Consider the following 54,535-nt stretch of genomic DNA (forward strand, 5'->3'; position numbering starts at 1 on the left):
GGTCAGATAGCTCGCCAGCATCCAGCGGGCCAGCTCGCGGACCTTGTCGGTGTCCTCGCTCACGCACACGAACAGGCGGGCGATCAGCTCGGTGCCCGGCCCGATCTCGGCGCGCACCTTGCGCACGTCGGCGGGCGAGAGCCAGTTGGTGATCGCGCCGTCGGCCTCCTCGGCCGCCAGGCGCAGCATGCGGGGGCGCAGCGCGGCCAGCACGATCTTCGGCGGCGTCTTGGGCGCCCGCTCCAGCTTGAAGCCCTTGATCTCGAACGTCTCGTACGCCTCCGTCACCTTCTCCCCCGCCAGGGCCTTCTTGAGGAAGCGCAGGGTGTCGCGGGTCCGGGCGTAGGGCTTGGTGAACGTGCCGGCGTTCCAGCGCTCGACGATCGCCGGCGAGGAGGCGCCGATCCCGAGCACGAACCGGCCGGGCGCGAGATCGGCGACCGTGGCCGCGGACATGGCCAGCAGCCCGGGGCCGCGCGTGGAGACGGGGACGATGCCGCTGCCCAGCCGGACCTCGGGCGCCCACTCGGCGGCGAGGGCGAGCGGCGTGAACCCGTCCACGCCGTTGACCTCGGCCGACCACGCGTCCGTGTAGCCGAGTCCGGGCAGCTCGGCGATCAGCTCCCGTGACCTCGCGAGCGAGCGGTCGTAGAAGGGGATGGTCATGCCCCAGTTCTGCGTCATCGGCGCGCCTCCAGAATGATGTTCCGACGAGGCGACCATACCAACCGTTTGGTATGTCCCCCTAGGCCCGCCAGGCCCCCCGCTAGGCCCGCAGCTCGTGCACGGCCGCGATGAAGTCCTGCGTGATCCCCCGCAGGCCCGGCAGATGCGACAACCCGACCAGCCGGTCCACCAGCGGCACCGTCACCTCGATCAGCCGGTACGTCCGCGCGCACCCCGGCGAGGTGTCGTGCACCCAGAACAGCACCATCCCCATGGACAGCAGCCACAGCAGCTCGGGCAGCTCCTCGCGCAGCTCGGCGTTCATCCGGTCGGCCGACCCCTCGACGACCTCGCGGTAGAGCGCGATGGACGCCTCACGCGCCGGCGACGACTGCTTGCTGAACGGGCTCAGCGGGTTGGTCGGCTCGGCCGCGTGCTTGAAGAACTTCACGGCGAACTCGTGGTACGGCTCGGAAACGCGGACCCACTCGCGCAACACCCCGCTGAGCCTGGCCGCGAACGATCGCTCGGTGGCCAGGAACTCCGCGCAGGCCGCCTCGTGCTCGGCCTGGGCGCGGTCGTAATACGCCTGGATCAACGCCTCCTTGCTGTCGAAGTAGTAGTAGGCGTTGCCCACGGACACCCCGGCCTCGGCGGCGATGGCGCGCATCGTGGTCCTGTCGAAGCCGCGCTCCCTGAACAGTCGCAAGGCCGTCTCGACGATGACCTCTCGGGTGCTCTCCGATCCTCGGTTTCGGGCTTCGGACACGTTCGTCACTGTACGTCGTGAAACGCGGTTCAGTCATGGAGCCGCACGGTGATCACCGCCACAAGGCAAAGTTGCGTCCGCGGCGGGAGTTATCTCAGGTGAATGGTGGGATTGTCGTTTGTGGCGGAAGGGCTATTTCCGCGAAAAAGGCATCGACATGTGGATACGTGGAACAGCTCGACTCACCGTGGTCGCGCTCCTCGGCATTGAGATCACCATAATCGCATCGGCTTCGGCCGCCGCCGCCGCGTCCCACCCCGGAGGGACGCGGGCTGCGGACGGCACGACCGACACAGAAACCCGCTACGGGACACCGCAGCCGGAGCAGCCCGCCTTCCTGACGGCGCTCGCGAACGCGCTGGAGTCCCGGACGGACCGCGCGGCCCTCGACCGCCTCGCGCTTCTCCAGCAGCGCCTGGAGGGACACGACGGCCGTGGCGGGCCACCGCACGGCGACGGCCGTGGCGGGCCACCGCACGGCGACGCCCGCCTCCCGCAGGGCGACGTGTGGGCCCCGCACGGAGACGGATGGGCGCCGCTCGGCGAGATCCGCGTCCCGCGGAGCGACCTCGGCCTCCCGCAGGCCGCCGGCGAGCCCGCGTGGCTGACCGGCGAGAACCGCGAGCACTCGGCGAGCACAGAAGCGGAGACCCTGACGGGCCCGCTGGAGCAGGCCGGCCACTCGCTGGCCGAGGCCCTGCGCGACCCCGTCCGCACCGCCGTCGTACGGATGCCGAAGGCCCGCCGGCCCGTCGTCCACAACCGCGCCAAGGTGCTCGACAAGCAGGCCCGCGTGGACCTCACGCGCGTGCTGCCCCGCCAGGCCTCGATCCGCATGTCGCACGCCACGGCGGACGGCTGGCTCAGGACCGCCGGGCTGCGTACCAAGTCGACCGGCAACTGCACGAGCAAGCACCACCACCACTGCACCTCGCTCGACAAGGTGCGCACCGGCACGGTCGCCCAGATCATCCAGCTCAAGCAGGAGAGCCACTGCCCCATCCTGGTGACCGGCGGCACGGAGGACGGCCACGCGCCCGGCCAGTTCAGCCACGGCAACGGCTACAAGCTCGACATCGGCCACAATTCCTGCATCGACCAGTACATCACGAAGAACTACCAGCGATCAGGAGTGCGCGGCGACGGCGCCCGGCTCTACCGCGCGCCCTCGGGCACGACGTTCGCGAACGAGAGCGACCACTGGGACATCCTGTTCCGGTGACAGGCGCACGGGACCCGGACGGTGGACGTGAACGCGAGTGGACGCCGCACCGCTCGTGCGACGTCCACCAATGAAGCGCGACTACAGCTCGCCCGCCACCAGCTCGGCGATCTCCGCCGCGTTGAGCGCGGCGCCCTTGCGCAGGTTGTCACCGCACACGAACAGGTCGAGCGTGTTGGGGAAGTCGATCGCCTGACGGACGCGGCCGACGTAGGTCGGGTCGTTGCCCACCACGTCGAGCGGCGTCGGGTAGACGCCGCCCGCCGGGTCGTCCATGAGGACCACGGTCGGCGCCGCCTCCAGCACGCGGTGCGCGTCGGCGACCGTGATCGGGCGCTCGAAGCGCGCGTGCACGGCCAGCGAGTGCGTGGTGATCACCGGCACCCTGACGCAGGTCGCCGAGACCTTGAGGTCGGGGATGCCGAGGATCTTGCGGGACTCGTTGCGGAGCTTCAGCTCCTCGGAGGCCCAGCCGTCGTCCTTGAGCGAGCCGGCCCACGGCACCACGTTGAACGCGATCGGCGCGGGGAACGGCGACTCCTCGGGCAGCTTGTTGGCCAGCGCCTTGCGCACGTCGCCGGCCGCCTGGCCGATCGAGCGGTCGCCGGCCAGCGCCTCGACCTCGTCGTACAGGCGGGCCGAGCCGGCCACGCCCGCGCCCGAGACCGCCTGGTAGGAGGCCACGACCAGCTCGGTCAGGATGTACTCGGCGTGCAGCGCGCCCATCGCCGCCATCATCGACAGCGTCGTGCAGTTGGGCGTGGAGATGATGTTGCGGGGACGCTGACGGGCGTCGAGCGGGTTGACCTCGGGCACCACCAGCGGCACGTCGGGGTCCATCCGGAACGTGCCGGACTTGTCGATGGCGATCGCGCCGCGCTCGGCCGCGATCGGCACCCACACGGCCGACACCTCGTCGGGCACGTCGAAGATGGCGATGTCGATGCCGTCGAACACCTCGGGCGCGAGCGCCTGCACCACGACGTCCTCGCCGCGCACCTGGAGCACCTTGCCGGCCGAGCGCGGGGAGGCCACGAGGCGGATCTCGCCCCAGATGTCCTCGCGGGTCGACACGATGTCGCGCATGACGGTGCCCACGGCACCGGTGGCGCCGATCAGCGCGAGATTGGGCCTGCTCATCGTCCGGTACCTCCGTACACCGTTGCTTCCACCTGGTCGGCGTCGAGATCGAAGGCGCGGTGCGCGGCCGCCACGGCCGCGTCGACGCCGTCCTGCCCGACGACCACTGAGATGCGGATCTCGGACGTCGAGATCATCTCGATGTTGACCCCCGCGTCCGCGATGGCCGCGAAGAACGTCGCCGTGACGCCGGGGTGCGAGCGCATGCCCGCGCCGATCAGCGACACCTTCCCGATCTGGTCGTCGAAGAGCAGCGACTCGAACCCGATGCGCTCCTGGATCTTCTTCAGCGCGCTCAGCGCCGTCTGGGCGTCGGCGGCGGGCAGCGTGAACGAGATGTCCGTGCGGCCCGTGGCCGCGGCCGAGACGTTCTGAACGATCATGTCGATGTTGATCTCGGCGTCGGCCAGCGTTTTGAAGATGAAGGCAGCCTCGCCGACCTTGTCGGGCACCCCGACAACAGTGATCTTGGCCTCGCTCCGGTCGTGCGCGACGCCGGAGATGATCGGCTGCTCCATCTCGGTTCCTTCGGTGTAAGGGTCGGAGACGACCCACGTCCCTTCCTTGGTGCTGAAAGAGCTCCGGACGTGGATCGGCAGGTCGAAGCGGCGGGCGTACTCGACGCACCGCAGGTGCAGGATCTTCGCGCCGCAGGCGGCCATCTCCATCATCTCGTCGTACGAGATCCTGGGGATCTGGCGGGCCGGGGGCACGATGCGCGGGTCGGCGGTGAAGATGCCGTCCACGTCGGTGTAGATCTCGCACACGTCGGCGTCGAGCGCCGCCGCGAGCGCCACCGCCGTGGTGTCCGAGCCGCCGCGGCCCAGCGTGGTGATGTCCTTGGTGTTCTGCGACACGCCCTGGAACCCGGCCACGATCGCGATGTGGCCCTGGGCGATCGCCTCCTGGATGCGGCCGGGCGTCACGTCGATGATGCGCGCCTTGCCGTGCGTGGAGTCGGTGATCACGCCGGCCTGCGAGCCGGTGAACGAACGGGCCTCGTGGCCGAGGTTGGCGATCGCCATCGCCAGCAGGGCCATCGAGATGCGCTCGCCCGAGGTCAGCAGCATGTCGAGCTCGCGGCCCGGAGGCAGCGGCGACACCTGCTCGGCCAGGTCGAGCAGCTCGTCCGTCGTGTCACCCATCGCGGAGACGATCACGACCACGTCGTTGCCGGCTTTTTTCGTCGCGACGATCCGCTGCGCGACCCGCTTGATGCAGGACGCGTCGGCGACGGACGAACCACCGTACTTTTGCACAACGAGCGCCACGAGAGTCTCCCGGTTCGGACTTTGAGCTGCCAGTCTACTTGGGTCGTCTCATGTTCTTGCTGCGTCATACCACTATGTGGACCGATATGCCCGGTAACTGCGGGCCTTTCAGACCGCGGTCGCTTCCCCCGCGGCGTCGAGGGTGGACTCCTCCGCCACGTCGAGACGCGAGTGCGCGGCCAGCGCCTGCAGCGCCCGCATCGCGGCGCCCGCGTGGTTGCCCCAGGTGTTGAAGTAGGAGTACTGCCACCACCACAGCGCCTCGTGCGGCCGCCCGGCGCGGAAGTGCCGCAGGCCGTGGATGAGGTCGGCGGCGACCGCGGTCAGGTCGTCGGACAGCCGGTAGGGGGTGACGCCCGTGTCCTTGTACGGGTCGAACACCTCCGCGTAGTCGTCGACCGGCCCGAGCCGCTCGGCCAGCGCCGTGCGCACGCCGTCGATGTCAGGGTCCTCGCTCATCGGCGGCTCGTAGTTGCCGGAGAGGATGACGTCACGGTTGGCGCCGAGCTTGGCGCCGGCGAGGCTCACCTGAGCGACCTCGACCAGCAGCAGCGACCAGATGGCGTCGCCGCCCTCGCCGCCGGCGACTCTCGTCAGCCCGTCCACGTAGTCCTGCGCGTGCCTGGAGATCTCCTCGGCGAGCGTGCTCCACTCGTCAGACATCCAGCAGCCTCCGTCCTTCGAACGCGCGGCCCAAGGTCACCTCGTCGGCGTACTCCAGATCGCCGCCGACGGGCAGCCCGCTGGCCAGTCGTGTCACTTTGATGCCCATCGGCTTGACCAGACGGGCGAGGTAGGTCGCCGTCGCCTCACCCTCGAGATTGGGGTCTGTGGCGAGGATGAGCTCGGTCACCCGGCCGTCGGCCAGGCGGGTCATGAGCTCGCGGATGCGCAGGTCGTCGGGGCCGATGCCGTCGATCGGGCTGATCGCGCCGCCGAGCACGTGGTAGGTGCCGCGGAACTCGCGCGTCTTCTCGATCGCCACGACGTCCTTCGGCTCCTCGACCACGCAGATCACGTGCGTGTCGCGCCGCGCGTCGCGGCAGATGCGGCACTCCTCCTCGGAGGCCACGTTGCCGCACACCCGGCAGAAGCGGGTCTTCTCCTTGACCTCCAGCAGCGCGTGCGCCAGCCGCTTGACGTCGGCTGGATCGGCCGCGAGCAGGTGGAACGCGATCCGCTGCGCGCTCTTGGGACCGACGCCGGGCAGCAGGCCCAGCTCGTCGATCAGGTTTTGGACGACCCCTTCGTACATGCCTAGAACCCTGGCAACTGTCCGAGGCCGCCGCCGCCCAGCCCCTGCGCCAGCGGGCCGAGCTTCTCCTGCTGCAGGTCGGCCGCCGCGCGCACGGCGTCGCGGACCGCCGCGATCACCAGGTCGGCGATCGTGTCGGCCGTGTCCTGCGGGTCGGCGGCGTCGATGACGCTCGGGTCGATCTTCAGCTCCAGCAGCTCGCCCGATCCGTTGACGACGGCCGTCACCAGGCCACCGCCGGATGAGCCCTCGATCTGCGCGTCGTTGAGCTCCTGCTGGGCGCTCACGAGCTGCTGCTGCATGAGCTGGGCCTGCTCCAGCAGCTGCTGCAGGTTGACATCCCCTGGGTTCACCGTCGTGCGCTCCTCGTGGCTCCGCGTTCGTGACTGCCACGAGCCTACGGTGTTTGGGCGGCGACATGCACTGCGGGACGCCCCATGTTTCGTCACCGGCCCGCTCGCGGGCCATGACCGTGGTGCTGACCGTGGTGTTATTGGCCGGATCCCGGCCCCCCTCCAGTGTCCGAGACCCGGCCATCACGCCGGCGGAGCGGCCGCACCACGCCGACGCGTCGGGCCAGAACGCTAGGCGATCCAACGTTGCACACACGTTGCGCTCGTCCGGACACCCTCCGCCATCCACGATCGGGTTGCGCAGCCCGGCCGCAGGGCGGATGCTCTAGGTGACTACTTGGAGTGACCGATGAGTTACGCCCCTCCCGACGCTTGCTCCCGCCTTCTCCGCGGACCCCACGAAGCCGCGGCCACCGGCCGGGCCTGGGCCGACCCGCCCCGCGACCTCATCCGGGACTCCTGGCGCCGCTCCCTGGCCGCCGGAGTCGACGTCGAGGCCGCCGGCGCGCCCCTCGTCTGCGATCCCGCCCAGCTCGACGACCTCCGCCGCGCCCATCCGCTGCACCCCCTGCTGCCGCTGCTCGCCACCACCCTCTCCGGCCTGATCGGCGACACCGGTCACATCATGATCGTCAGCGACGGGCAGGGCCGGGTGCTGTGGCGCGACGGCGGCGCCGCGGTCCTGCACCGCGCCGACCGGGTCGGACTGTCCGACGGGCACGAGTGGGTCGAGTCCGCGGTCGGCACCAACGGCATCGGCACCGCACTCGCCGCCGGCCGTCCCGTGCACGTCTACGCGGAGGAGCACCTGATGCGGGTGCTGCGCGTGTGGTCGTGCAGCGGGGCCCCGATCACCGACCCCGACTCCGGCCGGATCATCGGCTGCGTCGACGTCAGCGGCCTCTCCCGCTCGCTCCATCCGGCCACGGTCGCCCTCGTCGGGGCGGCCGCCAAGCTCGCCGAGAGCCAGCTCGCGCTGCGTATGCACGAGCGCGACGAGCGGCTGCGGCGGCGCTACGAGTCGCTGCGGGTGCGGCCGGGCGTCCTGCTCTCCCCCACCGGCCGGGTCATCTCCGGCGACCCCGGCGGGCGGCTCGGCGAGCGCGTGCCGCTCTGGGACGACACCGCGCCGCCCTCGGAGCGCCTCCCGGGGGGCGGGCGCGGCCTGCTCCGGCTGCCCGCCTCCGGCGGCGAGCGCCCGAGGCCGTCCGGGCAGCGCATGATCCTGCGCGACGGCAGCGTGGCCGTGCTGGAGCCGTTCTCCGACGGCTACCTCCTTCGCACCGTCCCGGCCGCCGCGCCGGCCACGCTCACCCTGTCGTTCCTGGGCGAGGGCGTGCCGTCCATCACGTTCGGCGAGCACGAGCGCGCCCTGTCGCTCCGCCACGCCGAGATCCTGGCCCTCCTCGCGCTCCACCCCCACGGGCTGACGGCCGAGCAGCTGTCGTTCCACGTGTACGGCGACGCGGGCAACCCGGTGACCATCCGGGCCGAGATCCACCGGCTGCGGGCGCAGCTCGGCAAGGCCGTCTCCGCCAAGCCGTACCGGCTGGCCTGCCCGGTGGAGGCCGACTTCCTCGTCCTGCGCCGCAGCCTGGCCGCCAGGGACGCGGCGGCGCTGGCCCGCGCCTACAAGGGGCCCCTGCTGCCGCGCTCCGAGTCACCCGAGATCCGCCGCGAACGCGACGAGCTAGAGGCCCAGGTCCGCGCCTGCCTCCTCCGCCACGGCTCGCCCGAGCACCTGTGGGCGTACGCGCAGACGTGCAACGGCCGCGACGACTACGAGATCCTCGAACGCCTCGCCGCACTCCACCCCACGGACGCCCGCGCCGCCGCCGCCCGCACCCGCCTCCTGCCTTGAGAGGGCACGGCCCCGTCAGATGTGGTCGGCAGAGGGACCGCGGGGCGTTCGGGCGTGGTCAATTGAGGGGGCGCGGGCCCGTCAGGTGCAGCCGGCAGAGGGGACGCCGGACCTTCAGACATGGCCGATCGAAGCGGCGCGGGTCCGTCTATGCGCCGATCGCGGGGCCGTCAGGTGTGGTCGATCTCGCCGATCACGCGGGCGCCCAGCTCGCGTTCCAGGAGCGCCATGCCGGTGACCGCGTCCACGTCGGCGTCCGCGTCGTTGAGCGGGTCGACCTCGTCCGCGTCCGGCCCCTTGGCGCGCCCGGGGACGACGTCCGGCCAGGCGGCCGCTCCGCCCCGGCCTCCCGACGACCGGGGGCCTGCCTGGGCGGCCGCCTTGGCGGCCGAACGGGCGGCGGCCAGACCGGCGCTCGGCGTGGCGCCGACCGGCACCGTACGGGTCGGGTCCGGCGACGGCGGCAGGCTAGGTCCGGGGTCGTCCGGGGCGTCGGGCCAGGACTCGTCCGTGGTGGGACGCGCCGGAGCCAAGACCGCGACGGCCGCCGCCGGAGGCTGCCCGGGGTCCTGAGCCCCCTGGTCGTCCTGGGAGCCGGCGTGCGAGGACGTACGGCCCTGGTGCCCCGCCCCGCCCTGCTGGGCGGGAGGGGGGCTCTGGACGTTGGGCGCGGGCGGCGGGTTGTAAGCCGGCTGCGCGGGCGGACGCCCGCCACCGCGCCCGGACGACGGCGACGGCGGCGGCCCGTTGCCCACGACCGCCTCCACCCGCCAGGTCCCGCCGAGCACGTCGCTCAGCGCGCTGGCCACGACGGCGTCCTTGCCTCCGCCCGTGAAGTTCTTCATCGCGCCGACCTGGCTGAACCCCAGGGTGACCACGTTGCCTTCGACGCCCGCCACCTGGGCGTTGGTGCTCACGTTGGCCCAGACGACGATGCTGCGCTGCTTGAGCGCCGCCAGCACGGCGGGCCACTGCTGCTGCATGACCGCCGCCCCGGCCCCGGCCTGCCCGCCTTCAGCGGGCGCAGCCTGAGCGGTCGGCGCGGGCGCGGCAGGAGCGGACGTGGCGGCCGGTGCGCCGGGACGAGCCGGCTCCGGCCAGTCGTCCGCCGCGACCGGTGCGGAGACGGAGCTCTGGTCACCAGCCGAAGCCCCGCCACCCGCGTGCGCCGAGGCCGCCTGATCCGGGGAGGCGTCCACCTGCGGCCCGCCAGGGGCCGGAGCAGCGGAACCACCGCCGGAGGCGGGCCCCGCGGCGGCCAGGCGCGCGGAAGCCGCGCCGGGCCGCGGAATCACGACCCCACCGGCTGGGACGCTGGGCGCGGCCGTGGGTGGGGCGCTGGGCGCGGCCGTGGCGCGGGCGGCCATGGCGGCGACGGTGCCGCCGCGCTCAAGGCGTTCGAGACGGGCCAGCAGCGCCGCCTCCCCCTGCGCGGCCCCCGGCAGCAGCACCCGGGCGCACATCAGCTCCAGCAGCAGCCGAGGCGACGTGGCACCGCGCATCTCGGTCAGCCCGGCGTTGAACACCTCGGCGGCCCGGGTCAGCTCGGCGGGCCCCATGGACGCGGCCTGCTGCACGAGCCGCTCCAGCTCGTCGGCCGGCCGGTCGAGCAGGCCGCTGGTGGCCGCCTCGGGGACGTTCGCCAGGATCACCAGGTCACGGAAGCGTTCGAGCAGGTCGGCGGCGAAGCGGCGCGGGTCGTGGCCACCCTCGATGACCCGGTTGACCGCCTGGAACACCTTGCCGCCGTCACGCTCGGCGAACGCGTTGACGACCTCGTCGAGCAGGTCGCCGTCGGTGTAGCCGAGCAGCGAGACGGCCTTGGCGTAGGTGATGCCGTCCTCCTCGGCCCCGGCGAGGAGCTGGTCGAGGATGGACAGCGAGTCACGCGCGGACCCGGCCCCGGCCCGTACGACGAGCGGCAGCGCGGCCGGCTCGAACGGGACGCTCTCGGAGGTGAGGATCTCCTCCAGCAGGGCGCGCAGCGTCGCGGGCGGCATGAGCCGGAACGGGTAGTGGTGTGTGCGCGACTTGATCGTGCCGATGACCTTCTCGGGCTCGGTCGTCGCGAAGATGAACTTCAGGTGCGGCGGAGGCTCCTCGACGAGCTTGAGCAGCGCGTTGAACCCCTCGCGGGTCACCATGTGCGCCTCGTCGATGATGTAGATCTTGAAGCGCGCGGAGACGGGGGCGAAGAACGCCCGCTCGCGCAGGTCGCGCGCGTCGTCCACGCCGCCGTGCGAGGCGGCGTCGATCTCGATGACGTCGAGGTGGCCGGGGCCGGTGGGGGCGAGGGCGACGCAGGACTCGCAGACGCCGCACGGGTCGGGGGTCGGGCCCTGCTCGCAGTTGAGCGAACGCGCCAGGATGCGGGCGCTGGAGGTCTTGCCGCAGCCGCGCGGGCCGCTGAACAGGTAGGCGTGGTTGACGCGGCCGGTGCGAAGTGCCTGCCGCAGCGGGTCGGTGACGTGTTCCTGACCCTTGACCTCCGCGAAGGTCCCGGGCCGGTACTTGCGATAAAGCGCAAGGCTCATGCGACCATCCCGCCTGCGAGGGGGCTCTAACGAAAGAGACCCCCCGCACACCCGCCAGAGCCCGCTTATCCTTGCTGCCTTCCGGCCCTGGGGAGGTTCACAGGATGACGCCGCGCGAGGGGTCCTAGGACAGTCTAGCCGGACCCGGCAGTGCTCGCTCCACCTCCAGCCCTCGCGCGAGCCTTTGGCAATCAACGCGCAAAAGGTGGTCTGGACACCGCTGGAAGTCCGGTAAGCTCGTCGGCGGAGGATTCGCCTAGTGGCCGAGGGCGCACGCTTGGAAAGCGTGTATAGGGCAACCTATCGGGGGTTCAAATCCCCCATCCTCCGCGCCTGGTTGAGGCAGTAAACGCGAAGGGGCCGACCCTACCCAGTCGGCCCCTTCGTCGTTTCCAGTCACGTTACGATCGCCGACCATGGGTACGGATTGGGCGCCCGCGGCCTTACGCGACCTCGCACGGGAGGATCTCGGCGAGCTGGCACGTGCCCATACGCGCCTGGCTCACGCACTCGGTCACACGCACCGCGCCGCCGCTCCCGAAGAAGAGATCGACCACGACACGGCCCTCGCCCGGTGGCGCGACCTCGACGAGCGGCTGCGTTCGCTGCTGATCGTCGATCTGGGCAACCCCCATCGAGTCGCCGTCATCGGCGTCAACCCCCTCTTTCCCCCCGAGTGGCGGGATGCGGCCTGGGCGACGCTCCTCCCCGACGAGCTGGCGGAGTGGTCGGCCAGATGGCGACACTGGTACGCCGAGACGACCGCCGGCGGGTTCCGTCACTACCACGACCGGCTGCGTACGTGGGAAACGAGCCGCCTGCTCACCGAAACCCAGGCCGACCTCCTCGCGGCAGCACAGGCCACCGAGGGCCGCACCAACGCCTGGACCCGCAAACCCGCCTTCATCGAGGCCCGCCGCCGCGTGCTCGCCCTGCCGCCCCCGCCCGTCGTCCCCGCCCCCGGCCCGCCGCCACGCGCCGCCGGCGACGACAGAGCGACGCCCGGCCAGCAGGGGCACCAAGAGGCGGTGACGGCGCACGGCGCACTGCTGGGCCGGGCCGCGCTGGAGTTCAGCCGTACGGTGCCGGGCGCCTTCAAGCGCCGCCTGCCTTCGTTGCCGGTCACGGAGGAACGGAGGCGGGACCCGTGGGTGGAGGAGTTCTTCGGCTGGCTGGACCCGGTCGTACGCGCCGGTCGGGGTCTGTACCTCTGGATCTGAGCCGGAGTTCCGCGCGCCTTCGAAGCCGTTTGTCAGCCCTTGCTGCGACCATGCCGCTCACGCACTAAGGATGGATCGACCATGGCCGAGGCACCCTGTTTTCCCGGCTACGAGACATTAGGGGAGATCTACTGCGTGTCCTTCGTCCGCGATCTCTCCCCGGAGGAAGTCCTCCGCCGGTTCGGCGTGGACGAGGAGACCATGGAAGAAGGGGTGACGTTCGGCGAGGTGGACCTTCGCTCGGCGGAGAGCATGAGGGACGACTCGGCCGGTTACATCGGAGCCGCCCGAGTCGGCGACTGGACCGTGGTCATCGAGCCTGGGGGATGGCGGATGGCCGTCGACGACACGATCTACGGCCGGGTCTCGCGAGGAACCGAGGTCGTGTCGGTCTGCTGCCACGAATACGCCGAGGACGCCTTCGCCTACATCGTCGACGGCACGCGGGTCGTCTCGTTCGACCCGATGTTCCCAGAAGAGCGATCGGGCAGTGATCCAGACCGTTTCGTCATGAAGATGCACGAGGTCGGGCTGGATCCCGACCACGACATCGATGGTCCGGGGATCGACCACCCGATGGAGAGTTCGTTCGCCTTGGCCAGCAGCATCACCGGCCTCTCGCTCTCCACGGCCCTGCGGAACCTGCGGTTCCTCGGCGCGGAAGCGCTGTGACACCAGGAGCTTCGTCAAGCTTCTGAGCCGGATTCCCGCTGGAACTCGGCCTTGCGTCGATCGAGGTAGGCAGGCCAGTCGGTGCGCGGCGGGGCTGCGCTCTTCTCATCCCGCTCTCTCGGCGCGCATTGACATGCAGCCGAACGGCTGCCTAAGGTGAAAAGGCAGCCAATCGGCTGCATATCTGGAGTGGCGTGATGGACGAGGTATTCAAGGCACTGGCCGACGCCAGTCGCCGGCGGCTGCTCGACAGCCTCAACGCCCGTAACGGGCAGACCCTGCGCGAGCTGTGCGCCGGGCTGGACATGGCGCGGCAGTCGGTGAGCAAACACCTCGCGGTGCTGGAGGCGGCCAACCTGGTGACCACCGTGTGGCGGGGCCGGGAGAAGCTGCACTATCTCAACGCCGCGCCCGTCAGCGAGATCGCCGAACGCTGGATCAGCCGTTACGACCAGCCCCGGGTCGATGCCCTGGCCGATCTGAAGAGAGTTCTGGAGGAGACCCCGATGGACAAGCCCGAGTTCGTCTACACGACCTACATCGGCACCACGCCCGAACGCCTGTGGCAGGCGCTGACCGACCCCGCCTTCACCGAGCGCTACTGGGCGACGACGTTCAAGACCGACTGGGCGCCCGGGTCCGAGATGACCTGGGACAACCACGGAGTGGTGATCAGCGACCCCGAGCAGGTCGTCCTGGAGTCCGAGCCCTACCGCCGGCTGTCGTACACCTGGCACACCTTCACGCCGGAGCTCGGGCAGCGGTTCGGGTGGGACGAGGAGTTCCTCGGGAAGCTGGCCGGTGAGCGGCGCTCGAAGGTCACGTTCGAGATCGAGCCGGTCGGCGAGAAGGTCAAGCTGACCGTCGTCCACGACGGCTTCGAACCCGGCAGCACCGCCGCGCAGATGGTCAGCGTGGGATGGCCCGAGGTGATCTCCGGTCTCAAGACCCTCCTCGAGACCGGCGCCCCTCTGCCCGGCTGATCAACGAGGATCGGCCTCAGGTCAGGTCCAGGACCGTCATGCCGAGCTTCGCGCGTCCCGCGACGGTCCTCATCGCCTCGGCCGCCTGGTCGAGGCGGTACCGGCCGGTGATGGGCGGCTTGAGCCGGCCGTCGGTGAGCAGGGACTCCAGGGCCCGGCGGTTGGCCTCCGCCTCGTCGGGGTGGTGGCGCTCGAAGTCGCCGATCTCGTAGCCCGTCACGATCGAGCCCTTCAGCAGGACGAGGTTGAGCGGGACACGCGCGATCTCGCCCGTGGCGAACCCGACGACGACGAACCGGCCGCCGTAGCCGGTGGCGCGCAGCGCCGGCTCGGAGAACGGGCCCCCGACCATGTCCAGCACGACCCCGGCGCCCTTCGGGCACAGCTCCTTGAGCGCGCTCTTGAGATCGCCGCCGCTGTAGTCGACCAGCTCGTCGGCGCCCAGGCCCCGGCAGAACTCCAGCTTCGCGGCGCCGGCCGCGCAGGCGATCACCCGGGCGCCCAGGGACCTGCCGATCCCGATGGCCGCCGACCCGACCGCTCCGGCGGCGCCGAGAAGCACCAGGTCCTCGCCCGGCTGGATCCGCGCGGTGGACACCAGCGCGTCGTACGCCGTGCGGTACGTGCTCCCCGTCAGGCACGCCAGGTCCGGGGACAGCCCGCCGGGCGTGGGCCGCAACTGGGCCTCGGGCACGCAGACGCGTTCGGCGAACGCCCCGACGAACGCCATCCCGTGAACGCGGTCGCCCACCGCGAACCGGGAGCAGCCCGGCCCCACGGCCGCCACGACGCCGGCCACGTTGTTGCCGGGAACATACGGCCTCGGCACCGGAATCTGGTAGACGCCCGTCGCGATGAGCGTGTCGACGAAGTCCACCGACGCCGCCTCCACCCGCACGAGCACCTGGCCGGGCCCCGGCGCCGGGTCGGGCACCTCCTGGACGGCCAGGCTCGTCAGGTCGCCGGTGTCGGTGCACAGGAGAGCGCGCATGGCCGGCTCCCGCCTCTCTGTCGATGCCGATGTCGATGTCGCCTCGTGGATGGCAAGCTAACGCACCGGCGGGCGGCCGTGCCCGGCCCCCTGTGGCTCTCTATGCTGCTTGTTGCACATCATTCGCAATAAGAGGGAGAGTCCCATGCGGTCGCTGTTCCTGCACGCGCCGAACCGGCGCCGGCCCCGCGTGATGCTGGAGCGCATGCTGGCCCTGGTGGACGACGACACGCCGCCCGACGGCCCGGAAGGCCCCGTCGCGGTGCTGGAACGGCGGCTGGCCGACCTGCTCGGCAAGGAGCGCGCACTGTTCTTCCCCAGCGGCACGATGGCCCAGCAGACCGCGTTGCGCGTGCACGCCGACCGGCGCGGCCGACGTACGTTCGCCGCCCACCCCCAGACACACCTGGACGTGTGGGAGGAGCAGGGCTACAACGCCGTCCACGGTCTGACGTTGCGCCGGGCCGGCGACCCGTACGAGCTGATGACCGCGAAGGACCTGGCGGCGGCGGTCGGCGAGCCGCCGGCGGCGGTCGTCTGGGAGCTGCCGCAGCGCGACCTCGGCGGGCTGCTGCCCGAGTGGGACGACCTGTGCGAGCAGACCGCGCTCGCCCGCGCCGCCGGCGCCGCCACCCACCTGGACGGCGCCCGCCTGTGGGAGGCCCAGAGCTACTACCGGCGGCCGTTCGACGAGATCGCCGCCCTGTTCGACACCGTCTACGTCTCCCTCTACAAGAGCCTGCAAGGCGTACGGGGCGCGGTGCTCGCCTCCGACGCGGCCACCGTGGACGTGGCGGCGGTGTGGCGGCAGCGGCTCGGCGGCGGCATCGGCGACGCGTGGCCGCTCGCGCTCGCGGCGCTGGTCCACCTCGACACCCTGGCCGGCCGGATGCCCGCGTACCGCGAGCACGCCATCGCTCTCGCGGCCGCCATCAACGCCGACGGCGCCGCCCGCGTCCACCCCGACCCGCCGCAGACCCCGCTGTTCCACGTCCACCTGCCCGCCGACCGGCGCGCCGTCGAGCAGGCCGGCCAGGAGATCCTCGCCGAGCACGGCGTCCAGCTCTGGGGCCGGGTACGTCCGGCGTCCGAGCCGGGCCGATGCGCGTTCGAGGTCACCGTCGGCGAGAACGCCATGGAGTTCACCCCGGACGAGGTGGTCGCCCTCATCCACGACCTGCTGGCCCGCGCGGCAAGATGGCGCCCGTGAAGGCTCTGTCCGCGCTCGCCGTCACCGCGGTGGTCCGCAGGGACGCCGAGGTCCTCCTGGTACGGCAGCGGGACGGGGCCTGGGACCTGCCCGGGGGCATGGTGGAGACCGGCGAGTTCGCGGACGAGGCGGTGGTCCGCGAGCTCCGGGAGGAGACCGGGCTGAGTGCGGAGCCGCCGTTCCGCCTCCTGAGCGTCGTGCAGCTCCGCAACCCCGGCGCGCCGCCTCCCGGCCTGCTGACCGCGCTGTACTTCGAGGTCACGCGGCACCACGGGGAGCTCCGCTGCGAGGATCCGGACGGCGACGTACTGGAGGCGGAGTGGGTCCCTGTCGCTGAGGCGGTCGCCCGCCTGTGCGCGAACGGGGCCGCCCACGTACGCGAACCCGCCCTCGACTGCCTCACCCGCCCCGGAGCCGAGTTGACCTTCCAGAGGTGGCCGGGCGGGCGGAAATGAGGTGCGCCGGCGGCGGCCGCGGTGTCACGATCCTCACGTGGACGATGCAGCCGCGTACCGCATAGCTCGTGTCACAGGTTCCGCCGAGCTGGCGGAGGTCACCGCGAGGCTCCTCGATGAGCTGCCGTCGTGGTTCGGGATGCCGGAGGCGAACGCCGGCTACGTCGAGGCGGCGAAGCGCCTTCCCGGCCTCGTCGCCTACGCGGACGGGGAGGCCGTCGGCGTGCTGCTGCACGAGCGGCACTTCCCCGAGACGGCCGAGATCCATCTGATGGCGGTCGCTCCGTCCTGGCATCGGCGGGGCGTCGGCCGGGCGCTGGTCGACGCGGTCATCGCGGAGGTCCGGCCGGACGGCTGCCGGATGCTCCAGGTCAAGACCCTCGGCGCGCGGCATCCCGATCCCGGCTACGCGCGGACCAGGGCCTTCTACCGGGCCGTCGGCTTCCTCCCGCTGGAGGAGACCGACGACCTGTGGCCGGGCAACCCGTGCCTGATCATGGTGAAGTGGTGCCACTGACGCCCGGGGCGGCGTCGAGCGCGGCGGTGATCTTGCGGGCCATCTCGGCCGTCGCGGGGCTGGGCTCGCCCCGCTGAGCACGGGCGGCCGTCTCGACCGCGATGAGGACGGTCCCGCGGAAGTTGTCGGCCTCCGCCGGGTCCTGCCGCCTGAGCAGGCCCATGGCCGCCGTCAGCGCGGGCAGCACGTGGTCGGCGAGCGCGGCCACGGACCTGCCCTTCAGCTCGACGTCCCGGGACTTCTCGGCGAGCACGTGCCCGACCAGGCCGGTCGCCGAGTAGAGGGCGATGGAGCCGCTGGTGGCGGCCTTGTGGGGCCGGCCGGCGGCGTCGGCCGCGGCCATCAGCGTGACGGCGCCGTACGCGGCGGTGCGCAGGGTGAGCTTGTCCTGGTCGGTGAGGGTCACGGACATGGTGGTGTTCTCCTTCTGTCGAGCAGGGTGGGGTGTCAGTCTTCGACGGCCTGGTAGAGCGTGGTCCAGAAGTCGTGGATCAGCCGTGCCGAGTTCGGGACGGACATGCCGACCTGGGTGAGCAGGATGCCGGTGACCCCGTTGACCGGGTCGGCGTAGGTGGAGGTGCCGCTTCCGCCGTCCCAGCCGAACTGGCCGACGGGCGCGTAGTCGCCGCGGTACGTGCGCACCGCCATCCCCATGCCCCAGCCGCCGTGCTGCCCCTGCCCGAAGGACACGTGGACGTTCTCGGTGGCCAGGGCGTTGCGGGCGGCGTTCTGCTCGGGCGTGAGCCGGTTGGTGGTCATCAGCTCGACGGCCGGCCTGGACAGGATCCGCTCGCCGTTGTGCACGCCCTTGTTCAGCAGCATCGTGAAGTAGGCGTGGTAGTCGTCGGCGGTGGAGACCAGGCCGCCGCCACTGCCCTGGAACGCCGGAGGCCGGCTCCACCGTCCCCCTTCGGCCTCGTCCCAGACGTGGAACTCCCCCGTGACCGGGTCGGGGGCGTACAGGACCGGCAGCCGCTCGATCTGGTCGGCGGGCACGTGGAAGCCGGTGTCCCGCATCCCCAGCGGCTCGAAGACCCGCTCACGCAGGAACGCCTCGAACGACCCGCCCGTGACCCGCGCGACGAGCACGCTGAGCACGTCGTGGCTGATCTGGTACTGCCAGCGCTCACCAGGCTGGGACGCCAGCGGAAGCTCGCCCAGGCGGCGCATCCACTCGTCCGGCCCCGGCATCGGCACCGGCAGGTCGGGCGTGAGCCCCCTCTCGATGATCGCGCCCATGATCGGCGCGCTCAGCAGCGTCATGTCCATGCCGAGCCCGAACGTGGACGTCAGCAGATCCCGTACGGTGATCGGCCGCCGCGCCGGCACGGTGTCGTCCAGCGGCGCGTCCGGCCGGCTCAGCACCCGCCGGTCGGCCAGCTCGGGCAGCCACTCCTGCACCAGGTCGTCCAGCCGCAGCCGGCACTCGTCCACCAGGATCATCGCCGCCGCCATCGCCACCGGCTTGCTCGTGGACGCCATCCGGAAGATGGTGTCCCTGCGCATGGGCGCGCCGCCGTCGTGGCGCATCGTCCCGATCGCCTCGACGTGCGTCTCGTCGCCCCGGCCGACCAGGGCCACCAGGCCGGGGATCTTCCCCGACTCGACATGCCGCTCCAGCACCCCGCGCAGCCTGCGCAGTCCCGCCGCGGAGAAGCCGTTGTTGCCGTGTTCCACCGTGATCTCCTCGTCATGTGTCGTTCGCGTGGGACCAACTTTCGGCGAGCGCGCTGACACGGGACCGTCGCGGGGCTGACACGGCCGCTGACGCCGCGCTTCCCAGGCGTTATGCCGTCTTCGTCGCCTCGCCATCGCCGCGACGACCTGGCGACCTACGATCGAGACGTCCGGCCCACCCCCTCCCGGAGGATGAACGCGTATGGCCGAGTCGTACCGGGTCGAGGCGATCCCGCAGCCGGTGTCCCTCGCGCGGATCTGCATGTGGGTGCAGACGGGGCTGGGCACGGTCGGGCTGCTCCTGCTGCTCACGCTCGTGGGCGGGATGGAGGCGGACGCGGCGGGGGCGGCGGTGCTGCTGTTCGCCGTGCCGGTCGGCGCGATCCTGCTGATCGGGTTCGCCGCCTCCCGGATGACCTCGCGGCGGCGCTGGGTGCGCGTGGCCGGGCTGGTCGTCGAGTCGCTGCTGGTGCTCAACGGGCTCTGGTCGCTGCTCGGCGAGGTCAGCGTCGGGACGCTGGCCAACATGGCGCTGGCCGCGGCGGTGGTGTGGCTGCTGTTCACCCGCCAGTCGGCGGCCTGGTTCGACCGTTAGCCGCAGGCCTCCTCGCCCGCTTGCATCTAACGTCTCCTTCTGGGAAGTGTCTGTCCGTCGGCACCCCCGGAAGGACTGTTGGCGATGGACTTCAAGGACCAGGTTGACCTCGACGCCTCCCAGGTGGAGGACGCGGGCAGAGGCGGAGGCGGCTTCTCCGCGGGCGGCTTCCCCGGCGGGATGGTCATCGGGGGCGGCGGCATCGTCAGCCTCATCGTGCTGGTGCTGGTCTTCGTGCTCAACAACGTCGGCGGAGGCGGCGGCGGCGAGAGCCAGCCCTCCCAGGGCCGGCCCGCGGCCGACCTGTCCGAGCAGTGCAAGACGGGCAAGGACGCCGACCAGAACGAACGCTGCCGGGTCGTCGGCGTCGTCAACAGCATCCAGAGCTACTGGAAGGGCGAGCTGGGCGGCGACTACAGCCAGGCCAGGACCGTGCTGTTCACCCAGAGCGTCAACACCGGCTGCGGCGCCGCGGACTCGGCCGTGGGCCCCTTCTACTGCCCGAACGACCGGCGCGTCTACCTCGACCTCAGCTTCTTCGACCAGCTCCACAGCCAGTTCGGGGCCAAGGGCGGGCCGTTCGCGCAGGCGTACGTGATCGCCCACGAGTACGGCCACCACGTCCAGAACCTGAGCGGCCAGCTCTCCAACGGCAACAGCTCGGTCCCCGTCGAGCTGCAGGCCGACTGCTACGCCGGCGTCTGGGCGCGCAACGCGGTCGAGACCGGCTTCTACGAGAAGCCGTTCACGGACGCCGACATCGCCGAGGCGATCGACGCCGCGGCCGCCGTGGGTGACGACCGAATTCAGCAGCGTTCGCAGGGCAGGGTCGATCCCGAATCGTTCACGCACGGTTCCTCGCAGCAGCGCGTGGCGGCCTTCCAGCGCGGTTACCAGAACGGCGGACCCGCCGACTGCGCGCAGTCCAAGCTGGGCTGATCCCGCCACTCAGCGCGAGGAATCCGATTTCGCCCTAAAATCAGCAGGGTGATCTTCAAGCAAGTCGGCGACGGACGCCCTTATCCCGACCACGGTCTGACCAACCGCGAATGGGCGCAGATCCCTCCACGGCAGGTCAGGCTCGACTCGTTGATCACCACGAAGGCCATGCTGGACCTGCACTCGCTGCTCGCCGCCGACTCCACTTTCTACGGGGACCTTTTCCCGCACGTGGTGCAGTGGCAGGGCGAGCTCTATCTGGAGGATGGTCTGCACCGCGCCCTGCGCGCGGCCCTGCATCAGCGGTCCATCCTGCACGCGCGGGTTCTCGAACTGCCCGACTGAGCCGCAAAGGCCACGAAAAAGGGAGTCGCGAAACGCGGCTCTCTTTTGTTATGCCAACCATGAGGGTGTCTCGGACGTCGAAGCAGAGCCTTTCAACATCATTTGAGGGAGCGCCGTGTCCTACCCGCCGCCACCGCCGCCCTACGGATATGGGTACGGCTACGACGGGTACGGGCATCCGCCGGAGCCGATGCCGCCCGACCGGGGCAATCTCGCGCTGATCCTGCTGCTCGCCATCGGGCTGCCGCTGCTGCTGCTGAGCGGCGCCGGGTCGGTCTACTTCGTGCTCACCGCCGGCGAGGCGAGCGTGGCCGCCCGGCACGCGACGGAGGCGAGGACCGGCGACGACGCGCCGGACGTCCTGTTCGACCAGGACCCGAGCCAGACGCCGTCACCGTCGCAGCCCGCGCAGGGCGACCAGTCCGCCGCCGCCGCGCTCGGGCAGCCGCTCACCCTCACCGGCACCGACCCGGGAGTGAGCGTCGCCGTCACCGTCGAGCAGCTCGTCTCCCCCGCCACCCCGGCGGACGAGCTGTTCAAGCCGGCGACGGGCAACCGCTACGTGGCCGTCCAGCTCGCGCTGGTGAACCAGGGCCAGTCCGCCTACAGCGACACCCTCGGCACCGGCGCGCTGCTCGTGGACGGCGCGGGCCAGGAATACCGCGCGAACCCGACCGCCCGGGTACGCGAGGCGCAGTCGTTCGACGGCGCCGGCGCGGTCACGATCGGCGTGGGCGAGAGCAGGAGGGGCGCGCTCGTGTTCGAGATCCCGGAGACGGCCACGCCGGCGACGTACAGGTTCGCTCTGGACGGCGGCCTCGCCACCCAGAAGGGCGAGTGGCGGCTCGGCTGACGGGAGAACGCCGAAGGGCCCCCGGTCGTCCGGAGGCCCTTCGATGAGGAGCGGTGGTGGTGGGATTTGAACCCACGGATGAGTTGCCCCATCACACGCTTTCGAGGCGTGCGCCCTCGGCCACTAGGCGACACCACCGCGAACGAGCTTACCGGATTCTGCGAGTGGCAAAGAACCGCTTTAGTACGCCGGAGCACTCCTCCGCCAGAACTCCCATGACGACCTCGGGACGGTGGTTGAGCCTGCGGTCGCGTACGACGTCCCAGAGCGAGCCCACGGCCCCGCCCTTCTCGTCCACGGCCCCGTACACCACGCGCTCCACCCGGGCGAGCACGGCGGCTCCCGCGCACATCGTGCACGGCTCCAGGGTCACCACGAGCGTGCACCCGGTGAGCCGCCACTCCCCGCGCGCCGCGGCGGCCCGGCGCAGCGCGAGCACCTCGGCGTGCGCGGTGGGATCGGCGGTGGACTCACGGTCGTTGCCGGCCGTGGCCAGCGGCTCGCCGCGCTCGTCGAGGACGACCGCGCCCACGGGGATCTCGTCCCTGGCGGCGGCCGCCGCCGCCTCGGCCAGGGCCAGACGCATGGCCTCCTCGTACGTCACCCGCCAGGACCTCGGGACGGCGCGGCTCAGCGCAGCCGGTCGAGCTCGTCGGCGAACGACAGCCGCTCGGCGATCACCGACAGGATGTCGGCCGGCAGCAGGCCCTCCTCCATGCTGAGCTCCAGCAGCTCCTCCGAGCTCACGCCGAGGTCGCTCAGCAGCTCGAAGTCGCCCGCGGGGCGCACGCCGAGGCTGTTGCCCTCCTTGTCGGGCGCCACGCCGGCGAACTCGGCGAACAGCTCGCCGAGGCGGTCGGAGACGATGGCGTGCACGTCGGACAGGAAGACGCGGGGCTCGTCGTCGCCGCGGTAGCGCACGAGGGCGAACCACTCGTCCTCGACCTCGACGCACAGGAGGGCGAGCTCGTCGCCGGTCAGCCCCAGGGTCTCCGTCACGGCGTCGCCGAAGTCGTCGACGATCTCAGCTTCGCTCAGATCGACCTCGGCACCGCTCCAGCCGTCGGGGGTTCGCACAAAGGCCGCAGAGAAGGTGTTGGCCATGTCCGCGCTCCAGGGGGATCAGCCGAAGACCGATTCGATGGCACGCTCGAACGGCTCGGAGAAGCCGAGCCGCGCGGCGATGCTGGACAGCACGTCTTCGGGCAACAGGTCGATGTCGCCGGAGAGGATGCCCAGCTCCATCTCGTCCAACCCGAGATCGGCGAAGATCGACAGATCTCCGGCGGGGAGCACGGTCTCCTCGTCCTGGAGGATCTCGTCGAGCTCCTCCTCGTCGGGGACGGGCACGTCCAGGTATTCGAGCACCTGACGGGCCAGCGGGAAGTCCCAGGAGGCGGCGATGTCGGACAGGAAGACGTCCACCCGATCGCCGAGGCCCCGCAGCGCCACGAAGAACTCGTCGCCCACGGCGACCAGCGCGATCGTGCCGCTCTCGCTCGGCTGCTGCTTGAGCACCTGGATCAGGCCGTGCAGGTCGGAGGTGAGTGCGACGGGCAGCAGCTCGGCGTGCCACCGTTCGTCCTCGCGATAGACCACGATGGCGAAGTCGAGCGCATCTTCGTCCGTCATCGCCATCCCCACCCGATTTCTGACACGACAGATATCACCAACACCCAATCGTTCCAGAACCGGGCACCCGGCGTGCGCCTCTCCGACCAAATTGTGATCAAAACCAAAACCGCGAGGTGCCGCGGTGTCTCCCAGGGGATACCGTTGTGCTCCATGGAAACCCTCGTCGTCGACCATCCGCTCGTGGCCCACAAGCTCACCGCGCTGCGTGATGCCGGCACCGACTCGCCGACTTTCCGCAGGCTCGCCGACGAGCTGGTGACCCTGCTGGCCTACGAGGCCACGCGCGACGTGCGGATCACCGACGTCACCGTCCAGACCCCGGTCGCCACCGCGCACGGCGTGCGGCTGGCCAAGCCCTACCCCCTGGTCGTGCCGATCCTGCGGGCCGGGCTCGGCATGCTCGACGGCATGACCCGGCTGCTGCCCACGGCCGAGGTCGGTTTCCTTGGCATGATCCGCAACGAGTCCACCCTCCAGGCGGAGACGTACGCCACGCGCCTGCCCGACGACCTGTCCGGCCGGCAGTGCTACGTGGTCGACCCGATGCTCGCCACCGGCGGCACGCTGGCGGCGGCCGTGCAGTTCCTCTTCGACCGGGGCGCCGTCGACGTCACCGCCATCTGCCTGCTGGCCGCCCCCGAGGGCCTCGCCTACATGGACAAGGTGTTCGCCAACTCCGGCAAGCCCATCCGCCTCGTGACCGCGGCCCTCGACGAGCGGCTCAACGAGAACGGCTACATCGTCCCCGGCCTCGGCGACGCGGGCGACCGCCTCTACGGCGTCGTCTGACCCCGCCCGCCCTTTCTTTGGACCGGTCCCGCGGCTCCCTCGCGCGACCGGCGTTTGTCACGCTCGGTCGTCACACCGTTACATACTGTGGTTAGGTGGGTACGAACAGACGCGAAGGCAACTTCCGCATGCGCGTGGGGGAGCATGATGAGCGACATGCCGGCCGGCGAGGTGTCCTCGTGAACGAGCACACCGAGGCCGATCCGATGCCGTACGCCGAGGTCGAGGCGGTGCTGCGCGATGAGTTCGCGGGCGTCCACTCCTCGACCACGGTCACGCGTTGTGTCGAGGCGGCGCACTACGGCGCGCTGGAGGTCACCGGCTACGCCCATCCCAGCCTCGTCGAGCGCATCGCGCGCAAGCACCTTCACGTGCTGGCTCTGGTGGCCAGCGAGCGCGGTTGAAACCAAGATCAAAACTAACCCGCCAACACACCTTTACCCGGGCACCCGGGTGGGTAATGTATACGGCGGGAGTGGGTAAGTGGCTCGGAGGCGACGACGGTGCAGGTCAAAAAAGTCCTCACATACAGCGGCATCGGATTTGTCGCTTACTACCTGTTGGCCCGACCAGCTGATGCCGCTGACGCGGTGAAGGGGGCGTTCGACACGGTGTTCAACGCAGCCGACTCACTGGCGCAGTTTGTGAACAACCTCTCATGAGACTGGTGACCCACGGGGACTCCGCCCCGGCGTCGGTCAACCGTTACCTCCTCCCACAGGAACAGCAGGTCCTCATGGTGCGGCGCCACCCCGCCATCCTGCTCCGCCCGGTCGCCGAGGTCTTCGGCGGCCTGGTCGTCGCCGCGTTGCTCAGCAAGTTCTTCGGCGGCACCGCGGCGGGTGGCACGGCGCTCGTCGTCGTGTGGTGGCTCTGGCTCCTGCTGCTGATCCGTTTCGTGTGGAAGGTCGCGGAGTGGTCGGTCGACTACTTCGTGGTGACCTCCAAGCGAATGTTGCTCACCACGGGGCTCATCACCCGTAAGGTCGCGATGATGCCCCTGGGCAAGGTCACGGACATGAGCTTCCAGCGCTCGCTGCTGGGACGCATGCTCGGTTACGGCGAGTTCATCCTCGAGTCCGCAGGTCAGGACCAGGCTCTGTCAACAGTCGAGTACATTCCGTATCCGGAGACCCTCTACCTCGAGGTCTGCCAGATGCTTTTCCCCAGCAAGGACGACAGCGACGATTAATCTCCGCGCGGCAAATTCTTCACACGGGGATACCAGATTCGGCTACTTCATGCAATCATTGCGTGTTGTTGACCCTTCCCCGCCCTGAGAGATGAGATGCCGAGTCAGGGAACCATCGGTGACCGCGTCCGTGGATTGCGGCTGAACAGGCGGATGTCGCAGGCCCAGTTGGCCGGACCCGACCTGTCTGACAGTTATGTCTCGCTCATCGAGTCGGGCAAGCGCACGCCGACTCCTGTAGTGGCCCGGCTGCTGGCCGAGCGGCTCGGATGCACCACCGAGTTCCTCCTTCACGGGATCGAGCCTCGGCAGCGCATCGACACCGAGCTCGGGCTGCGGCATGCCGAGCTTGAGCTCCAGCACGGCGATCCCGCCGTGGCCGCCGACCGCTTCACCGAGATCGTGAAGGCGGCCGACGAGGAGAACGCCATGTTGACGGCGCAGGCCCGGTTCGGGCGGGCGCGGGCATTGGAGGCGCAGGGCCGGCTGGGCCAGGCGGTCGAGGCGTTCGAGCGGCTGCGCAGGGAGGCTGCGGCCCACCCCGAGCGGCTGGCCGACCTGCCGCTGACCATCGCGCTGAGCCGCTGCTACCAGCGGGCCGGCGACCGGCTGCGCGCCCGTGACCTGGCCGCGCACGCCTTGGAGCAGGCGGAGCGGCTCGACGTGACCAAGGGCGAGATCGCGGTCGATCTGGCGGCGGCGCTGGTCGAGGCGCGCAGCGAGAACGAGAGCGACTCCCCCGAGCTGGCTTACGTCAAGAAGGTCCTCGACATGACCGGTTTTTCCCCGGTTGTGGACCGTTCCGGCGAGATCCGGTCGCTCTGGGAGGCGAGCACGGCCGCCGCGGGCGGCGAGGACTCCGCCCTCGCGGTGCGGCTGGCCGACGACGCGATCATGGCCGGTCGTGAGACGCGGCTGGCGCTGCAGCTCGCCCGGGCCGCCATGCACTGGGCCAGGATGACCACGGCTCCGCTGGAGGAGTCCGAGCGGCTGGTGTCGAGCGCGTCCGCGGTCTTCGCCGCCTTCCCGTCGGCCGCCCCCGCCTACGCCGAGAGCCTGGTCGTGCACGCCCGGGTGCGGCTGCGTTCGGGTGACCCGGCGCGCGCGGCGGAGCTGGCCGGTCAGGCGCTGGGCCTGGCGGGCGAGGAGCCCGGCACGACGGCCGCCGAGGCCCGCCTGGTGCTCGCCGCCGTGGCGCTGGAGCTGGGCGGCAACGCCGAGTCCGAGCTCGCCACCGCGCACCGGCTGCTGAGCGCGCTCGGCCGGCCGGCGTTCGGCACCGACCGGCAGGCCGCGCGGTGCTGGCGTGAGCTGGGCGACCTCCACGGCCGGGTCGGGTCCGTGGCGCAGCAGACGGCCGCGTATCGTAAGGCGCTCGAAGCCGCCGGAGTCCGTTCGGCCATGGCGGAGGTGGCAGCCGGCACGACCGTATCCCGCTGAATTCCTCCGGGAGCTCCAGATTTGGCGTTCCGAGTCTGGAATAATTAGGGTCTACCAGTCATTGACTCATGGGATGACTGGTTTTCCCGGAGGAGGCGGACTGTGAGTCTGCGTACGGCGCAGCGGGCTTCGCTCGTCGACCAGGTGATCGATCAGCTCAAGGAGCAGATCACCTCAGGGTCGTGGTCGATGAACGGCAAGATCCCGACCGAGACCGTGCTCGCCGAGCAGCTCGGGGTCGGGCGCAACACCGTTCGTGAGGCCGTGCGCGCGCTCACGCACGCCGGGCTGCTGGAGTGCCGTCAGGGCGACGGCACCTACGTGCGGGCCACCAGCGAGCTGTCCGGCGCCATGCTGCGCCGGCTCAGGCAGGCCGAACAGCTGGAGATCCTGGAGGTGCGGCGTGCGCTGGAGGTCGAGTCCGCGCGGCTCGCCGCCACCCGTCGCACCGACGACGACATCGCCCGCATCGAGGCCGCCCTGGCCGAGCGGGAGCGCGCGTGGGACCTCGACGACCCCGAATACTTCGTGGAGGCCGACCTCGCCTTCCACATGGCGGTCGCGCACGCCACCCACAACCTCGTCCTCATCGACCTGTACGAGGACTTCTCCGCGGCGCTGCGGGCCAGCATCACGGCGGCCGGCACGTCGCTGAACAAGAGCTACATCCCGCACGACGCGATCGCCCGCGCCATCGCGGCCGGCGACGCGACGGCGGCCGAGCGGGCCGGTCACGCCTGCATGGAGCACATCCTCATCGCCCTCACCGAGTCCGCCGACTCCTGACGGCCCCGGAGGGGTGTGCGGTGCGCAGGAGCCGGCGTCAACGCGAGCAGCCCGACCTCGGCATCCTGTCCAGCCGGACGCTGTTCGCCCTCCAGCGTGAGCTGTTCGCCAAGCTGGGCGAGCAGGGGCATCCGCGGCTCAGGCCGCGCCACGGGGCGGTGCTCGCCTACCTCGACGTGGAGGGCAGCCGGGCCACCGAGCTGGCCGCCCAGTCGGGGCAGCACAAGCAGGTGATCGGCACCCTGGTGGACGAGCTGGTCGAGCTCGGCTACGTGGAGCGGCGGCCCGACCCGGCCGACCGCCGCGCCAAGCTCATCGTGCCCACCGAGAAGGGGTGCGACTTCCTCGCCAGGTCGGACGCCGTGCTCGCCGAGATGGAGGCGGGGCACGCGCGGGCCGTGGGCGAGCAGGCGTACGCGGAGTTCAAGCGGGTCTTCAAGCTCGTTGCCGAACGTCAGACAACCTGGCCGGGCCCGTGAGCCCGACCGGGCTCCGCTAGCTCTGCCGCAGGGACATGACGAGGTAGCGGAAGACGGGCTGCGCGTCGCCGGGGACGTCCTGGATGAGCGCGGGCCGCGTGGGCGACTCCAGGTTGATGCGGGCCAGCTCGCCCTCGATGCCCGTCAGCCCGTCGAGCAGGAACTGCGACTGGAAGGCGATCTGGATGTCGTCGCCGCGCAGCTCGCACGGCATCACCTCGGTGCCGCGGCCGACGTCGCCGCCGCCCGCCTGGATGAGCACCTGCCCCTGCGTGAACGACAGCCGGATCGCGGTGTTGCGCTCGGCCACGAGCGCCACGCGCTTGATCGCGTTGACGAACGGCCCCACCGCCACGTCGGCCCGGATCGACCAGTCGCTGGTCAGCCGGGAACGGTAGTCGATGAACTGCTCGTCGAGCAGCCGCACGGTCGTGCTGCGCCCGACGCTCTCGAACCCGGCCACCCCGTCGCCCATGGCCACCGCGACCTCGCCGCCGCGCAGCGACTTGGCCACCTCGACCAGCACCCGGGCCGGCACCATCGCCGAGACGGACACGTCGGGCGTGGCCGGGCGCCAGGTGAAGTCGCGGGCGGCGATGCGGTAGCGGTCGGTGGCCGCCATCGCGACCGACTCGCCGTCGATGTCGACCCTGATGCCGGTGAGCATCGGCAGGGTGTCGTCGCGGCTCGCCGCGGGGGCGACCTGACCGACGGCCGAGGCGAACACGCCGCCGCCCACCGCGCCGACGACCGGCGGCATCGTGGGCAGGGTCGGGAAGTCCTCGACCGGCATGGTGACCAGCCCGAACTCGGCGCTGCCGCAGGTGAGCACCGCCTCGGGCCCCTCGGTGACGATCTCGACGTCGTCGGCCGGCAGGCTGCGGCTGATCTCGGCGAGCAGCCGGCCCGGGATGAGCACGGTGCCCCCCTCGGCCACGTCGGCGTCGATCGCGGCCCGCGCGGAGACGTCGTAGTCGAACGCCGACAGCGTCAGCTCCTCGCCGGCCTCCAGCAGCAGCCCGGACAGAACGGGCACCACCGGGCGGCTGGGCAGGACTCGGGCAGCCCACGCCACCGCTTCTGCCAGAACATCGCGGTTAACCCGGATTTTCACCTGTTACACCCCTTCGTCGCCGTGCCTCTACGAAAATAGCCGAGACGACCGACAACCCCGGGCCCGCCGGGGGCCGGTGATGCGCGAGAGTCAGGTGCGGCTCTGGAGGTAGGCGAGGACCGCCAGCACCCGGCGGTTGTCGTCGTCCGAAGGGGCGAGGCCGAGCTTGGCGAAGATGTTGGCGGTGTGCTTGGCGACGGCGCTCTCGCTCAGGTAGAGCCGCTGGGAGATCGCCGCGTTGGAGCGGCCCTCCGCCATGGCCTCCAGCACCTCCCGCTCGCGCGGCGTGAGCGCGGCCAGCGGCTCGTGCCTGGCGTTGCTGGCCAGCAGCTTGGCGATGACCTCCGGGTCCATCGCGGTGCCGCCCTCGGCGACCCGGCGTACGGCGTCGACGAACTGCTCGGCGTTGAAGACGCGGTCCTTCAGCAGGTAGCCGATGCCGCCGGAGCCGTCGGCCAGCAGCTCGCGCGCGTACAGCTGCTCGACGTGCTGCGACAGCACCAGGATCGGCAGGCCGGGCACCGACTTCCTGGCCGCCAGCGCGGCCTGCAGGCCCTCGTCGGTGAACGTGGGCGGCAGGCGCACGTCCACGATCGAGACGTCCGGCCGCAGCTCCAGCAGCCCCTTGAGCAGCTCGGGGCCGCTGTCCACCGCTCCCACGACGGTGAAGCCGTGCGCCTGGAGCAGGTGCACCAGGCCGTCCCTGAGCAGGTAGAGGTCTTCGGCGATGAGCACGTTCATGGGCACCAGGGTTTGGTCGGGGTGGCTTCCATCATCCAGCGCTCCCGGTTGTGCACGGCCGGGATGCGGATGGCGATGATATGCATGGTGAGCCCGAGCGTGATCATGCCGATGATGGTCGGCCACTGCCAGGGCTCCGGCATGTACAGGGCGAGGAACCACGTTTTCTCCTCGACTCCGAAGATCTTGAAGATGGCCGCCACGAAACCCTGCGGGAAGGTCGGGCACCACGCCGTCGCCCACAACAGCCCCACGAGGATCGTCTTGTTGCGCGACAGCTTGGGCAGGTCGGTGGCACAGTGCTGGGGCAGCACCTTGGGCAGGTGCATGGTGACCGTGGTGGGGCCGCCCGGCGGGCTGTTCAGCGCGAGCACCCCGTCGAAGGCGGCCAGCCGCCGCTCGATGCCGGCCAGGCCGCTGCCCTTGGCCGGGTCGGCGCCGCCCATGCCGTCGTCGGTGACCGTGATGCGCAGGTCGGCCTCCCTGGAGCTGATGTCCACGGCCGCCGTACGGGCGTCGCCGTGCCGGGCGGCGTTGGACAGCAGCTCGCTGACCGCGAAGTAGGCCGCGGCCTCCACCGGCGCGTCCGGGCGGTGCGGCAGGTCCACGTCCACGGAGACCTGCATGGGGCTGTCCATGGCGAGGGCGCGTACGGCATCGCCGAGCCCCCGCTCGGCCAGCACCGGCGGATGGATGCCGCGGATGACCCGGCGCAGCTCGGTCAGCGTCTCCGAGGACGCCTCGCGGGCCTTGGTGAGCAGCGCCTTGGCCGCCGCCGGGTCCTGGTCCACGAGCTGCTCGACCGCGCCGAGCGTCATGCCGATGGCGACCAGCCGCGCCTGCGTGCCGTCGTGCAGGTCGCGCTCGATCCTGCGCATCTCGGCGGCCTGGGAGTCGGTGGCCAGGTTGCGGGTGCGCTGGAGGTGGGTGACCTGGTTGGCCAGGCGGCTGTTGGCGGTCGCGCCGAGCAGCAGGTCGCTCCAGAGCGCGTACAGGCGCAGCCCCTGGGCCGGGAGCAGCAGGAACACCGGCGCCAGCGTCACCTTCATCAGCGGGTCCAGCACCAGCCAGAAATCGTCGCGCCAGGTGGCCGGGTCGGTGATCAGCCACTTCCAGCGGTCGTTCCATGCGGGGATGCGCGGGGTCTTGTAGAGGGTGCGGTCGTAGCGGTAGAAGCCGTCCGCCTGCGGCACCGGGGGCGGCGGCTTCGGCAGGTAGGGGGCCTCGATGGCCAGGCCGGTCCAGCGCCGCATGAGCCGCCGGTTGAGCTCGGCCACCCCGCGCACCATGCGGACCTGCGGCGGGAACAGGAACACCATCCCCAACGCCACCGACAGCACTAGCATCACGAGGGACACGGCGATCAGCGGCACCTGGACGACGAGCAGCGCGAGCAGCGTCGCGACCCGGCCGTACCTCCTCAACATGCTCCCAGTGTGCCCAAGCCATGACCTCCGGGTCACTGCACCTAGGTACACCCTTGCCCGGCATCCAGCCGCATTCCCCGGCGGAGGCGGCGTTCCTACCGTCGTAGCCATGAAAATCATCGAGGTCAGGAACCTGCGCAAGCAGTACCCCAAACACCTGGCGGTCGACGACGTGTCGTTCGAGGTCGCCGAGGGCGAGATCTTCGGCATCCTCGGGCCCAACGGCGCCGGCAAGACCACGACGGTCGAGTGCGTGGCGGGCCTGCGGGCGCCGGACGGCGGCACCGTACGGGTGGCCGGGCTCGACCCCCGACGCGACCGCGCCGAGCTGCGCGAAGTGCTCGGCATGCAGCTCCAGAGCGCCAACCTGCCGGAGAAGATCAAGGTGTGGGAGGCCCTGGACCTGTACGCCTCCTTCTATCCCGACCCGGCCGACTGGAACGAGCTGCTGGAGCGGGTGGGGCTCGGCCACAAGCGGCACGCGACGTTCAAGAAGCTCTCCGGCGGGCAGCGCCAGCGGCTGTCCGTGGCGCTCGCGCTGGTCGGCCGGCCGCGCGTGGCCGTGCTCGACGAGCTGACCACCGGCCTCGACCCGCAGGCCCGCCGCGACACCTGGGAGCTCGTCGAGCAGATCCGCGCGTCCGGGGTGACGATCGTGCTGGTCACCCACTTCATGGAGGAGGCCGAGCGGCTCTGCGACCGCCTGGCGCTCATCGACGCCGGCAAGGTCGTCGCCACCGACACGCCCGCCGGGCTGATCCAGCAGGTCGGCGGGGAGCAACGGGTGCGCTTCCGGCCCTCCGCGCCGGTCACGGACGACGTGCTGCTCGCCCTCCCTGGGGTGCGCGCCGTCGAGCGGAACGGCGACCAGGTCGCCGTCAGCGGCGCCGGCAACCTCGCCGCCACCGTCACCCTCGCCCTGGCCCGGCAGGAGATCGTGCCCGGGGACCTGCGCATCGAGCAGGCCACGCTGGACGACGCGTTCCTCGCGCTCACCGGAAGGAAGCTGTCATGAAGAAGATGCTCCTCGTGGAGGCCAAGCTCTACCTGCGCGACTGGCCGTCGCTGGCCTTCACCATCGCGCTGCCGGTCGCCCTCCTGGTCGTGCTGGGGCTCACCATCCCCGGCATGGGCGAGGTGACCGACACCGGCGAGCGGTACGTCGACGCCCAGTGGCCGAGCCTCATGGTCCTGCTCTCGCTGCTCACGCTGGTGTGCAGCGTCCTTCCCGCGGTGCTCACCACGTACCGGGAGCAGGGCGTGCTGCGGCGGATGTCCACCACGCCGGTCAGCCCCGCGCGGATGCTGGCCGTGCAGCTCGTCATCAACCTGGCCGTCGCGGTCGTGGCCACGGCCATCCTCGTCGTCGGGACCATGCTGGTCTTCGACGCCGCGCCTCCCGGACAGTGGCCGGGCTTCGTGCTGGTGTTCCTGCTCGGCACGGCGGCGCTCATGTCGATGGGGCTGGTCATCGCCGCCCTCGCGCCCAACGGCAAGGCGGCGCCGGGGATCGGGTCGCTGGTCATGTTCCCGCTGATGTTCGTCGCGGGCATGTGGATCCCGCGCCAGGCCATGCCGGACGCCCTCCGCACCGTGAGCGACTACTCCGTGGCCGGGCCGTTCGCCCAGGCGCTCAAGGACACCTGGGCGGGCCACGCGCCGCAGCCGCTGCACCTGATCGTGATGGCCGTCGGGCTGGTGGTCTTCGGCGGGCTCGCCGTACGGCTGTTCCGGTGGGAGTGACGGCGGGCCGTCTCCGCCAAACCTCAACTAAGCTCTCGGTATGACCAAGGTCGCCTGGAACACCAAGGAGCTCACGGTCGGGCAACTGGCCGAGCGCAGCGGCGTCGCCGTCTCGGCCCTGCACTTCTACGAGGCCAAGGGCCTCATCACCAGCCGCCGCACGGCCGGCAACCAGCGCCGCTACAGCCGCGACAGCCTGCGCAGGGTCGCCTTCATCCGGCTGGCGCAGCGCATCGGCATCCCGCTCAAGACCATCAAGGACGCGCTGGACGAGCTGCCGGGCGAGCGCACCCCCACCCGCGCCGACTGGGCCCGGCTCTCGGCCGCCTGGCGCGGCGAGCTGGACGACCGCATCCTGCAGCTCCAGCGGCTGCGCGACGACCTCACCGACTGCATCGGCTGCGGCTGCCTGTCGCTCGACCTGTGCCCCGTCGCCAACCCGTACGACCGGCTCGGCGACGAGGGGCCGGGAGCCCGGCGCATCGACACCCGGCTGTCCCCGCCGCCGGGAGCCTGCTGCAACGCGGCCGGGGACGGAGCCTAGCCTCCCGCCCTCTGGGCGGGAGGGACGATGAGCGTGGGCCGCTGCGCGTGGTGCAGCACGTGGTTGGAGACGCTGCCCAGCAGCACCGAACGCACCCCGGCCAGGCCCCGCGAGCCCGTGACGATGAGCGAGGCGTCGAGCTCGTCGGCCACGTCCACGATCGTCTTCCACACGGACTCGTTGTCGGCCACGGCCCGGTGGGTCACCTCGGCGAGGCCCGACGCCACGGCCAGCTCGGCGCCCTCCCTGGCGCTCGCCTCCGCCTGGGCCCGCGCCTCGTCCTCGGCCTCGGTCGTGAGCACACCGGCGGCGAGCGGATATTTCCGCAACTGTACGAGCAGCGGCTCCCACACGGTCAGGACGACGACGGGCTCGGCGGCGAGGTGCTTGGCGGCGAACTCGATCGCGGCGCGCGCGTCGGCCGAGCCGTCGTAGGCGACGAGGATGGTCATGGCGGACTTCCCTTCACTACGGTCATCCGCTGCAGCACCGCGATGATCAGCGCCATTCCGCCGCCGCCTGTCTGCTTCGTCACAGCCCTCAGTGCTGGGCCATGTCCACGAACCGGCTGTAATGGCCCTGGAACGCCACCGTGACCGTCGCCGTGGGACCGTTTCGGTGCTTGGCCACGATCAGGTCGGCCTCGCCCGCCCGCGGCGACTCCCGCTCGTAGGCGTCCTCCCGATGCAGCAGGATGACCATGTCCGCGTCCTGCTCGATGGAGTTGTGGACGCTGATCCCGTTGGCCACGAAGTTGTGGGTGCCGAGGACGGTGGCGTCGTAGACCGGCCGCTCGCCGAGGCTCTCGACGGAGGCGACCTCGTCCCAGAACACGTCGTTCGTGGCCAGCAGCTCAAGGTCGGCGTCATCGAGGATCGCGGAGATCCGGCGCAGGCGCTCAGGACCCTGAGCGCTCTTCGTGGCGGCCCCCACCGTCAGGTGGTCGCCGACGCGGTCCCACACCTCGCGCGGAACGGCGCCGGCGCCGCTGTCGCCCACGAGCCGCCGGAGAGCCGCGGCGCACTGCTCGGCCTGCTGCCCGAACCGCTCGCCCGGCACGCCGATCTCGTCGAGGAACCGGAGCTGGTTGTCGGCTCCGGTGACCCACAGCCGATGTGCCGGCCCGACCTCTTCGATCCGCGTCATCACGTTGAACCTCAGCAGCAGCCGCGCGACGTCGTCGATCAGGCGGCGGCTCGTGGAGGTGCAGGAGAGCCGCGCCTCGCCCAGCGCGTTGTCCCACCGGACCTCACCGTCGCCCGCCCACAGGCGGCGCAGGAACAGCGCGATCTGCCGCTTGGGGAGGGAGAAGACCCCCTCAGGCACGGCTCCGTCCACCAGGATCACCTGGTCGTCCGGCCATTCCTGGAGGTCGCGGGGCGCGGAAACGTGCCGCGGCGCGGCGACGCGCGCTCCGGGGGCGAGCTCGCCCAGCGGACGCCACCCGTCGAACGTCATGAAGGGGTGGTTGGCCGTCGCCTCGATCTCCCTGCCGGAGCCGAGCCGCAGCCGGAAGACCTCTTTCGTGCCGCTGGGGAACACGTGCGTCATCGTCCGCGGGACGAGCCGCAGGTTCTCGTCCAGGGACCACACCGGGATGTCGCGCGCGCCGGACTCCAGCAGCTCGCCCAGCGTGGCCTCCGCGCCCGTGTCGGCGCGCAGGACACGGGTGGCGGCGGTGAGGCAGCCCGACTCGCGAAGGTCGCTCACCTGCGGGCGCTTGTCGGTGCGCTGCTCGGGGCCACGGTTGAGCTGGGAGATCGCGATGACCGGCACCTCCAGCTCCTTGGCCAGCAGCTTGATGGCACGCGAGATCTCCGACACCTCGTTCTGGCGGCTCTCGGTCTTCTTCGGCGAGCTCATCAGCTGGAGGTAGTCGATGACCACGAACCTGAGGTCGTTGCGCTGCTTGAGCCGGCGGCACTTGGCCCGGATCTCCATCATCGACATGTTGGGCGAGTCGTCGATGAACAGCGGCGCCTCGGCCACCTCGCTCATCCGCCTGGCCAGCCGGGTCCAGTCCTCGTCGCTCATCATGCCGGAGCGCATGGCGTGCAGCGCGACGCGGGCCTCGGCGGACAGCAGTCGCATGGTGATCTCGTTGCGAGACATCTCCAGCGAGAAGATGACGGTGGTCATGCCATTCTTGATCGCCGCAGATCGGGCGAAGTCCAGACCGAGGGTGCTGTTATGGGTGGGGATGCAGCTGCGGCCGGCAAGGTACATGTGGTCGTCGTTGTCCACCTGGACACAGCGGACCGGCCTGCTCGCGATCTCCCGCACGTCCACGATGTAGCGGAACCTGGTGTTGGGACGAGCTCCGCCGGTCTGCCGGACGGCCTTGCGTGGCAGGCGGAAGAGCTGGTCGGACGCAGTGAAGTTGATCATGTAGGCCGTGGAGGAGTCCGCGCTTCTCCCGCTGACCTGCCTGGTCCGCATGGTCGCCTTGTAGCCGAGGCTGAGGATCAGCTCGTGGACGTCGGCGGCCAGCCGCCGGTTGGTGACGGCGAACTGGATCTGGCCTCCGGTGTTGACGTAACCGTCCGAGTCGAGCAGCCCGGCCAGCAGGGCGCGCCGCTGACGCTCAGAAGCACGGAGATAGGCGGCGGGAATGTGCTTGTCGTGAAGCACGCCCAGAGTACGGAGAATGCCCTGCACGGTTCCGTGTGAGCGATGGCACGCCTGGCAGCGCCGCAACCCGCACACCACGCACGTGCGGCTGGCCGGCGAGTCCGAGGCCGGCAGCGTGAGCTGGTAGGAGATGGAGGAACCCACGCGCGTGACGCACAGACCTTCGGCTTCGAGGTTGGCGATGATCTCCGGATCGGCCGTGCTGATGCGGGCGCCCGCGCTGTGGCCGTCGCCCAGCCAGACGCCGAGCACGTACGGCGCCAGCGGCAATTCGCGCTCGTCGAGATCGAACGGCGCGGTCACCGCCACCGCGTGGTTCGGCCGCCCGTCGGAGGTGCGCAGGGTCGCGGCGATCTCCTCGGTGGTCACCGTCCGACGAGGGGCCGCGGTGATGGCGGCGTTCTTGGGCGTGGTGACCCGGGCGTGCAGAGCGGCGAAGAGGTCCACTGCCCGGTAGGCGGGAGTGCGCCACTCATGGCTGCGCATCGCGCCACCGACGGCGGCGAATACCTTGCCCGTCGTGCCCACCTGCTTCTGCACGACGTGCAGGACATGACGGAACTCCTCCCCCACGAGCTGAAGTGCCTCCTCGTGCGTGACCAGCTTCTCCGGGTCGCGGAGCGCGGACTCGTAGGCGATCCTGACCTTCTCGATGGCCTCCGGTGCCCAGTGGTAGGAGGGACCGCTCCGGCGCTGCTTGCGTTCGGCACGGGTGATGGTGCGCCACTGATGCAGGGCGTCCGCGACGATCACGGTGCCGTCACTGAACTCCACCTCGTAACAGGGACGGTCGTGCATCACCTCGGTGGCCGCCACGACCCTGGTGGGCCTGCCGTCCGCGCCGATCAGCCGGTCGCCCACCTTGACGTCGCCCATGGTCGTCCACCCCTCGGGCGTGGGCAGCGGCGTGTCGAGCGCCAGCGCCTTCCCGATCGCGGGTCGGGCGGCGACGACGATCATCTGGCCGGGGTGGAGGCCGTTGGTGAGCTGGTCGAGGTCCTGGAAGCCGGTGGGCACGCCGACCATCTGGCCGCCGCGGCTGCCGATGGCCTCCAGCTCGTCGAGGGCGCCCGGCATGATGTCGGCCAGGGGGGCGTAGTCCTCGGAGGTGCGGCGTTCGGTGACCTTGTAGATCTCGGCCTGGGCGCGGTCGACGAGGTCGTCGACCTCTTCGTTCTGGCCGCCGTAGCCGTAGGAGACGATGCGGGTGCCGGCCTCGATGAGGCGGCGGAGGATGGCCTGCTCGCGGACGATCTTGGCGTAGTAGCCGGCGTTGGCGGCCGTGGGGACGACGGCCGTCAGCGTGTGGAGGTAGGCGGCGCCGCCCACGCGGGCCATCTCGCCGCGCTTCTGCAGCTCGTCGAAGACGGTGACGGCGTCGGCGGGCTCGCCGCGGCCGTAGAGGTCGGTGATGACCTCGTAGACCATCTGGTGGGCGGGGCGGTAGAAGTCGTCGGCGCGGATGATCTCGACCACGTCGGCGATGGCGTCCTTGGACAGCAGCATGCCGCCGAGGACCGACTGCTCCGCCTCGATGTTGTGCGGCGGCGTGCGCTCGAAACCGGGCCCCGCCGGGATCTCTTCGTCAATGCTCACCGCGCCCCCTCGAACAGCCTTGCAGGCGGTCGCACCACCCCCACTTGTAGTCGACCGGTCTGACAGTTTCCCGGACCTGGGGCCCGGACGCCAACGTGGCCTGTGGACAACCCTGTGGTCAAGCTGTGTACGACGGCCCCCAACATGTGAAATGCCTGTGGATGACGCCTGGGGATAACTTCTGGGGATTTCCGCCGACGAGCCTCCGACCTGCGGAAACGTTGTCCACCGGCTGTGGAGGAAAGAAAGTTGGCGCTGCATGTCGTGTAATGGGCATAATGGATGAATGCCCATTACGTCCCGAGACAGGGAGATTCTCCGGCTGGCGATCCCGGCGTTCGGCGCGCTGGTGGCCGAGCCGCTCTTCCTGCTCGCCGACTACGCCATCGTGGGCCACGGCCTCGGCACCACGGCGGTGGGCGCGCTGGGCGTGGCGGGATCCGTGCTCGGGACGCTCATGAACCTGTGCGTCTTCCTCGCCTACGGCACCACGGCCTCCGTCGCCCGCCAGACCGGGGCGGGCCGGCACGACCAGGCCATGCGCAGCGGTGTGGACGGCGTCTGGCTGGCCCTCGCCATCGGCGTGGCGCTGATCGCGGTCGTCTGGCCGCTGGCCCCGGCCTTGGTGGGCCTGTTCGGCGCGGACTCCGGCCAGTCCGCGGAGGCGGTGACGTACCTGCGGATCAGCCTGTTCGGCGCGCCCGGGATGCTGGTCGTGCTGGCCGGCACCGGCGTGCTGCGCGGGCTCCAGGACACGGTCACGCCCCTGGCCGTGGCCGTCGGCTCGTTCGCGCTCAACGCGGCGCTGAACGCCTGGTTCGTGCTGGGGCTCGACTGGGGCATCGCCGGGTCGGCGTGGGGCACGGTGCTGGCCCAGACGCTCGGCGCGGCCGTCTACCTGGTCGTGGTGGCGAGGGGCGCGCGGCGGCTCGGCACCTCGCTCGTCCCCAGCCTGACGGGCATCAGGCAGGCGGGTACGGCCGGGCTCGCCCTCCTCGTACGCACCGTGTGCCTGCGCGTCGTGCTGGTCGCGGCCACGGTGATCGCGACCAGGATGGGCCAGGCGGAGCTGGCCGCGTACGCCATCGCCACCCAGGTGTGGACGCTGCTCGCCTTCGCCCTGGACGCCATCGCCATCGCGGGGCAGGCCATCACCGGCCGCTCGCTCGGCGCCGGGGACGTGGCCGCCACCAGGGCGGCCACCAGGCGCATGGTCCAGTGGGGCCTCTGGTCCGGGGCGGTGCTCGGCCTGCTGGTGCTGCTCGCGCGCCCGCTGGTGCCGGGGCTGTTCGACGCCGACCCTCAGGTGACCGAGCTGCTGCTGGCGCTGCTGTGGCCGGTGGCGCTGTTCCAGCCGGTGTGCGGGATCGTGTTCGTGCTGGACGGGGTGCTCATCGGCGCGGGCGACCAGCGCTATCTGGCGTGGGCGGGGGTGTGGACGACGCTGGCGTACCTGCCGGCCGCCTTCCTCGCCTCCGGGCTCGGCGTGGTGGCCCTGTGGTGCGCGCTCGGGGTGTGGATGATCGCCAGGCTCGTCACCCTCACCCGGCGGGCGGCGGGCACCGCCTGGCTGGTAACCGGGGCGTAATCGTCCCGTGCTTGCTGTTGTCCAAGTGGTGAGACAGAGTCGGAGCGTTCCCTGAGCGGGGTGTTCCTTGTCCAGTATCTTGCGACGACTGCCGCCCTCCGCGGCCACCGGGTTACGCACCGGCGCCCGGCACAGTCTTGCCGAGGTCTACCGGCCGGCCGACCTCGTCGTGCTCGGCCTCGGCGTGATGATCGGCGCCGGCATCTTCTCCGTGGCCGGGCGGCAGGCCGCGACCGCGGCCGGGCCCGGCGTGATCCTCTCCTTCATGATCGCGGGCATCGCGTGCCTGCTGGCCTGCCTGTGCTACGCCGAGCTGTCGTCCACGATCCCGGCCTCGGGCAGCGCCTACACCTTCACCTACGTCATCTTCGGCGAGGTCTGGGCCTGGGTCATCGGCTGGGCGCTGATCCTGGAGCTGCAGCTCGCCGCCGCCGTCGTGGCCCGCGCGTGGGGCGAGATCGCGGTCGGCGCGCTGGCGAACGCCGGGGTCCGTCTCCCCTCCCCCGGCCGGGTCGCCGACCTGCTCGTGCTGGCGATCCTGGTGCTGCTCACCGGCGTGGTGGCGCTCAGCGCCCGGGTCGGGCTGCGCGCGCTGTGGGTCATGGTGGCGGCCAAGCTGCTGGCCATCGGCGCGGTCATCGTCGTGGGCCTGCCGCACGTGGACGCCCGCAACTTCGGCGACTTCTACGTCCCGCCGAAGACGCTCACGACCGCCCCCGCGACCGTGCTGGAGATCGTGGTGGGCGAGAGCCACGCGTTCGGCTGGTTCGGGATCTTCTCGGCGGCCTCGGCCATCGCCTTCGCCTACATCGGCTTCGACGTGGTGGCGACCGCGGCCGAGGAGACCGTGAACGCGCAGCGGGCGGTCCCGAAGGGCATGATCCGCAGCCTGGTCGTGGCCACCGTCGTGTACGTGGTGGTGGCCGTGGTCATGGTGGGCATGGTGTCGTACACGAAGATCTCCGTGGACGCGCCGCTGGCCAGCGCGTTCCGCGCGGCCGGCGAGGGCTGGATGGCGCACGTCATCGACGTGGGGGCGCTGCTCGGGCTGACCACGGTGATCCTGGTGCTGATGGTGGGGCAGACGCGGGTGCTGTTCTCGATGGCCCGCGACGGGCTCATCCCGCGCGGGCTCGCGGCGGTCAGCCGCCGCTACCACACGCCCTCGCGGGTGACGCTGGTGATCGGGGGCGTCGCGATCGTGCTGGCGGAGTTCGTGCCGGTGCTCACGCTGCAGGAGCTCGTCGTGCTGGGGACGCTGTTCGCCTTCGGCTTCGTGGCGGCCGGGGTGATCGTGATGCGGCGGCGCATGCCGCACCTGGAGCGCGGGTTCCGGGTACCGCTGTCGCCGGTGGTGCCCGCGCTGTCGCTGGTGGCCACGTTCTGGCTCATGGTGAACCTGCGGCTGCTCACCTGGGTGTGGTTCGCGCTGTGGATGGCGTTCGGGCTGGGGGTCTATCTCGCCTACGGCCGCCGGCACAGCGTGCTCGCCCGCCCGGCCGCGCCGGTGCCCGCGCGCGGCGGCGGGCGGCACCGGCGCTAGAAGCGGCCCGAGTGCACCACGCTGCGCAGGAACTCCTTGGTCCTCGGGTGCTCCGGCGCGTCGAAGAGCTGCTCAGGCGGCCCCTTCTCGATCAGTACGCCGCCGTCGAGGAAGCACACCATGTCGGAGATGTCGCGGCAGAAGCCCATCTCGTGCGTGGTGAGGACCATCGTCATGCCGGAGTCCTTCAGCTCCCTGATGATCGTCAGCACCTCCACCACGAGCTGCGGGTCGAGCGCCGAGGTGACCTCGTCGAGCAGCATCAGCCGGGGCTGGGTGGCGAGCGCGCGAATGATCGCCACCCGCTGCTGCTGCCCGCCGGAGAGCTGGTCGGGGTAGGCCCGCGCCTTGCCCTCCAGCCCGAACCGCACCAGCAGCTCGTGCGCCTGCTCCTCCGCCTGCGCCTTGGCCACGCGGTGCACCTGGCGGGGGGCGAGGGTGATGTTGTCCAGCACGGTCATGTGCGGGAACAGGTTGAACGACTGGAAGACGATGCCGATGCGCTTGCGCACGTCGTCCACGTCGACCCGCGGGTCGGTGATGTCCTGGCCGTCGAGCAGGATCACGCCGTCGTCCACCGTCTCCAGCAGGTTGACGCAGCGCAGCAGCGTCGACTTCCCGGAGCCCGACGCGCCGATGAGGCTCACCACCTCGTGCGCGTTCACCTCCAGGTCGACGCCCCGCAGGACGCTCTGCCCGTGGAAGTGCTTCCACACCCCGTCGATGCTCAGCAGGCTCATGCGCCGCGCCTCCTTCGGGCCCGCGCCGCCAGGTGGTCGGTGAACCGGGCCAGCGGAATGGTCAGCAGCAGGAACAGCAGCGCCGACGCCAGGTAGGGCGAGTACTTGAAGCTGTGGGCGACGTGGATCTGTGCCTGCCTGAGCGTCTCCAGCGGCCCGATGACGGCCACCAGAGCGGTGTCCTTCTGCAGCGAGACGAAGTCGTTGAGCAGCGGCGGCCCCACCCGGCGGACGGCCTGCGGCAGCACCACGAAGCGCATGGTCTTGCCGTGGCTCAGCCCGAGCGAGCGCGCCGCGGCCACCTGGCTCGGATGGATCGACTCGATGCCGGAGCGGAAGACCTCGGCGACGTACGCGCCGTACGACAGCGTCAGCGCGATGATCCCCAGCGTCGCGAGGTCCGTGGGGATGCCCTGCAACCGCAGCGCAGGCAGCCCGAACCCGACCAGAAGGATCAACAGAATCGTCGGCACGCCGCGGAAGATGTCGGTGTAGAGCGTGGCGAGCGCCCTGATCGGGAAGAACGCCGGCGTCCTGATCCCCCTGGCCAGCGCCACGAGCAGGCCGAGGGCGAGGACCAGCACCTCGGTGATGAGGAACATCTTGATGTTGAGCAGGAACCCGCTCAGCACGTCGGGCAGCGCGTGGACGAACTCCTCGCCGTCCAGGAAGGTCGCCGCCACCCGGGGCCAGCCGGGCGAGCTCGTGACCGCCCACACGACGAGGACGAGGAACACGACCGTCGAGAGCGTCGCGATCGAGCCCGAGCGACGCCCGTAGGACCGGCGGATCCGTTCCCGCTCGCTCTGCCGCTCGCTCTTGACCCAGCCGTCCGGGCCCGCTGCGGGGCTGATCCGGTCGCTCATGAGAGCTCGGGCGCGCCCACCGCCGAGCCCAGCCACTCCTGCTCGATCTTGGCCAGCTCACCCTTGGACTTCAGCGCGTCCACGGCCTTGTCCACGCACGGCTTGAGCGCGCTGCCCTTCTCCATGACCAGGCCGAACTCCTCCGGCGTGCCGCCGGTCGAGCTGAACTGGCCGACGATCTGGGCATTCTCCACCTGCGCGGCTGTCACGTAGAAGGCCGTCGGCAGGTCCACGACGAGCGCGTCCACCTGCTTGTTCTTCAGCGCGTTGACGGCGTCGACCTGCTCGTTGTAGACGTTGGGGTCGGCGGACGGCTTGATCACGCTCTTGACCGCGTCGAAGGAGGTCGTGCCCACCTGCACGCCGATCTTGGCGTCCTGCAGCTCGGCGAGGGTCTTGGCGGAGGCGTACTTGCCGCCCTTGAGCGCCACCACGGCCTGCTTGACGGTGTAGTAGCCGTTGCTGAAGTCGACGACCTCGGCACGCTTGGGGGTGATCGACACCTGGTTGATGTCGAAGTCGAAGGTCTTGTCGCCCGGCGCGAACGCCGCGTCGAACTTGACCGTCGCCCACTCGATCTCGCTGCGGTCGAAGCCCAGCTCGCCGGCGACGGCGAAGGCGACCGCGCTCTCGAAGCCCTGGCCGTTGCTCGGGTCATCGTCCTTGAACCACGGCTCGTAGGCGGGCTTGTCGGTGCCGATCGTCAGCTTGCCCGCCTTGACCAGGCTGAGCTGCTCCTTCGTGCACGCCGTGGAGGCGCTGGGCGCGGCCGAGGAGGCGGTGGTCGCCTGCTCGTCCACGGGTGCGCAACCGACGAGCGCCACGGCCAGCGCGAGCAGCATGAGGGGACGGGCCATGGCCAAGCCTCCAGGGGGAACGTACCGGGGAACGAAAGGAATTGTACGTGAGCAGGCAAAAGCCCCCCACCGCAGGGTGAGGGGCTTCGTCGGGGCCGGGCTCAGCCGGCGACGACCTCGACGTCCAGCGAAGCCGACACCTCGGGGTGCAGCTTCACGGTGATGCGGTGCGAGCCGACGCTCTTGATCGGGTTGACGATCTCGATGCGGCGGCGGTCGAGGACCGGCCCGCCGGCGGCCTTGACGGCGTCGGCGACGTCGCCCGTGGTGACCGAGCCGAACAGGCGGCCGGAGTCGCCCGCGCGGGTGGCCAGGCGCACCTTGAGTGCGCCGAGCTGGCCGGCGACCTCCTTGGCGGTGCCGAGGTCACGGATCTCGCGGGCGTCGCGAGCCTTGCGGATGGTCTCGATCTGCTTCTCGGCGCCGCGCGTCCAGCGCATGGCGTAGCCGCGGGGAATGAGGTAGTTACGGCCGTAGCCGTCCTTGACCTCGACGACGTCGCCAGGGGCACCGAGGCCGGAGACCTCGTTGGTGAGGATGAGCTTCATGTCGACAGAACCTCCTTAGCGCGCGGTGCTCGTGTAGGGCAGCAGAGCCACCTCACGGGCGTTCTTGATCGCGGTGGCGACGTCGCGCTGGTGCTGGGTGCAGTTGCCCGTCACCCGGCGCGCACGGATCTTGCCACGGTCGGAGATGAACTTCCGCAGCAGGCCCGTGTCCTTGTAGTCGACGTAGGAGATCTTGTCGTGGCAGAACAGGCAAACCTTCTTCTTGGGCTTGCGCAGTGCCGGCTTGGCCATCGTGGTGCTCCTCTCAGAGCCCCGCCTTTCGGGCGGGAATGGTCTCGGACTGATGGACAGGGATTAGAAGGGAGGCTCGTCGCTGAAGTCGTTGCCGCCGCCGAAGCCGCCGCCGCTCTGCTGGCCGCCGCCGTAGCCGCCGCCACCGCCACCGCCGAAGCCGCCGCCGCCCTGCGGCGGGGCCGGGGTCGCGGAGGCCCACGGGTCGTCGGACGGGCCGCCGCCGAAGCCGCCGCCACCGCCCTGACGGGAGGTGCGGTTGACCTTGGCGGTGGCGTTGCGCAGAGACGGGCCGACCTCGTCGACCTCGACCTCGTAGACCGTGCGCTTCTCGCCTTCCTTGGTCTCGTAGGACCGCTGCTTGAGCCGCCCCTGCACGATGACCCGCATGCCGCGCTGCAGGCTCTCGGCGGCGTTCTCCGCCGCCTGCCGCCACACGTTGCAGGTCAGGAAGAGGCTTTCGCCGTCCTTCCACTCGTTGGTCTGGCGGTCCATGAACCGCGGAGTGGACGCGACGCGGAAACGAGCCACCGCTTGCCCCGTCGGGGTGAAGCGCAGCTCGGGGTCGTCGACGAGGTTGCCGACGATGGTGATTACGGTGTCGCCTGCTGCCATGGCTTGCGCTCGCCTTCCTGCACGCCTCTTCTTGGGTTACGGCTCAGACTACGGCTGCCTCCCGACAAAAAGTCGGCAGTCAGTGCACGTCGGGGCGGAGCACCTTCGTGCGCAGGATGCCCTCGTTGAGGTTCATCTGCCGGTCGAGCTCCTTGACCGTCGCGGGCTCCGCGGACAGGTCGATGACGGCGTAGATGCCTTCCGACTTCTTGTTGATGTCGTAGGCGAGCCGGCGGCGGCCCCAGACGTCGACCTTCTCCACGGTGCCGCCGTCGTTGCGGACCACGGTGAGGAACTGGTCAAGGGACGGCGCGACGGTGCGCTCGTCGAGTGAAGGGTCCAGGATGACCATTACTTCGTAACGACGCATGCGGACTCCGACCTCCTCTGGACTCTTGCGGTCACGACGCTCTGCCGTGACAGGAGGATGCTGACGCATGAACCGGGAACGCCCATTTCGGCGCCGCCGGGGCGATGGATCACCCATCACAGCGCAGCGTGTCCCAGGTTACCAGCCACCGGTACGTGGGAAGGCACCTAGCAGACAAGGGGGTGGTGGCAGTGCCACACGTGCTTCAGCCCTCCCAAGGGGAGCGGTTCAGGCTCACGCTCAACAGTGACGGGGTCTCGCACCCCACCGAGAACATCCTGTCCGTGGCCACGCTGGTGCTGGGTTTCGTGGCCTTCGTCTCGACCTTCTGGCCGGCCGCGCACGTCGTCTCGTCCTGGGCGGGCTTGCTCGGCTTCAGCGTCGGCATGTTCTCCCAGTACATCTCGGTGACCACGCCGCAGCGCTCGCTCAACGTCGTCGGGCTGGTCGGCTCGTTCGTGGGGGCCGCGCTCGGCATCGCCCACGGCGGGTTCCTCCCCTAGTGATCACTCGCAAGGCGACGGCCCCGGTCTCACCGGGGCCGTTGTTCTGTGCCGCGAGTGCTATGTCGCTCAGCCGATGTGCAGGTCGATCCCCAGCAGCACCAGGAACCAGAGGAAGACCGCCAGCAACGCCTCGGCGACGTCCCTGAGCAGACCGGGCGTGATGTAGTCGTAGACCCAGGCCACGTAGATGCCGACGATCACGTAGACCAAGACGATCAGCGCACGTAAGCGCCACCTCGACATATCGATTCTCCTCGCGTAGGGGGCCCTTGGCGACTGCCCTTTGGCGCCCGCGGCAAACGGATAGGCTCGGTGACATGGTGCGCATCGGAGCTCATGTCGATCAGGACGACCCGGCCGCCCGCGCAGGGGAGATCGGCGCGGAGGTGGTCCAGTTCTTCCTCGGCGACCCCCAGGGCTACGCCAAGCCGGTGCTGCCCGCCAAGCCGGTCGAAGGCGTGGACGTCTACATCCACGCCCCCTACCTGATCAACGTGGCGACCACCAACAACCGCATCAGGATCCCCAGCCGCAAGCTGCTGGAGCAGCATCTCAAGGCGGCCGCCGGGCTGGGCGCTAAGGGCCTGGTGGTGCACGGCGGGCACGTCAACAAGAGCGACGACCCGCAGACGGGCTTCGACAACTGGCGCAAGGTGTTCGAGCGCATGGAGTGCCCGATCCCCGTGCTGATCGAGAACACCGCGGGCGGCGGCAACGCCATGGCCCGCACGCTGGAGCGCATCGGCCGGCTCTGGGACGCCCTCGACGGCTTCGACGTCGGCTTCTGCCTCGACACCTGCCACGCGCACGCGGGCGGCGAGGAGCTGGTCGGCCTGGTCGAGCGGGTCAAGGCCATCACCGGCCGGATCGACCTCGTCCACTGCAACGACTCCCGCGACGAGTTCGGCTCCGGCGCCGACCGGCACGCCAACCTCGGTCAGGGCAGGATCGACCCCGAGCTGATCCTGGCGGTCTGCCGGGCGGCCGGCGCGCCGGTCGTGGTGGAGACGCCGGGCGACGGCCAGGCGGACGACATCGCGTTCCTGCGGAAGAACCTGTGATCTTTACACACAGGCTGTGGATAACTTCCCTGGATTACCGAGACGGGAAAACGGGTAGAGATCTCAGCCCGCCCACGCGCCGCTGAGAAAACGCATCGTGTTCAGCAGCATGAGGGGCCCGCACACCATCACATACAGCGCGATCACCCATCGCCGCCGGGTCGCCGCCTTCGCCACGAGCACCCACAGCGGGAACCACAGCAGCAGCGAACGCGGGATCGACAGGTAGTACGCCGACGTCATCAGCGCCCCCGCCTGCGCCCCCGTGTAGACCAGCTCGCTCCACCTGCGCAGCGCGAGCAGCCACACCAGCACGGCGACCGCCACCACGGCGCCGGCGATCTCCATGCGGAAGGCCACCGCGTTCTCGTCGCCGCCCATGGCCGAGCCCCACGTCGCCTGCCACGCCTCCCACGGCCAGACGAACTCCCGGCCCCACCCGGCCTCCTGCGCGTGCTTCCACGCCAGCCAGTCGCCCGAGCGGGAGTAGTGGTAGAACGAGTACGCCGCCAGCGGCAGGAACGGCACCACCAGCCACCCCGCCCGGCGCGGCGACTCCCGCCGCGCCACGAACTCCACGACCAGCGCCACCGCCAGGAACAACCCGGTGATCCGCACGCCCGACGCGCCCGCCGCGAGCAGCGCCGCCGCCGACCAGCGGCCCTGCCGGGCGGCCAGCCACGCGGGGATCGCGAAGGCCAGGAACAACGACTCGCTGTAGCCCGCCGACAGGAACACCGCCAGCGGGAAGGTCAGCAGCGCCGCCACCGCCATCCACCCGTCGGCGCCCTCCAGCTCGGCCAGCCGGGCCAGCGCCACCATCGCGACCGCGCCCGCCACCAGCGAGATCAGCAGCCCGGCCGTCTCCCAGTCGGGCACCACGAGGTGCACCGCCCGCAGCACGGCCGGCAGGCCGGGGAAGAACGCGGGCAGCCCGGCGTCGGGGGGACGCCCTGGCTCGCCGTCGTAGCCGTACTGGGCGATGGTGATGAACAGCCCGGCGTCCCACTTGCGCCACCGGTCGGCGTAGCCGGCGAACGTCGCGCCGAGCAACGTCGCCACCAGCAGCCCGGCCCGCGAGCCGAACCAGAGCAGCAGCGCGTCCCGTGCGGCGGCGCGAGTGATCATCGCAGGACGGTGGCCAGCGTGACCCGGTCGGGCGCGCCGTCGAAGACCCCGCCCGTCTGGTCGTCGAGGTCGTCCTGCCGGACCACGTCCTTGTCCGGGCGCAGGATGTCGCGCACCACGAACGCCATCATGACGGCGATCGTGATGATCCGCCCCCAGACCGCCGTGAAGTAGGTGTCATCGCCGATGCCCAGGTCGTCCCGGTCGAGCGGCGACTGCGAGAGCAGATAGAGCCAGATCGCGGCGAAATACCACAGCTCGGCGAGCTGCCACAGCGCCAGCGGCTTCCAGTTGGGCCGGGCCAGCACCGCGAACGGCACCAGCCACAGCACGAACTGCGGCGACCACACCTTGTTCGTCATCATGAACGCGGCCAGCGCCAGGAAGCAGAGCTGCGCGAGCCGCGGCCGGCGCGGCGCGGCCACCGCGAGCACCGCGATGCCCGCGCACATGACCGCCAGCGACACCATGCCGAGCGTGCTCACGTCGTTCTCGCCGAGGATGTGCCAGCCCTTGGTCTGGAAGAACAGCCACGGCGAGCCCCAGTCGACCCCGCGCTCGGCGGAGAAGACGTAGAACCGGCGCCAGCCCTCCCACGCCAGGAGCATGAAGGGCAGGTTGACCACGAGCCACGCGCCCGCCGCCGAGCCCATCGTGACCAGGAACGGCCGCCACTTCGCCGTGCGCAGGGTGAGCAGGAACAGCGCCCCGGCGAACATCAGCGGGTAGAACTTCGTGGCGATCGCCAGCCCCAGCAGCACCCCGGCGAGCACCTGCCGCTGCCTGGCCCAGGCCAGCAGCATGCCCATCGACAGCGCGCCCGCGACGAGGTCCCAGTTGATGTACGCGGCCAGCACCACGGCCGGCGAGATCGCGTACCAGAGCGCGTCCCAGCGGCGGGTGGGCCCGGCCACCGCGGCCATCAGCAGCACGCCGATCACCAGGCAGGCGCCGAGCAGGATCACGGTCAGGTCGTAGAACTTGACCGCCTGCCCGACCACGTCGTCCTCAACCCACCGGACGATCCAGCTGATCACCTGCATGACCTCGCCCAGCACCACCGGGTACTCGACCTGCTTGTCGAAGGGCACGTCGGCGAAGTAGGGGTTCTGGGTCGACAGGCTGCGGTCGAAGAACAGCGGGTAGATGTCGGTGTAGCAGAAGTTCGTGTACGTCGTGACCTGGTCGTTCCAGCCGCCGGTGCGGCAGGGCAGGCGCACGACGTACGCGAGGCTCGCCCCCAGGGCCGCGATCAGCCCCAGGGGGAGGAAGGGCACGGCACGCGCCGCCAGCGGGACGCGTGCCTCGATGCTGGTCACCAGCCCTCTCGTCCCGAGGGAGGCGGCGCGAACGCGCCACCGAACCCGCCGAACCCGTCGTTGCCGCCGTTGTCCTGGTCGGCTCCGCCGTCGTCGTTGATGCCGAAGTTGTCCTCGTCGCCGGGGCCCTGCTCGTCACAGGGCTGGACCAGGCAGTCCTGCTGATCGTTGCCGTTGTTGTTCTCGTCGCCGCCGAAGGGGTCGTCGCCGCCGTCGAACGGGTCGTCGGTCTTCGTCGGCGTCGGCGTGGGCGTCGGGCTCGGCACGATGTTCTCCGGCAGGCCCACGTCCGACTTCTGCGGGAACTGCTCGATCGGCTTGCCCTCGTGCGCGGCCAGCATGAACTTCTGCCAGGCGATGGTGGGCGGGCCGGCGCCCTCGAAGCCGAGCGAGACCTCGTACGGCCTGGTGTAGGGGTTCTTGTAGTTGTACTTCTTGTGCGGCTTGCCCCCAGGTGTGACCGGGCAGTTGGAGTGGAGCGGCGGGACGACCTTGCCGGTCTTGGTCCGGCACTCCTCGCGGTAGAACCCGACCGCGGTGGAGATCTGCGGCGTGTAGCCGACGAACCAGGCGCCGTTCTCGTCGTTGTTGGTGCCGGTCTTGCCGGCGGCCGGGCGGCTGCCGAGGCCCTTGCCCCGCGCGGTGCCGCTGCGCAGCACCTCCTGCATGGCCACGGTGGCGTCGGCGGCCACGCCGGCGTCGATGACGTTCTTCGACAACAGCTGCTCGCCGTAGACCGTCTTGTTGCCCTGCTCGACCTTCTTGAGCACGTGCCAGCGGGTGTACTTGCCGCCGTTGGCGAAGATCGAGTAGCCGGCGGCCTGCTCGACCGGCGTGACCGGGGCGCTGCCGATGGCGAACTGGTAGTGGTGCTCCTGAATGTCCTTCTTCATGTCCTCGGGGTCGAAGCCGGCCGCCTCGACGAGGTTGCGCACCTCGTCGAGCTGACCGGGCAGCTTGTACGCCATGGACACGAACGCGGTGTTGACCGACTCGGCGGTGGCCTTGACGACGTCGACCGCGACGCCGACGTTGTGGCTGTTCTTGATGCCGCCGGCCTGCTGGCCGGGCAGTTTCTCCGGCACCGTCGCGTTGCCGGGCACGTAGCTCTTGAGCGAGTAGCCGGCCTGGAGCCAGGCGGCCAGCACGTACGGCTTGAACGCCGAGGCGGCCTGCTTCTTCGATTGGAAGGGCTCGTTCCAGGGGTCGGTGACGTAGTCGGTGCCGCCGTAGAAGGCGATGACGCGGCCGTTCCTCGGGTCCACAGCGGCGAGACCGGCGTGGTACTCCTTGTTCATCGACGCCATGGTGCTGGTGACCGCCTCCTTGGCGGCCAGCATGAGCTTGCGGTCGAAGGTGGTGACGATGCGGAAGCCGCCGCTGCGGACCTCGTCCTCGCTGAGACCACGGGCCTCCAGCTCCTTCAGCACGACCTGGACCATGTAGCCCTTGAGGCCGCCCATCTCGTTGCGGGTGTCCAGCTTGACCGGCTTGGGGAACTTCGCGGTCTGCGGGAGGGTGCCGTACTTGTCCGGCCACTGCTTCGCCATGTATTCGACGACGGTCTTGAAGCGGTTCTTCAGGCCGTCCGCCTCGGGCGTCCAGGCCGGCTGCTGGATGCGGGCGGCCAGGTAGGCGGCCTGCGAGGGGGTCAGCTTCGCGGCGGTGGTGTCGAAGTACGCCTTCGCGGCGGCCTCGGCGCCGTAGGCCCGGCCGAAGGGGACGGTGTTGAGGTAGCGCTGGAGGATCTCGTCCTTGGGCAGCGTCTGGTTGAGCTTGACCGCGATGAAGATCTCGTTGACCTTGCGCTTGACCGACACCTCGCGGCTCAGGCCGTCGTAGTAGTTGCGGGCCATCTGCTGGGTGATGGTCGAGGCGCCCTGGATCTGCTGGCCGGTCGCGGTCATGTAGACGGAGCGGAAGATGCCGGAGATCGAGATGCCCGAGTCCTCGTAGAACTCGGGGTTCTCGATGGCGATCACCGCGTCGCGCAGGACGGGGGCCATCTCGGAGAGCTTCACGATCTCACGCTTCGTGCCCAGGCTGGCGATCTCCCTCTTGCCGTCGGCGTAGTAGATCGTGCTCTGCTGGGCGATCGCGTCGGCCTGGGTGCCGGTGGGCACATCGGTGTTGGCGTAGGCGACCATGATCATGCCGAACAGGCCGGCCGCGATGACGACGAAGCCGGCCACGAGGAGCTTCCAGCTCGGCAGGAACCGGCGCCAGCCGCCACGGCCGCCGCCGTCCTTCTCATCGGGCGGGCCGGGCGGGCCTGGGGGCTCGGGCGGGCCGCCCTGGGCGCGCCTGCGCGAGCGGCGCGGGCCCTCGGCCACCATGGTCTCCTGGTTGCCGACCGCGCGGGTGTCGGCACGCTCCTGCCTGGAGCGGCGCCCGGGGCGCTGCTGCGGCTGGTCGGGGGCGCCCGGGGGGAAACCCTCGCCGGGGGCGCCCGGGGGGAAGCCCTCGCGCCGCGGCGGCATGGGCTCACGCCGGGGCGGCTGCGGCTGCGCGTCATAAGGCTGGGCGTCATAACGCTGGGTGTCGTATGGCTGCGCGTCGTACTGCTGGGCGGCCATCGCGCCCGTCTGCTCGTACGCGGCTTCAGGCCGACGCGGCGGCTGCGGCTGGTTCCAGGAAGATTCGCCGGTTTGAGGTGGAGAACCTTGGGGCACAGAACGGGATGAAGTGGAACGGCGGCGCCTCCCCGGGCGGGCCGTTCCTTCATTCATGCTGTTACTCACACGTCCTCGCACTGTCGTCGGAAACAAAAGCGGCGGTTGGGCGTGAGGTTCCTCGGCGCCCTCGGTGGTGTCTCGTCACGCCTGGCCTGCGGGCTCAGGCGGTCCGTTCCCGAGGACGTACGAAACCGTCAGGTGGTTCCAGGAACAACCCTGACAGACCTCGACGACGTACACCCGGAACTCATCGTAATCATGTGCCATGGCGGCGAGCTCCGAAGCGGCCTTTGCCTGTCCGGCATGTGAGCCGAGCGAATCGCCATAGACATAGGTCACGTGGGTGACGTTCTCCCTCTCGCACACCGGGCAGAGACGTTCGGTCGGCTCGCCGAAGTGGCGTGCCGCGCGAAGGAGGTACGGCTGTGCGTCACAGACGTCACCGCGCGAAGTACGCCCGGAACGCAGGGAGCGGACGACCGCCCTTTTCGCGAGGCCGTAATCCACCACCCTTCGCTGTGACCACATGAGCGCCAGACTACGGCGTTTCAGCCGATCATCCCAACGCCTTGAAAAATCCATAGATTGCCGCGATATAGCGGAGCGACGTATCCTGGGGATGTATCGGCTCGATACATCGACGCGAGAGGAGGGCGGTTCCCATGGCCGGCGGACAGGGCAGGGTCCTGGAACTGGCCGTGCTCGGGTCGCTGCACGAGACGCCGCTCCACGGCTATGAGCTGCGCAAACGCCTCAATGCCCTGCTGGGCATGTTCCGCGCGTTCTCCTATGGCTCTCTGTATCCCTGTCTGCGATCGCTCCTGGCGCGCGGCCTCATCACGGAGGAGCAGCCGGCTCCCACCGCGATCGTCGGCGGCCGTTCAAAGATCGTTTACAGGCTGACCGCCGAGGGCAAGGAACGGCTGCAGGAGCTGCTGACGCAGGCCGGGCCCTCCGCATGGGAGGACGAGAGCTTCGGTGTGCACTTCGCGTTCTTCCGGCACACCGAGGCCGAGGTGCGGCTGCGCATTCTCGAAGGCCGGCGTAGCCGGCTTGAGGAGCGGCTCGACGCGGTGCGGACCGCGCTGGCGCGCACCAGGGAGCGTCTCGACAGTTACACGCTCGAACTGCAGCGTCATGGGCTCGAGTCGGTCGAGCGCGAGGTGCGCTGGCTCAACGAGCTGATCGCAACGGAGCGTCGGGCCTCTGAGGGGCCCGAGAGGGATACCACGTCAACTGATGAGTAAGGGAGCGAGTGCGATGGGTTCGGTCCGCGTGGCCATTGTCGGTGTCGGCAACTGCGCGTCGTCGCTGGTCCAGGGCGTTCACTATTACAAGGACGCCGACCCGGACACACGGGTTCCTGGCCTGATGCACGTGAAGTTCGGCGACTACCACGTCGGCGACGTCGAGTTCGTCGCGGCGTTCGACGTGGACGCCAAGAAGGTCGGCCGCGACCTCTCCGAGGCGATCGTCGCCAGCGAGAACAACACGATCAAGATCTGTGACGTGCCGCCCCTGGGGGTGACGGTCCAGCGCGGTCACACCTTCGACGGCCTCGGCGAGTACTACCGGGAGATCATCGAGGAGTCCGACGAGGCTCCGGTCGACGTGGTCCAGGTGCTCCGCGACAACCAGGTCGACGTCCTGGTGTCCTACCTGCCCGTGGGCTCGGAGGAGGCCGACCGCTTCTACGCGCAGTGCGCGATCGACGCCAAGGTCGCCTTCGTCAACGCGCTGCCGGTCTTCATCGCCTCCGACCCCGAGTGGGCCGAGAAGTTCACCGAGGCGGGCGTGCCGATCGTCGGCGACGACATCAAGTCGCAGGTCGGCGCCACCATCACGCACCGCGTGCTGGCCAAGCTGTTCGAGGACCGCGGGGTGGAGCTGCTGCGCACCTACCAGCTCAACTTCGGCGGCAACATGGACTTCATGAACATGCTGGAGCGCACCCGCCTCCAGTCGAAGAAGATCTCCAAGACGCAGTCGGTCACCTCGCAGATCCCGCACGAGATGGGCAAGGCCGACGTGCACATCGGGCCGTCGGACCACGTGCCGTGGCTGGACGACCGCAAGTGGGCGTACGTGCGGCTGGAGGGGCGCTCCTTCGGCGACACGCCGCTCAACCTGGAGTACAAGCTGGAGGTCTGGGACTCGCCGAACTCGGCCGGCATCATCATCGACGCCGTGCGCGCCGCCAAGATCGCCCTCGACCGGGGCGTCGGCGGGCCGATCCTGTCGGCTTCCTCCTACTTCATGAAGTCGCCGCCGAAGCAGTTCTCCGACGACGAGGCCCGCGAGTACGTCGAGAAGTTCATCCGGGGCGAGGTCGAGCGCTGACCCCGGAGAACGGCGCCGCGTCCCTGGTGGGGCGCGGCGCCGTTCGCGCCTTCAGACCCGGGCGGCCGGCGGCAGCTCGGCGGCGGAGGCCGGCTCCCAGGTCAGCGGGTCGCAGCCGAGCTCGGCGAGCAGCGGCACCTGCTCGCGGCACCACGGCGAGAGCGCCAGCAGGCCGTTCTGGGCCCCCTCGGCGAACTCCTTCCACGGCATCCACATCGTCTCCCCCACCTCCTCCGGGTTGGGCTGCGCCGGCCCCTCGACGACCACCCGGTAGACCGGGCAGAGCTCGTGCTCGACGATGCCGTTGGCCATGACGGCGCGGTAGGAGAAGCCGGGCAGCATCAGGTCGGCGCCCTCGGAGCGCAGCCCCAGCTCGTACGCCAGCCGCCGCACCACCGCCCGGCCGAGTGCCTCGCCCGGCAGCGGATGGCCGCAGCAGCTGTTGGTCCACACCCCCGGCCAGGTGACCTTGTGGTCGGCCC

The 54,535-nt window shown here is 70.5% G+C and carries 60 protein-coding genes, 2 tRNA genes and 1 other RNA gene (2 of these 63 only partly in view); 29 read left to right on the plus strand and 34 right to left on the minus strand.

What is annotated here, in order from left to right:
- Both ABD292_RS19010 and ABD292_RS19015 read right to left on the minus strand, forming a co-directional pair.
- A protein-coding gene (locus tag ABD292_RS19010; protein WP_344208899.1) for an LLM class F420-dependent oxidoreductase crosses the window boundary here: on the minus strand, positions 1–684 show its 5' portion. The gene continues 294 nt to the left of window position 1, outside the view; the window shows 684 of its 978 coding nt (coding positions 1–684); it begins with the start codon at positions 682–684; the stop codon falls past the left edge of the window.
- 82 nt (positions 685–766) lie between these two features.
- Complete coding sequence (locus tag ABD292_RS19015; RefSeq protein WP_329587709.1) at positions 767–1,435, minus strand: TetR/AcrR family transcriptional regulator; 669 nt, start codon at positions 1,433–1,435, stop codon at positions 767–769.
- A 157-nt stretch (positions 1,436–1,592) separates the two neighbouring features.
- On the opposite strand from ABD292_RS19015, the gene ABD292_RS19020 reads away from it, so the two are divergent.
- Entirely contained in the window at positions 1,593–2,657 is a 1,065-nt protein-coding gene (locus ABD292_RS19020) for a hypothetical protein (protein ID WP_344208902.1), read from the plus strand.
- 81 nt (positions 2,658–2,738) lie between these two features.
- Here ABD292_RS19020 and ABD292_RS19025 read toward each other — a convergent pair whose 3' ends face one another.
- The 5 genes from ABD292_RS19025 to ABD292_RS19045 form a co-directional block, all read right to left on the minus strand.
- Positions 2,739–3,797 (minus strand): aspartate-semialdehyde dehydrogenase, encoded by a 1,059-nt coding sequence (locus ABD292_RS19025; RefSeq protein ID WP_344208904.1) that lies wholly within the window; start codon positions 3,795–3,797, stop codon positions 2,739–2,741.
- Positions 3,794–5,068: an aspartate kinase gene (locus ABD292_RS19030; RefSeq protein ID WP_344208906.1), complete on the minus strand. Its 1,275-nt coding sequence runs from the start codon at positions 5,066–5,068 to the stop codon at positions 3,794–3,796. The genes ABD292_RS19025 and ABD292_RS19030 overlap by 4 nt, the downstream gene beginning before the upstream one ends.
- Before the next feature lie 108 nt (positions 5,069–5,176).
- Complete coding sequence (locus ABD292_RS19035; RefSeq protein WP_344208908.1) at positions 5,177–5,731, minus strand: DUF5063 domain-containing protein; 555 nt, start codon at positions 5,729–5,731, stop codon at positions 5,177–5,179.
- Positions 5,724–6,323 (minus strand): recombination mediator RecR, encoded by a 600-nt coding sequence (recR, locus tag ABD292_RS19040; RefSeq protein ID WP_091088194.1) that lies wholly within the window; start codon positions 6,321–6,323, stop codon positions 5,724–5,726. The genes ABD292_RS19035 and recR overlap by 8 nt, the downstream gene beginning before the upstream one ends.
- A 2-nt stretch (positions 6,324–6,325) precedes the next feature.
- Positions 6,326–6,676, minus strand: a complete 351-nt coding sequence (locus ABD292_RS19045; protein ID WP_020543009.1) for a YbaB/EbfC family nucleoid-associated protein — start codon at positions 6,674–6,676, stop codon at positions 6,326–6,328.
- Positions 6,677–7,025: 349 nt separating this feature from the next.
- Here ABD292_RS19045 and ABD292_RS19050 point away from each other — a divergent pair, with 349 nt between their 5' ends.
- Positions 7,026–8,537: a helix-turn-helix domain-containing protein gene (locus ABD292_RS19050; RefSeq protein ID WP_344208911.1), complete on the plus strand. Its 1,512-nt coding sequence runs from the start codon at positions 7,026–7,028 to the stop codon at positions 8,535–8,537.
- 170 nt (positions 8,538–8,707) lie between these two features.
- Here ABD292_RS19050 and ABD292_RS19055 read toward each other — a convergent pair whose 3' ends face one another.
- A complete protein-coding gene (locus ABD292_RS19055; RefSeq protein WP_344208913.1) occupies positions 8,708–11,071 on the minus strand; it encodes a DNA polymerase III subunit gamma and tau in 2,364 nt (787 codons plus the stop codon).
- 31 nt (positions 11,072–11,102) lie between these two features.
- Positions 11,103–11,198: signal recognition particle sRNA small type (ffs, locus tag ABD292_RS19060), an RNA gene on the minus strand.
- A gap of 118 nt (positions 11,199–11,316) precedes the next feature.
- On the opposite strand from ffs, the gene ABD292_RS19065 reads away from it, so the two are divergent.
- From ABD292_RS19065 to ABD292_RS19080, 4 genes are all read left to right on the plus strand, one after another.
- Positions 11,317–11,401, plus strand: a tRNA-Ser gene (locus tag ABD292_RS19065).
- A gap of 86 nt (positions 11,402–11,487) precedes the next feature.
- Positions 11,488–12,291, plus strand: a complete 804-nt coding sequence (locus tag ABD292_RS19070) for a hypothetical protein (RefSeq protein WP_344208915.1) — start codon at positions 11,488–11,490, stop codon at positions 12,289–12,291.
- Positions 12,292–12,372: 81 nt separating this feature from the next.
- Positions 12,373–12,963, plus strand: a complete 591-nt coding sequence (locus tag ABD292_RS19075; RefSeq protein ID WP_344208917.1) for a DUF6461 domain-containing protein — start codon at positions 12,373–12,375, stop codon at positions 12,961–12,963.
- A 197-nt stretch (positions 12,964–13,160) separates the two neighbouring features.
- Positions 13,161–13,946: an ArsR/SmtB family transcription factor gene (locus ABD292_RS19080; RefSeq protein WP_344208919.1), complete on the plus strand. Its 786-nt coding sequence runs from the start codon at positions 13,161–13,163 to the stop codon at positions 13,944–13,946.
- 16 nt (positions 13,947–13,962) lie between these two features.
- Here ABD292_RS19080 and ABD292_RS19085 read toward each other — a convergent pair whose 3' ends face one another.
- A complete protein-coding gene (locus tag ABD292_RS19085; protein ID WP_344208921.1) occupies positions 13,963–14,937 on the minus strand; it encodes an NADPH:quinone oxidoreductase family protein in 975 nt (324 codons plus the stop codon).
- Positions 14,938–15,082: 145 nt separating this feature from the next.
- Here ABD292_RS19085 and ABD292_RS19090 point away from each other — a divergent pair, with 145 nt between their 5' ends.
- From ABD292_RS19090 to ABD292_RS19100, 3 genes are read left to right on the plus strand one after another with little or no spacing between them, the layout of a single operon-like run.
- Positions 15,083–16,147 (plus strand): threonine aldolase family protein, encoded by a 1,065-nt coding sequence (locus tag ABD292_RS19090; protein WP_344208923.1) that lies wholly within the window; start codon positions 15,083–15,085, stop codon positions 16,145–16,147.
- The gene (locus ABD292_RS19095) at positions 16,144–16,602 is read left to right on the plus strand and encodes an NUDIX hydrolase (RefSeq protein WP_344208925.1); all 459 of its coding nucleotides are present in this window, start codon (positions 16,144–16,146) and stop codon (positions 16,600–16,602) included. Before ABD292_RS19090 ends, ABD292_RS19095 begins: the two co-directional genes overlap by 4 nt.
- Before the next feature lie 37 nt (positions 16,603–16,639).
- A complete protein-coding gene (locus tag ABD292_RS19100) occupies positions 16,640–17,119 on the plus strand; it encodes a GNAT family N-acetyltransferase (RefSeq protein WP_344208927.1) in 480 nt (159 codons plus the stop codon).
- Here ABD292_RS19100 and ABD292_RS19105 read toward each other — a convergent pair.
- Positions 17,097–17,531 (minus strand): hypothetical protein, encoded by a 435-nt coding sequence (locus ABD292_RS19105; RefSeq protein ID WP_344208929.1) that lies wholly within the window; start codon positions 17,529–17,531, stop codon positions 17,097–17,099. The genes ABD292_RS19100 and ABD292_RS19105 overlap by 23 nt on opposite strands.
- A gap of 35 nt (positions 17,532–17,566) precedes the next feature.
- Positions 17,567–18,796: a serine hydrolase domain-containing protein gene (locus ABD292_RS19110; protein WP_344208931.1), complete on the minus strand. Its 1,230-nt coding sequence runs from the start codon at positions 18,794–18,796 to the stop codon at positions 17,567–17,569.
- A 202-nt stretch (positions 18,797–18,998) separates the two neighbouring features.
- Between ABD292_RS19110 and ABD292_RS19115 the strand changes: the two genes are divergently transcribed.
- From ABD292_RS19115 to ABD292_RS19130, 4 genes are all read left to right on the plus strand, one after another.
- Positions 18,999–19,391 (plus strand): hypothetical protein, encoded by a 393-nt coding sequence (locus tag ABD292_RS19115; RefSeq protein WP_344208933.1) that lies wholly within the window; start codon positions 18,999–19,001, stop codon positions 19,389–19,391.
- Positions 19,392–19,475: 84 nt separating this feature from the next.
- Positions 19,476–20,330: a KPN_02809 family neutral zinc metallopeptidase gene (ypfJ, locus tag ABD292_RS19120; RefSeq protein WP_344208935.1), complete on the plus strand. Its 855-nt coding sequence runs from the start codon at positions 19,476–19,478 to the stop codon at positions 20,328–20,330.
- Between the two features lie 48 nt (positions 20,331–20,378).
- Positions 20,379–20,675 (plus strand): type II toxin-antitoxin system VapB family antitoxin, encoded by a 297-nt coding sequence (locus tag ABD292_RS19125; protein ID WP_344208937.1) that lies wholly within the window; start codon positions 20,379–20,381, stop codon positions 20,673–20,675.
- A gap of 115 nt (positions 20,676–20,790) precedes the next feature.
- Positions 20,791–21,528, plus strand: coding sequence for a DUF4352 domain-containing protein (locus ABD292_RS19130; RefSeq protein ID WP_344208939.1), 738 nt, complete (start codon positions 20,791–20,793; stop codon positions 21,526–21,528).
- 51 nt (positions 21,529–21,579) lie between these two features.
- On the opposite strand, the gene ABD292_RS19135 is transcribed toward ABD292_RS19130, so the two are convergent.
- From ABD292_RS19135 to ABD292_RS19150, 4 genes are all read right to left on the minus strand, one after another.
- Positions 21,580–21,666: transfer RNA gene (locus ABD292_RS19135), tRNA-Ser, on the minus strand.
- Between the two features lie 10 nt (positions 21,667–21,676).
- Positions 21,677–22,114: a tRNA adenosine(34) deaminase TadA gene (tadA, locus tag ABD292_RS19140; RefSeq protein WP_344209112.1), complete on the minus strand. Its 438-nt coding sequence runs from the start codon at positions 22,112–22,114 to the stop codon at positions 21,677–21,679.
- Positions 22,115–22,158: 44 nt separating this feature from the next.
- Entirely contained in the window at positions 22,159–22,632 is a 474-nt protein-coding gene (locus tag ABD292_RS19145) for a tRNA adenosine deaminase-associated protein (RefSeq protein WP_344208941.1), read from the minus strand.
- Positions 22,633–22,650: 18 nt separating this feature from the next.
- Positions 22,651–23,166: a tRNA adenosine deaminase-associated protein gene (locus ABD292_RS19150; protein WP_020543023.1), complete on the minus strand. Its 516-nt coding sequence runs from the start codon at positions 23,164–23,166 to the stop codon at positions 22,651–22,653.
- 147 nt (positions 23,167–23,313) lie between these two features.
- On the opposite strand from ABD292_RS19150, the gene upp reads away from it, so the two are divergent.
- The 7 genes from upp (at position 23,314) to ABD292_RS19185 (ending at position 27,849) form a co-directional block, all read left to right on the plus strand.
- Entirely contained in the window at positions 23,314–23,952 is a 639-nt protein-coding gene (upp, locus tag ABD292_RS19155; protein ID WP_344208944.1) for a uracil phosphoribosyltransferase, read from the plus strand.
- Positions 23,953–24,131: 179 nt separating this feature from the next.
- Entirely contained in the window at positions 24,132–24,356 is a 225-nt protein-coding gene (locus ABD292_RS19160; protein ID WP_091088233.1) for a hypothetical protein, read from the plus strand.
- 99 nt (positions 24,357–24,455) lie between these two features.
- On the plus strand, positions 24,456–24,614 hold the full coding sequence (locus ABD292_RS19165; RefSeq protein WP_177240954.1) for a hypothetical protein: 159 nt from the start codon (positions 24,456–24,458) through the stop codon (positions 24,612–24,614).
- Positions 24,611–25,144, plus strand: a complete 534-nt coding sequence (locus ABD292_RS19170) for a PH domain-containing protein (RefSeq protein ID WP_344208946.1) — start codon at positions 24,611–24,613, stop codon at positions 25,142–25,144. The genes ABD292_RS19165 and ABD292_RS19170 overlap by 4 nt, the downstream gene beginning before the upstream one ends.
- 96 nt (positions 25,145–25,240) lie before the next feature.
- The gene (locus ABD292_RS19175) at positions 25,241–26,584 is read left to right on the plus strand and encodes a helix-turn-helix domain-containing protein (RefSeq protein ID WP_344208948.1); all 1,344 of its coding nucleotides are present in this window, start codon (positions 25,241–25,243) and stop codon (positions 26,582–26,584) included.
- Between the two features lie 102 nt (positions 26,585–26,686).
- Positions 26,687–27,370, plus strand: coding sequence for a FadR/GntR family transcriptional regulator (locus ABD292_RS19180; protein ID WP_344208950.1), 684 nt, complete (start codon positions 26,687–26,689; stop codon positions 27,368–27,370).
- A gap of 20 nt (positions 27,371–27,390) precedes the next feature.
- Positions 27,391–27,849, plus strand: coding sequence for a MarR family winged helix-turn-helix transcriptional regulator (locus ABD292_RS19185; RefSeq protein WP_344208952.1), 459 nt, complete (start codon positions 27,391–27,393; stop codon positions 27,847–27,849).
- A gap of 16 nt (positions 27,850–27,865) precedes the next feature.
- Here the strand turns inward: ABD292_RS19185 and dnaN are convergent, their stop codons facing one another.
- From dnaN to ABD292_RS19200, 3 genes are all read right to left on the minus strand, one after another.
- Entirely contained in the window at positions 27,866–28,963 is a 1,098-nt protein-coding gene (gene dnaN, locus ABD292_RS19190; RefSeq protein ID WP_344208954.1) for a DNA polymerase III subunit beta, read from the minus strand.
- A 90-nt stretch (positions 28,964–29,053) separates the two neighbouring features.
- Positions 29,054–29,704, minus strand: a complete 651-nt coding sequence (locus tag ABD292_RS19195; protein ID WP_344208956.1) for a response regulator transcription factor — start codon at positions 29,702–29,704, stop codon at positions 29,054–29,056.
- Positions 29,701–31,131, minus strand: a complete 1,431-nt coding sequence (locus ABD292_RS19200) for a sensor histidine kinase (RefSeq protein WP_344208958.1) — start codon at positions 31,129–31,131, stop codon at positions 29,701–29,703. The genes ABD292_RS19195 and ABD292_RS19200 overlap by 4 nt, the downstream gene beginning before the upstream one ends.
- A 109-nt stretch (positions 31,132–31,240) precedes the next feature.
- Between ABD292_RS19200 and ABD292_RS19205 the strand changes: the two genes are divergently transcribed.
- Genes ABD292_RS19205 through soxR form a run of 3 tightly spaced genes read left to right on the plus strand, consistent with a single transcriptional unit; the run spans position 31,241 to position 33,418 of the window.
- Complete coding sequence (locus ABD292_RS19205) at positions 31,241–32,146, plus strand: ABC transporter ATP-binding protein (protein WP_344208960.1); 906 nt, start codon at positions 31,241–31,243, stop codon at positions 32,144–32,146.
- Positions 32,143–32,874: an ABC transporter permease gene (locus ABD292_RS19210; protein ID WP_344208962.1), complete on the plus strand. Its 732-nt coding sequence runs from the start codon at positions 32,143–32,145 to the stop codon at positions 32,872–32,874. Before ABD292_RS19205 ends, ABD292_RS19210 begins: the two co-directional genes overlap by 4 nt.
- A gap of 40 nt (positions 32,875–32,914) precedes the next feature.
- On the plus strand, positions 32,915–33,418 hold the full coding sequence (gene soxR / locus ABD292_RS19215) for a redox-sensitive transcriptional activator SoxR (RefSeq protein WP_344208965.1): 504 nt from the start codon (positions 32,915–32,917) through the stop codon (positions 33,416–33,418).
- On the opposite strand, the gene ABD292_RS19220 is transcribed toward soxR, so the two are convergent.
- Both ABD292_RS19220 and dnaB read right to left on the minus strand, forming a co-directional pair.
- Complete coding sequence (locus ABD292_RS19220) at positions 33,415–33,870, minus strand: universal stress protein (RefSeq protein ID WP_344208967.1); 456 nt, start codon at positions 33,868–33,870, stop codon at positions 33,415–33,417. The two genes, soxR and ABD292_RS19220, sit on opposite strands and share 4 nt — an antisense overlap.
- A gap of 88 nt (positions 33,871–33,958) precedes the next feature.
- Entirely contained in the window at positions 33,959–37,645 is a 3,687-nt protein-coding gene (gene dnaB / locus ABD292_RS19225) for a replicative DNA helicase (protein ID WP_344208969.1), read from the minus strand.
- A gap of 286 nt (positions 37,646–37,931) precedes the next feature.
- Here dnaB and ABD292_RS19230 point away from each other — a divergent pair, with 286 nt between their 5' ends.
- Both ABD292_RS19230 and ABD292_RS19235 read left to right on the plus strand, forming a co-directional pair.
- Positions 37,932–39,233 (plus strand): MATE family efflux transporter, encoded by a 1,302-nt coding sequence (locus ABD292_RS19230; protein WP_344208971.1) that lies wholly within the window; start codon positions 37,932–37,934, stop codon positions 39,231–39,233.
- Positions 39,234–39,300: 67 nt separating this feature from the next.
- Positions 39,301–40,776, plus strand: a complete 1,476-nt coding sequence (locus ABD292_RS19235) for an APC family permease (protein ID WP_344208973.1) — start codon at positions 39,301–39,303, stop codon at positions 40,774–40,776.
- On the opposite strand, the gene ABD292_RS19240 is transcribed toward ABD292_RS19235, so the two are convergent.
- The 7 genes from ABD292_RS19240 to rpsF form a co-directional block, all read right to left on the minus strand.
- Positions 40,773–41,516, minus strand: a complete 744-nt coding sequence (locus tag ABD292_RS19240) for an amino acid ABC transporter ATP-binding protein (RefSeq protein WP_344208975.1) — start codon at positions 41,514–41,516, stop codon at positions 40,773–40,775. The genes ABD292_RS19235 and ABD292_RS19240 overlap by 4 nt on opposite strands.
- On the minus strand, positions 41,513–42,382 hold the full coding sequence (locus tag ABD292_RS19245; RefSeq protein ID WP_344208977.1) for an amino acid ABC transporter permease: 870 nt from the start codon (positions 42,380–42,382) through the stop codon (positions 41,513–41,515). Before ABD292_RS19245 ends, ABD292_RS19240 begins: the two co-directional genes overlap by 4 nt.
- Entirely contained in the window at positions 42,379–43,239 is an 861-nt protein-coding gene (locus tag ABD292_RS19250) for an ABC transporter substrate-binding protein (RefSeq protein ID WP_344208979.1), read from the minus strand. The genes ABD292_RS19245 and ABD292_RS19250 overlap by 4 nt, the downstream gene beginning before the upstream one ends.
- 101 nt (positions 43,240–43,340) lie before the next feature.
- On the minus strand, positions 43,341–43,787 hold the full coding sequence (gene rplI, locus ABD292_RS19255) for a 50S ribosomal protein L9 (RefSeq protein ID WP_020543047.1): 447 nt from the start codon (positions 43,785–43,787) through the stop codon (positions 43,341–43,343).
- A 15-nt stretch (positions 43,788–43,802) separates the two neighbouring features.
- On the minus strand, positions 43,803–44,039 hold the full coding sequence (gene rpsR, locus ABD292_RS19260) for a 30S ribosomal protein S18 (RefSeq protein ID WP_327088611.1): 237 nt from the start codon (positions 44,037–44,039) through the stop codon (positions 43,803–43,805).
- 63 nt (positions 44,040–44,102) lie between these two features.
- Entirely contained in the window at positions 44,103–44,654 is a 552-nt protein-coding gene (locus tag ABD292_RS19265) for a single-stranded DNA-binding protein (protein WP_344208986.1), read from the minus strand.
- A gap of 79 nt (positions 44,655–44,733) precedes the next feature.
- Positions 44,734–45,024: a 30S ribosomal protein S6 gene (gene rpsF, locus ABD292_RS19270; protein ID WP_055504125.1), complete on the minus strand. Its 291-nt coding sequence runs from the start codon at positions 45,022–45,024 to the stop codon at positions 44,734–44,736.
- 191 nt (positions 45,025–45,215) lie between these two features.
- On the opposite strand from rpsF, the gene ABD292_RS19275 reads away from it, so the two are divergent.
- Entirely contained in the window at positions 45,216–45,527 is a 312-nt protein-coding gene (locus tag ABD292_RS19275) for a hypothetical protein (protein ID WP_344208991.1), read from the plus strand.
- A 69-nt stretch (positions 45,528–45,596) separates the two neighbouring features.
- On the opposite strand, the gene ABD292_RS19280 is transcribed toward ABD292_RS19275, so the two are convergent.
- Positions 45,597–45,773 carry a hypothetical protein gene (locus tag ABD292_RS19280; protein WP_177240955.1) on the minus strand — a complete coding sequence of 59 codons (177 nt, stop codon included), beginning with the start codon at positions 45,771–45,773 and terminating at the stop codon, positions 45,597–45,599.
- A gap of 74 nt (positions 45,774–45,847) precedes the next feature.
- On the opposite strand from ABD292_RS19280, the gene ABD292_RS19285 reads away from it, so the two are divergent.
- A complete protein-coding gene (locus ABD292_RS19285) occupies positions 45,848–46,591 on the plus strand; it encodes a deoxyribonuclease IV (RefSeq protein ID WP_344208994.1) in 744 nt (247 codons plus the stop codon).
- Positions 46,592–46,654: 63 nt separating this feature from the next.
- Here ABD292_RS19285 and ABD292_RS19290 read toward each other — a convergent pair whose 3' ends face one another.
- The 4 genes from ABD292_RS19290 to ABD292_RS19305 form a co-directional block, all read right to left on the minus strand.
- Positions 46,655–47,719, minus strand: coding sequence for a mannosyltransferase family protein (locus tag ABD292_RS19290; RefSeq protein WP_344208996.1), 1,065 nt, complete (start codon positions 47,717–47,719; stop codon positions 46,655–46,657).
- The gene (locus ABD292_RS19295; protein WP_344208998.1) at positions 47,716–49,038 is read right to left on the minus strand and encodes a glycosyltransferase family 87 protein; all 1,323 of its coding nucleotides are present in this window, start codon (positions 49,036–49,038) and stop codon (positions 47,716–47,718) included. The genes ABD292_RS19290 and ABD292_RS19295 overlap by 4 nt, the downstream gene beginning before the upstream one ends.
- Positions 49,035–51,614: a transglycosylase domain-containing protein gene (locus ABD292_RS19300; RefSeq protein WP_344209000.1), complete on the minus strand. Its 2,580-nt coding sequence runs from the start codon at positions 51,612–51,614 to the stop codon at positions 49,035–49,037. Before ABD292_RS19300 ends, ABD292_RS19295 begins: the two co-directional genes overlap by 4 nt.
- A gap of 240 nt (positions 51,615–51,854) precedes the next feature.
- On the minus strand, positions 51,855–52,241 hold the full coding sequence (locus ABD292_RS19305) for a DUF5318 family protein (protein WP_020543057.1): 387 nt from the start codon (positions 52,239–52,241) through the stop codon (positions 51,855–51,857).
- Positions 52,242–52,375: 134 nt separating this feature from the next.
- Between ABD292_RS19305 and ABD292_RS19310 the strand changes: the two genes are divergently transcribed.
- Both ABD292_RS19310 and ABD292_RS19315 read left to right on the plus strand, forming a co-directional pair.
- The gene (locus tag ABD292_RS19310; protein ID WP_091088297.1) at positions 52,376–52,960 is read left to right on the plus strand and encodes a PadR family transcriptional regulator; all 585 of its coding nucleotides are present in this window, start codon (positions 52,376–52,378) and stop codon (positions 52,958–52,960) included.
- A gap of 13 nt (positions 52,961–52,973) precedes the next feature.
- Positions 52,974–54,053 (plus strand): inositol-3-phosphate synthase, encoded by a 1,080-nt coding sequence (locus ABD292_RS19315; RefSeq protein ID WP_344209003.1) that lies wholly within the window; start codon positions 52,974–52,976, stop codon positions 54,051–54,053.
- A 51-nt stretch (positions 54,054–54,104) separates the two neighbouring features.
- Here the strand turns inward: ABD292_RS19315 and idi are convergent, their stop codons facing one another.
- Positions 54,105–54,535, minus strand: the 3' portion of a protein-coding gene (gene idi, locus ABD292_RS19320; protein ID WP_344209004.1) for an isopentenyl-diphosphate Delta-isomerase. The gene runs 154 nt beyond the window's last position; the window shows 431 of its 585 coding nt (coding positions 155–585); its start codon lies beyond the right edge, outside the window — the gene reads right to left on this strand; the stop codon is at positions 54,105–54,107.

Origin of the sequence: Nonomuraea bangladeshensis, from assembly GCF_039529455.1 — a bacterium.
Lineage (GTDB): Bacteria > Actinomycetota > Actinomycetes > Streptosporangiales > Streptosporangiaceae > Nonomuraea > Nonomuraea bangladeshensis.

Coding starts and splice junctions, on each gene's coding strand:
- ABD292_RS19175 (WP_344208948.1), top strand. CDS start 25,241: ATGCCGAGTCAGGGAACCATCGGTGACCGCGTCCGTGGATTGCGGCTG.
- ABD292_RS19055 (WP_344208913.1), bottom strand. CDS start 11,071: ATGAGCCTTGCGCTTTATCGCAAGTACCGGCCCGGGACCTTCGCGGAG.
- ypfJ (WP_344208935.1), top strand. CDS start 19,476: ATGGACTTCAAGGACCAGGTTGACCTCGACGCCTCCCAGGTGGAGGAC.
- ABD292_RS19290 (WP_344208996.1), bottom strand. CDS start 47,719: ATGATCACTCGCGCCGCCGCACGGGACGCGCTGCTGCTCTGGTTCGGC.
- ABD292_RS19310 (WP_091088297.1), top strand. CDS start 52,376: ATGGCCGGCGGACAGGGCAGGGTCCTGGAACTGGCCGTGCTCGGGTCG.
- ABD292_RS19240 (WP_344208975.1), bottom strand. CDS start 41,516: ATGAGCCTGCTGAGCATCGACGGGGTGTGGAAGCACTTCCACGGGCAG.
- ABD292_RS19205 (WP_344208960.1), top strand. CDS start 31,241: ATGAAAATCATCGAGGTCAGGAACCTGCGCAAGCAGTACCCCAAACAC.
- ABD292_RS19200 (WP_344208958.1), bottom strand. CDS start 31,131: ATGTTGAGGAGGTACGGCCGGGTCGCGACGCTGCTCGCGCTGCTCGTC.
- tadA (WP_344209112.1), bottom strand. CDS start 22,114: ATGCGTCTGGCCCTGGCCGAGGCGGCGGCGGCCGCCGCCAGGGACGAG.
- rpsF (WP_055504125.1), bottom strand. CDS start 45,024: ATGCGTCGTTACGAAGTAATGGTCATCCTGGACCCTTCACTCGACGAG.
- recR (WP_091088194.1), bottom strand. CDS start 6,323: ATGTACGAAGGGGTCGTCCAAAACCTGATCGACGAGCTGGGCCTGCTG.
- ABD292_RS19305 (WP_020543057.1), bottom strand. CDS start 52,241: ATGTGGTCACAGCGAAGGGTGGTGGATTACGGCCTCGCGAAAAGGGCG.
- rpsR (WP_327088611.1), bottom strand. CDS start 44,039: ATGGCCAAGCCGGCACTGCGCAAGCCCAAGAAGAAGGTTTGCCTGTTC.
- ABD292_RS19245 (WP_344208977.1), bottom strand. CDS start 42,382: ATGAGCGACCGGATCAGCCCCGCAGCGGGCCCGGACGGCTGGGTCAAG.
- ABD292_RS19230 (WP_344208971.1), top strand. CDS start 37,932: ATGCCCATTACGTCCCGAGACAGGGAGATTCTCCGGCTGGCGATCCCG.
- ABD292_RS19115 (WP_344208933.1), top strand. CDS start 18,999: ATGGCCGAGTCGTACCGGGTCGAGGCGATCCCGCAGCCGGTGTCCCTC.
- rplI (WP_020543047.1), bottom strand. CDS start 43,787: ATGAAGCTCATCCTCACCAACGAGGTCTCCGGCCTCGGTGCCCCTGGC.
- ABD292_RS19035 (WP_344208908.1), bottom strand. CDS start 5,731: ATGTCTGACGAGTGGAGCACGCTCGCCGAGGAGATCTCCAGGCACGCG.
- ABD292_RS19315 (WP_344209003.1), top strand. CDS start 52,974: ATGGGTTCGGTCCGCGTGGCCATTGTCGGTGTCGGCAACTGCGCGTCG.
- ABD292_RS19280 (WP_177240955.1), bottom strand. CDS start 45,773: ATGTCGAGGTGGCGCTTACGTGCGCTGATCGTCTTGGTCTACGTGATC.
- ABD292_RS19085 (WP_344208921.1), bottom strand. CDS start 14,937: ATGCGCGCTCTCCTGTGCACCGACACCGGCGACCTGACGAGCCTGGCC.
- upp (WP_344208944.1), top strand. CDS start 23,314: ATGGAAACCCTCGTCGTCGACCATCCGCTCGTGGCCCACAAGCTCACC.
- ABD292_RS19195 (WP_344208956.1), bottom strand. CDS start 29,704: ATGAACGTGCTCATCGCCGAAGACCTCTACCTGCTCAGGGACGGCCTG.
- ABD292_RS19220 (WP_344208967.1), bottom strand. CDS start 33,870: ATGACCATCCTCGTCGCCTACGACGGCTCGGCCGACGCGCGCGCCGCG.
- ABD292_RS19080 (WP_344208919.1), top strand. CDS start 13,161: ATGGACGAGGTATTCAAGGCACTGGCCGACGCCAGTCGCCGGCGGCTG.
- ABD292_RS19020 (WP_344208902.1), top strand. CDS start 1,593: ATGTGGATACGTGGAACAGCTCGACTCACCGTGGTCGCGCTCCTCGGC.
- ABD292_RS19145 (WP_344208941.1), bottom strand. CDS start 22,632: ATGGCCAACACCTTCTCTGCGGCCTTTGTGCGAACCCCCGACGGCTGG.
- ABD292_RS19300 (WP_344209000.1), bottom strand. CDS start 51,614: ATGGCCGCCCAGCAGTACGACGCGCAGCCATACGACACCCAGCGTTAT.
- soxR (WP_344208965.1), top strand. CDS start 32,915: ATGACCAAGGTCGCCTGGAACACCAAGGAGCTCACGGTCGGGCAACTG.
- ABD292_RS19025 (WP_344208904.1), bottom strand. CDS start 3,797: ATGAGCAGGCCCAATCTCGCGCTGATCGGCGCCACCGGTGCCGTGGGC.
- ABD292_RS19265 (WP_344208986.1), bottom strand. CDS start 44,654: ATGGCAGCAGGCGACACCGTAATCACCATCGTCGGCAACCTCGTCGAC.
- ABD292_RS19075 (WP_344208917.1), top strand. CDS start 12,373: ATGGCCGAGGCACCCTGTTTTCCCGGCTACGAGACATTAGGGGAGATC.
- ABD292_RS19070 (WP_344208915.1), top strand. CDS start 11,488: ATGGGTACGGATTGGGCGCCCGCGGCCTTACGCGACCTCGCACGGGAG.
- ABD292_RS19150 (WP_020543023.1), bottom strand. CDS start 23,166: ATGGCGATGACGGACGAAGATGCGCTCGACTTCGCCATCGTGGTCTAT.
- ABD292_RS19170 (WP_344208946.1), top strand. CDS start 24,611: ATGAGACTGGTGACCCACGGGGACTCCGCCCCGGCGTCGGTCAACCGT.
- ABD292_RS19250 (WP_344208979.1), bottom strand. CDS start 43,239: ATGGCCCGTCCCCTCATGCTGCTCGCGCTGGCCGTGGCGCTCGTCGGT.
- ABD292_RS19210 (WP_344208962.1), top strand. CDS start 32,143: ATGAAGAAGATGCTCCTCGTGGAGGCCAAGCTCTACCTGCGCGACTGG.
- ABD292_RS19105 (WP_344208929.1), bottom strand. CDS start 17,531: ATGTCCGTGACCCTCACCGACCAGGACAAGCTCACCCTGCGCACCGCC.
- ABD292_RS19090 (WP_344208923.1), top strand. CDS start 15,083: ATGCGGTCGCTGTTCCTGCACGCGCCGAACCGGCGCCGGCCCCGCGTG.
- ABD292_RS19050 (WP_344208911.1), top strand. CDS start 7,026: ATGAGTTACGCCCCTCCCGACGCTTGCTCCCGCCTTCTCCGCGGACCC.
- ABD292_RS19285 (WP_344208994.1), top strand. CDS start 45,848: ATGGTGCGCATCGGAGCTCATGTCGATCAGGACGACCCGGCCGCCCGC.